Origin of the sequence: Kitasatospora sp. NBC_01246 (genome assembly GCF_036226505.1) — a bacterium.
Lineage (GTDB): Bacteria > Actinomycetota > Actinomycetes > Streptomycetales > Streptomycetaceae > Kitasatospora.
Map to the genome: position 1 here is coordinate 6,687,087 of NZ_CP108484.1, position 57,671 is coordinate 6,744,757.

42 protein-coding genes and 1 pseudogene (1 of these 43 only partly in view) are annotated in these 57,671 nt (G+C 75.6%); 24 read left to right on the top strand and 19 right to left on the bottom strand.

The genetic code is table 11. The annotated features are described in order from the left end of the window. Positions 1-341 precede the first annotated feature (341 nt). From OG618_RS28345 to OG618_RS28370, 6 genes are all read left to right on the top strand, one after another. Entirely contained in the window at positions 342-1,589 is a 1,248-nt protein-coding gene (locus OG618_RS28345) for an 8-amino-7-oxononanoate synthase family protein (protein ID WP_329490380.1), read from the top strand. Beyond that, positions 1,586-3,190 (top strand): carboxyl transferase domain-containing protein, encoded by a 1,605-nt coding sequence (locus tag OG618_RS28350; RefSeq protein WP_329490381.1) that lies wholly within the window; start codon positions 1,586-1,588, stop codon positions 3,188-3,190. The genes OG618_RS28345 and OG618_RS28350 overlap by 4 nt, the downstream gene beginning before the upstream one ends. Before the next feature lie 8 nt (positions 3,191-3,198). Beyond that, the gene (locus tag OG618_RS28355; RefSeq protein WP_329490382.1) at positions 3,199-5,319 is read left to right on the top strand and encodes an acetyl/propionyl/methylcrotonyl-CoA carboxylase subunit alpha; all 2,121 of its coding nucleotides are present in this window, start codon (positions 3,199-3,201) and stop codon (positions 5,317-5,319) included. A gap of 101 nt (positions 5,320-5,420) precedes the next feature. Further along, positions 5,421-6,683: an ATP-grasp domain-containing protein gene (locus tag OG618_RS28360; RefSeq protein ID WP_329490383.1), complete on the top strand. Its 1,263-nt coding sequence runs from the start codon at positions 5,421-5,423 to the stop codon at positions 6,681-6,683. Further along, entirely contained in the window at positions 6,680-7,981 is a 1,302-nt protein-coding gene (locus OG618_RS28365; RefSeq protein WP_329490384.1) for an MFS transporter, read from the top strand. Before OG618_RS28360 ends, OG618_RS28365 begins: the two co-directional genes overlap by 4 nt. A 299-nt stretch (positions 7,982-8,280) precedes the next feature. Beyond that, the gene (locus tag OG618_RS28370) at positions 8,281-9,096 is read left to right on the top strand and encodes a helix-turn-helix transcriptional regulator (protein ID WP_329490385.1); all 816 of its coding nucleotides are present in this window, start codon (positions 8,281-8,283) and stop codon (positions 9,094-9,096) included. A 66-nt stretch (positions 9,097-9,162) separates the two neighbouring features. On the opposite strand, the gene OG618_RS28375 is transcribed toward OG618_RS28370, so the two are convergent. Both OG618_RS28375 and OG618_RS28380 read right to left on the bottom strand, forming a co-directional pair. Next, positions 9,163-9,597, bottom strand: coding sequence for a protein-tyrosine phosphatase family protein (locus OG618_RS28375; RefSeq protein ID WP_329490386.1), 435 nt, complete (start codon positions 9,595-9,597; stop codon positions 9,163-9,165). Positions 9,598-9,702: 105 nt separating this feature from the next. Continuing rightward, positions 9,703-11,112: a helix-turn-helix transcriptional regulator gene (locus OG618_RS28380; RefSeq protein ID WP_329490387.1), complete on the bottom strand. Its 1,410-nt coding sequence runs from the start codon at positions 11,110-11,112 to the stop codon at positions 9,703-9,705. Between the two features lie 155 nt (positions 11,113-11,267). On the opposite strand from OG618_RS28380, the gene OG618_RS28385 reads away from it, so the two are divergent. After that, on the top strand, positions 11,268-12,197 hold the full coding sequence (locus OG618_RS28385; RefSeq protein WP_329490388.1) for an NADP-dependent oxidoreductase: 930 nt from the start codon (positions 11,268-11,270) through the stop codon (positions 12,195-12,197). Positions 12,198-12,323: 126 nt separating this feature from the next. Next, positions 12,324-13,109: an SDR family NAD(P)-dependent oxidoreductase gene (locus OG618_RS28390; RefSeq protein WP_329490389.1), complete on the top strand. Its 786-nt coding sequence runs from the start codon at positions 12,324-12,326 to the stop codon at positions 13,107-13,109. 46 nt (positions 13,110-13,155) lie between these two features. On the opposite strand, the gene OG618_RS28395 is transcribed toward OG618_RS28390, so the two are convergent. From OG618_RS28395 to OG618_RS28410, 4 genes are all read right to left on the bottom strand, one after another. Continuing rightward, positions 13,156-13,827 carry an ABC transporter ATP-binding protein gene (locus tag OG618_RS28395; RefSeq protein ID WP_329490390.1) on the bottom strand — a complete coding sequence of 224 codons (672 nt, stop codon included), beginning with the start codon at positions 13,825-13,827 and terminating at the stop codon, positions 13,156-13,158. A gap of 106 nt (positions 13,828-13,933) precedes the next feature. Beyond that, the gene (locus OG618_RS28400) at positions 13,934-14,701 is read right to left on the bottom strand and encodes an ABC transporter ATP-binding protein (RefSeq protein ID WP_329490391.1); all 768 of its coding nucleotides are present in this window, start codon (positions 14,699-14,701) and stop codon (positions 13,934-13,936) included. Then, positions 14,698-16,674, bottom strand: coding sequence for a branched-chain amino acid ABC transporter permease (locus OG618_RS28405; RefSeq protein WP_329490392.1), 1,977 nt, complete (start codon positions 16,672-16,674; stop codon positions 14,698-14,700). The genes OG618_RS28400 and OG618_RS28405 overlap by 4 nt, the downstream gene beginning before the upstream one ends. 13 nt (positions 16,675-16,687) lie before the next feature. Further along, positions 16,688-17,317 (bottom strand): hypothetical protein, encoded by a 630-nt coding sequence (locus OG618_RS28410; protein WP_329490393.1) that lies wholly within the window; start codon positions 17,315-17,317, stop codon positions 16,688-16,690. Between the two features lie 144 nt (positions 17,318-17,461). On the opposite strand from OG618_RS28410, the gene OG618_RS28415 reads away from it, so the two are divergent. Both OG618_RS28415 and OG618_RS28420 read left to right on the top strand, forming a co-directional pair. Then, positions 17,462-18,064 carry a hypothetical protein gene (locus tag OG618_RS28415; protein ID WP_329490394.1) on the top strand — a complete coding sequence of 201 codons (603 nt, stop codon included), beginning with the start codon at positions 17,462-17,464 and terminating at the stop codon, positions 18,062-18,064. After that, positions 18,055-19,491: an ABC transporter substrate-binding protein gene (locus tag OG618_RS28420; RefSeq protein ID WP_329490395.1), complete on the top strand. Its 1,437-nt coding sequence runs from the start codon at positions 18,055-18,057 to the stop codon at positions 19,489-19,491. Before OG618_RS28415 ends, OG618_RS28420 begins: the two co-directional genes overlap by 10 nt. 81 nt (positions 19,492-19,572) lie before the next feature. Here OG618_RS28420 and OG618_RS28425 read toward each other — a convergent pair whose 3' ends face one another. The 4 genes from OG618_RS28425 to OG618_RS28440 all read right to left on the bottom strand — a co-directional run bounded on the left by OG618_RS28425 (position 19,573) and on the right by OG618_RS28440 (position 23,595). Further along, positions 19,573-20,760 carry a PP2C family protein-serine/threonine phosphatase gene (locus tag OG618_RS28425; RefSeq protein ID WP_329490396.1) on the bottom strand — a complete coding sequence of 396 codons (1,188 nt, stop codon included), beginning with the start codon at positions 20,758-20,760 and terminating at the stop codon, positions 19,573-19,575. A 136-nt stretch (positions 20,761-20,896) separates the two neighbouring features. Further along, positions 20,897-21,319, bottom strand: a complete 423-nt coding sequence (locus OG618_RS28430; RefSeq protein WP_329490397.1) for a MarR family winged helix-turn-helix transcriptional regulator — start codon at positions 21,317-21,319, stop codon at positions 20,897-20,899. A 135-nt stretch (positions 21,320-21,454) separates the two neighbouring features. Beyond that, positions 21,455-22,681 carry a M48 family metalloprotease gene (locus OG618_RS28435; RefSeq protein WP_329490398.1) on the bottom strand — a complete coding sequence of 409 codons (1,227 nt, stop codon included), beginning with the start codon at positions 22,679-22,681 and terminating at the stop codon, positions 21,455-21,457. Between the two features lie 137 nt (positions 22,682-22,818). Continuing rightward, the gene (locus OG618_RS28440; RefSeq protein WP_329490399.1) at positions 22,819-23,595 is read right to left on the bottom strand and encodes a universal stress protein; all 777 of its coding nucleotides are present in this window, start codon (positions 23,593-23,595) and stop codon (positions 22,819-22,821) included. A gap of 393 nt (positions 23,596-23,988) precedes the next feature. Here OG618_RS28440 and OG618_RS28445 point away from each other — a divergent pair, with 393 nt between their 5' ends. Further along, on the top strand, positions 23,989-24,696 hold the full coding sequence (locus OG618_RS28445; protein WP_329490400.1) for a M24 family metallopeptidase: 708 nt from the start codon (positions 23,989-23,991) through the stop codon (positions 24,694-24,696). Positions 24,697-24,851: 155 nt separating this feature from the next. Next, positions 24,852-25,991, top strand: coding sequence for a CapA family protein (locus OG618_RS28450; protein WP_329490401.1), 1,140 nt, complete (start codon positions 24,852-24,854; stop codon positions 25,989-25,991). Between the two features lie 20 nt (positions 25,992-26,011). On the opposite strand, the gene OG618_RS28455 is transcribed toward OG618_RS28450, so the two are convergent. Further along, a complete protein-coding gene (locus tag OG618_RS28455) occupies positions 26,012-26,380 on the bottom strand; it encodes a hypothetical protein (RefSeq protein ID WP_329490402.1) in 369 nt (122 codons plus the stop codon). A gap of 145 nt (positions 26,381-26,525) precedes the next feature. Between OG618_RS28455 and OG618_RS28460 the strand changes: the two genes are divergently transcribed. Next, positions 26,526-27,086, top strand: coding sequence for an NUDIX domain-containing protein (locus OG618_RS28460; RefSeq protein WP_329490403.1), 561 nt, complete (start codon positions 26,526-26,528; stop codon positions 27,084-27,086). 28 nt (positions 27,087-27,114) lie between these two features. On the opposite strand, the gene OG618_RS28465 is transcribed toward OG618_RS28460, so the two are convergent. The 3 genes from OG618_RS28465 to OG618_RS28475 form a co-directional block, all read right to left on the bottom strand. Next, positions 27,115-27,831 (bottom strand): siderophore-interacting protein, encoded by a 717-nt coding sequence (locus OG618_RS28465; protein ID WP_329490404.1) that lies wholly within the window; start codon positions 27,829-27,831, stop codon positions 27,115-27,117. Positions 27,832-28,003: 172 nt separating this feature from the next. Beyond that, positions 28,004-28,666: a TetR/AcrR family transcriptional regulator gene (locus OG618_RS28470; protein WP_329490405.1), complete on the bottom strand. Its 663-nt coding sequence runs from the start codon at positions 28,664-28,666 to the stop codon at positions 28,004-28,006. Between the two features lie 4 nt (positions 28,667-28,670). Beyond that, positions 28,671-30,053 carry an MFS transporter gene (locus tag OG618_RS28475; protein ID WP_329490406.1) on the bottom strand — a complete coding sequence of 461 codons (1,383 nt, stop codon included), beginning with the start codon at positions 30,051-30,053 and terminating at the stop codon, positions 28,671-28,673. 256 nt (positions 30,054-30,309) lie between these two features. On the opposite strand from OG618_RS28475, the pseudogene OG618_RS28480 reads away from it, so the two are divergent. Beyond that, positions 30,310-31,500: pseudogene (locus OG618_RS28480) on the top strand (isochorismate synthase). A gap of 86 nt (positions 31,501-31,586) precedes the next feature. On the opposite strand, the gene OG618_RS28485 reads toward OG618_RS28480, so the two are convergent. Both OG618_RS28485 and OG618_RS28490 read right to left on the bottom strand, forming a co-directional pair. Further along, the gene (locus tag OG618_RS28485; protein ID WP_329490407.1) at positions 31,587-31,919 is read right to left on the bottom strand and encodes a hypothetical protein; all 333 of its coding nucleotides are present in this window, start codon (positions 31,917-31,919) and stop codon (positions 31,587-31,589) included. A 137-nt stretch (positions 31,920-32,056) separates the two neighbouring features. Beyond that, entirely contained in the window at positions 32,057-32,254 is a 198-nt protein-coding gene (locus OG618_RS28490) for a DUF397 domain-containing protein (RefSeq protein WP_329490408.1), read from the bottom strand. A gap of 316 nt (positions 32,255-32,570) precedes the next feature. Here OG618_RS28490 and OG618_RS28495 point away from each other — a divergent pair, with 316 nt between their 5' ends. The 7 genes from OG618_RS28495 (at position 32,571) to OG618_RS28525 (ending at position 47,897) form a co-directional block, all read left to right on the top strand. After that, positions 32,571-33,755, top strand: a complete 1,185-nt coding sequence (locus OG618_RS28495) for a PQQ-dependent sugar dehydrogenase (RefSeq protein ID WP_329490409.1) — start codon at positions 32,571-32,573, stop codon at positions 33,753-33,755. A gap of 292 nt (positions 33,756-34,047) precedes the next feature. Beyond that, positions 34,048-34,905: a DUF4132 domain-containing protein gene (locus OG618_RS28500; RefSeq protein WP_329490410.1), complete on the top strand. Its 858-nt coding sequence runs from the start codon at positions 34,048-34,050 to the stop codon at positions 34,903-34,905. Then, positions 34,902-40,010: a hypothetical protein gene (locus OG618_RS28505; protein WP_329490411.1), complete on the top strand. Its 5,109-nt coding sequence runs from the start codon at positions 34,902-34,904 to the stop codon at positions 40,008-40,010. Before OG618_RS28500 ends, OG618_RS28505 begins: the two co-directional genes overlap by 4 nt. After that, positions 40,007-41,161 carry an ATP-binding protein gene (locus OG618_RS28510; protein ID WP_329490412.1) on the top strand — a complete coding sequence of 385 codons (1,155 nt, stop codon included), beginning with the start codon at positions 40,007-40,009 and terminating at the stop codon, positions 41,159-41,161. The genes OG618_RS28505 and OG618_RS28510 overlap by 4 nt, the downstream gene beginning before the upstream one ends. Before the next feature lie 4 nt (positions 41,162-41,165). Further along, on the top strand, positions 41,166-45,149 hold the full coding sequence (locus OG618_RS28515) for a vWA domain-containing protein (protein WP_329490413.1): 3,984 nt from the start codon (positions 41,166-41,168) through the stop codon (positions 45,147-45,149). Next, entirely contained in the window at positions 45,146-47,209 is a 2,064-nt protein-coding gene (locus OG618_RS28520; protein WP_329490415.1) for a hypothetical protein, read from the top strand. Before OG618_RS28515 ends, OG618_RS28520 begins: the two co-directional genes overlap by 4 nt. 211 nt (positions 47,210-47,420) lie before the next feature. Beyond that, the gene (locus tag OG618_RS28525) at positions 47,421-47,897 is read left to right on the top strand and encodes a MarR family winged helix-turn-helix transcriptional regulator (protein ID WP_329490416.1); all 477 of its coding nucleotides are present in this window, start codon (positions 47,421-47,423) and stop codon (positions 47,895-47,897) included. Positions 47,898-48,016: 119 nt separating this feature from the next. On the opposite strand, the gene OG618_RS28530 is transcribed toward OG618_RS28525, so the two are convergent. Then, positions 48,017-49,804, bottom strand: a complete 1,788-nt coding sequence (locus OG618_RS28530) for a sensor histidine kinase (RefSeq protein WP_329490417.1) — start codon at positions 49,802-49,804, stop codon at positions 48,017-48,019. A gap of 428 nt (positions 49,805-50,232) precedes the next feature. Further along, entirely contained in the window at positions 50,233-51,507 is a 1,275-nt protein-coding gene (locus tag OG618_RS28535; RefSeq protein ID WP_329492320.1) for an acyl-CoA dehydrogenase family protein, read from the bottom strand. 408 nt (positions 51,508-51,915) lie between these two features. Between OG618_RS28535 and OG618_RS28540 the strand changes: the two genes are divergently transcribed. The 3 genes from OG618_RS28540 to OG618_RS28550 all read left to right on the top strand — a co-directional run bounded on the left by OG618_RS28540 (position 51,916) and on the right by OG618_RS28550 (position 57,416). Further along, entirely contained in the window at positions 51,916-52,989 is a 1,074-nt protein-coding gene (locus OG618_RS28540; protein ID WP_329490418.1) for a GAF domain-containing protein, read from the top strand. A 507-nt stretch (positions 52,990-53,496) separates the two neighbouring features. Beyond that, on the top strand, positions 53,497-55,062 hold the full coding sequence (locus OG618_RS28545) for a lipase maturation factor family protein (protein WP_329490419.1): 1,566 nt from the start codon (positions 53,497-53,499) through the stop codon (positions 55,060-55,062). Between the two features lie 206 nt (positions 55,063-55,268). Then, the gene (locus OG618_RS28550) at positions 55,269-57,416 is read left to right on the top strand and encodes a hypothetical protein (RefSeq protein WP_329490420.1); all 2,148 of its coding nucleotides are present in this window, start codon (positions 55,269-55,271) and stop codon (positions 57,414-57,416) included. Positions 57,417-57,493: 77 nt separating this feature from the next. On the opposite strand, the gene OG618_RS28555 is transcribed toward OG618_RS28550, so the two are convergent. Then, on the bottom strand, positions 57,494-57,671 hold the 3' end of the coding sequence (locus tag OG618_RS28555) for a transglycosylase SLT domain-containing protein (protein ID WP_329490421.1). The gene runs 869 nt beyond the window's last position; the window shows 178 of its 1,047 coding nt (coding positions 870-1,047); its start codon lies off the right edge, out of view; it ends in the stop codon at positions 57,494-57,496.

The window sequence follows — 57,671 nt, forward strand, 5'->3', positions numbered from 1 at the left end:
AAATAACTTCCGGTGCACCCGTCGGATGGTGGTCTGTCCAGTTTTGCGAGGCGGCAAAAATCTTCCGGTTGACAGTCGTCGCAGCGTATTGAATTCTTTCAATCGCCGGGGAGCCGCGCAGCTCTTCGGACCAAATAGCGATCGACTCCGGGGGCCGGCAGAGCGAGCGGTGCAGGAATCACTGGATCATGCGAGCGGCCGGACGGTCGGCGCCGGCCAGTCCGGACGGATGTCCGGACGCGGTTTCCACGAGTACGCCTGATCACCCGGAATTTGTGATGCCGAAAAGGCCCCGGGGAGGGCCCGGCATTTCCGTACCGAAATTCAACAAGGAATCTGGCGTGCACTCATACATGAACATCAAGAAGTCCGCGCGAATCAGCCACGACTTCTGGGAGGTCACCGCCGCGGCCGGGATGTTCGACATCGTGGTGTCCGGCCTCGGCGACGGGCGGCACCGGACGCTGGCCGACGGCCACGAGTTCGTGAACATGTCGTCGTACTCCTACCTCGGCCTCGACACCCACCCGCGGATCGTGCGGGCGGCCGCCGACGCGGTGCTCGCCGAAGGGGCGCTCAACAGCTCGACCTCGCGGATGCGGATCCGGTTCGGATCGCTGCGGGACGCCGAGACGGCGCTCTCCGAGCTGTTCGACGTCGAGGCGCTGACCGTCGCCTCCTGCGCGGCCGCCGCCTGGGCGAGCCTGCCGCTGCTGGCCTCCGGGCTGCTGACGGACGGCGTCGCGCCGCTCATGGTCTTCGACAAGAACGCGCACTTCTGTCTCAACGCGATGAAGCCCGCGGTGGCCGACGAGGCGGAGATCGCCACCATCGCCCACAACGACGTGGACGCGCTGGAGGACCTCTGCCGCAAGCACCCGCAGGTCGCCTACGTCGCCGACGGCGTCTACAGCACCGGCGGCGCCGCGCCGATCCCCGAACTGCTGCGCCTGCAGGAGAAGTACGGGCTGTTCCTGTTCTTCGACGAGGCGCACGGCGTCTCCACCGTCGGCGAGCGCGGCCGGGGAGCCGTGCTGGAGGCGATGGCGGCGAACGGCGGGATGAACGACCGCACGCTGATCATCACCTCGCTCAACAAGGGCTTCGGCGCCTCCGGCGGCGCGATCTTCCTCGGCCGCAACGGCTCGCAGCAGCGCCGCGACACCGCGCTGCGCAACGGCGGCCCGCTGATGTGGTCGCAGCGCATCAACACCGCCGGACTGGGCGCCATCATGGCCTCCGCGGAGCTGCACGGCTCCCCGGAGCTCAAGGAGCTCCAGCTCAGGCTCCAGGACAACATCGCGCTCTTCGACTCGCTGGTGGAGACCTCCTTCAACGGCGACGGCCTGCCGATCCGCTTCGTGGACATCGGCTCCGAGGACGCCACCATCCGCCTCGCCGGATCGCTGCTGGAGCGCGGCTACTACACCTCGCCGATCTTCTTCCCGGTGATCGGCCGGGGCAAAGCCGGGCTGCGGCTGATGCTGCGCGCCAACATGGCCGAGGCCGAGATCCGCGACTTCTGCGGCGCGCTGAACGACGGCCTGCGGGCCGAGGCGGCCCGCGAGCCGGGGCAGGACCAGCGATGACGGCCCTGCGCTCGCACATCGACTCCTCCGCCGAGGTCTTCCGCCGCAACACCGCGGCCTTCGACGAGAAGCGCCAGGTCATCGCCCGGGCCCGGGCCGCCGCGATCGCCGGCGGGGACGAGCGCTCGCGCCGGCGCCACACCGAGCGCGGCAAGCTGACGGCCCGCCAGCGGGTCTACCAGCTGCTGGACCCGGGAACGCCGTTCATGGAGCTGGGCCAGCTGGCCGGGCACGAGGTGTACGACGAGCACGTGCCCTCGGCCGCGCTGGTCACCGGCATCGGCATGGTGAGCGGCCGCCCGGTGGTGGTCTTCGCCAACGACGCCACGGTCAAGGGCGGCAGCTACTTCCCGCTCACCGTGGAGAAGCAGCTCCGGGCCCAGCTGGTGGCCCGGGAGAACGGCCTGCCCTGCATCTACCTGGTGGACTCCGGCGGGGTCTACCTGCCGCTCCAGGAGCAGCTGTTCCCCGGCGAGTACCACCTGGGCCGGATGTTCCGGAACATCGCCGAGATGTCGGCGCTCGGCCTGCCGCAGATCGCCGCGGTGATGGGCAACTGCACCGCCGGCGGCGCCTACATCCCGTCGATGTGCGACGAGACGGTGATCGTCCGCGGCACCGGCACGGTCTTCCTGGGCGGCCCGCAGCTGGTGCGCGCGGCCACCGGCGAGGTGGTGGACGCCGAGACGCTGGGCGGCGCCGACCTGCACACCCGGGTCAGCGGGGTGGCCGACCACCTCGCCGAGAGCGACGAGCACGCCCTGTCGATCGTCCGGGAGATCATGGCCCGGGACGGCCGGCCGGCCCTCAGCCCGCCGCCGCAGCCCCCGCGCGCGCCGCTGTACGACCCGGCGGAGCTGCCCGGCATCGTCAGCGCCAGCCTGCGCGAGCACATCCCGGCCCGGGAGATCCTGGCCCGGCTGCTGGACGGCAGCGAACTCGCCGAGTACCGGGCCCGGTACGGGCCGACCATCGTGTGCGGCACCGGACACATCGGCGGCTACCCGGTGGGCGTGGTGATCAACGACGGGGTGCTGTTCCCGGAGAGCGCCCAGAAGGCCGCGAACTTCATCGAGCTCTGCACCCAGCGGGACATCCCGCTGCTGTTCCTGCACAACATCAACGGCTTCATGGTCGGCGCCGAGTACGAGGCCGACGGCATCGCCAAGCACGGCGCCAAGCTGGTCAACGCGGTCTCCACGGCCAAGGTCCCCAAGTTCAGCCTGGTGATCGGCGGCAGCTACGGCGCCGGCAACCTGGCGATGTGCGGGCGCTCGATGGGCCCCCGGCTGATGGCCATGTGGCCGAGCGCCAAGTCCACCGTCGTCGGCGCCGAGCAGACCGCGACGGTGATGGCGTTGATCCGCAGCGACCAGCTCGCCAAGGAGGGCAAGGTCCTCTCCCCCGAGGAGGAGGAGTCGATCCGGCGCCCCATCATCGAGACGTACGAGCGCCAGTCCCACCCGCTCTACTACGCCGCCCGGATGTGGGTGGACGCCGTGGTGGACCCGACCGAGACCCGTGAGTGGCTGGCGCTCTGCCTCGCCATGTCCGCCGACGCCCCCAAGCAGGAAACGCGCTTCGGCGTGTTCAGGATGTGATGACGGAAATGATCAAGCGTCTCCTGATCGCCAACCGCGGCGAGATCGCCCGGCGGATTGCCCGCACCTGCCGCCGGCTCGGCATCGAGTACGTGGCGGTCCACTCCGACGCCGACCGCTCCTCGGCCCACCTGGCGGGCGCCGTCGAGCGGGTCCGGATCGGCCCCGCCGTGGCCGCCGAGAGCTACCTGGACGTCGACGCGCTGGTCGACGCCGCCGTCCGGACCGGCTGCGACGCCGTCCACCCCGGCTACGGCTTCCTCTCCGAGCACCCCGGCTTCGCGGCGGCGGTCGCCGGGGCCGGGCTGGTCTGGGTCGGCCCGGACGCCGCCACGATCACCGCGATGGGCGACAAGTCGACCGCCCGCGCGCTGATGGCCGCCGCCGGGGTCCCGGTGCTGCCCGGCTCCGGGACGGCCACCGAGTCGGCCGAGGAGATCCTGGCCGACGCCGAGCGGATCGGCTACCCGGTGATCCTGAAGCCCGTCGCGGGCGGCGGCGGCAAGGGCATGCAGGTGGTCCGCGCGGCCGCCGAGCTGCCCGAGGCGGTGGCCGAGGCCGTCCGGCTGGGCCGCAGCAACTTCGGCGACGGCCGGCTGCTGGTCGAGCGGTACGTGGAGCGGCCCCGCCACATCGAGGTCCAGGTCTTCGGCGACGACCACGGGAACGTGGTGCACCTCTTCGAGCGCGAGTGCTCGCTGCAGCGCCGCCACCAGAAGATCGTCGAGGAGGCCCCGGCCGCCAACCTGGCGCCCGCCGTCCGGGCGGAGCTGCTGGAGGCGGCCGTCCGCGGCGCCCGGTCGCTCGGCTACGTCAACGCCGGCACCTTCGAGTTCATCCTGGACGCCACCGACCGCTGCTACTTCCTGGAGGTCAACACCCGGCTCCAGGTGGAGCACCCGGTCACCGAGGAGATCACCGGCGTCGACCTGGTGGAATGGCAGCTGAGAGTCGCCGACGGGCAGCGGCTGCCGCTCGACCAGCACGAGATCACCGCGACCGGCCACGCCGTCGAGGTCCGCGTCTACGCCGAGGACCCGGCCGACGGCTTCCGGCCCGCGCCGGGCCGCGCGGCGGCGGTCCGCTGGCCGGCCGGCATCCGGGTGGAGGCGGCGTTCGACGACACCGGATCGGGCACCGACGGGGCCGCGTCCGGCTCCGCCGCGCCGGAACCGGCCTTCGCGGGCGGTCCCGGCGGTGACGCGGCCTTCGGCGGCGCCGTCTTCGGCGGCGGCGCCGAGGTCCCGGCCTTCTACGACCCGATGTTCGCCAAGCTGATCGCGCACGGCCCGGACCGCCCGAGCGCCCTGCGCCGGCTGCTCCCGGCCGTCCGCGACACCGCCCTGCCCGGGCTGACCACCAACCTCGGCTTCCTCGCCGAACTCCTCCAGGCCCCCGCCGTGGTCGCCGGGCGGATGGACACCCACCTGGTGGACGCCCTGGTCTCGACCGGGACCGGGCAGTCGGGGCAGGGCGAGCCGGCCGGCCTCGCCGGCCGCACCGACCGGGTCCTGGCCGCCGCGGCCTGCGCGGCCGCGATGCAGCTGTCACCCGTCGACGACGCCCCCGCCTCGCCGTGGCACGGCGCGGTCGGCCCGTTCGACCGCCACCGGCTGGACCCGGTCGCGCCGTTCGGCCGGGTCGTGCTGCGGCACGGCCGGCGGACGCTGCAGGCCGGACTCACCGGACGGCGCGGCGCCGCCGTCGACGTCCAGGTCGAGTCCACCCCGTTCACCGTCACGGTCGCCGCCGTACCGGGCCACCCCGGCCTGTACCGGGGCACCGTCGGCGACCGGCGCTGGACCGGTCTGCGCAGTCCCGCCGGCTGGGAGCTCTCTGTCGACGGGCACCGGGTGGCGCTGGCCGCCCAGAGCTTCGCCGAGGGCGGCTCCGGGGCCGCCGACAACGCCGTGAAGTCGCTGATGCCGGGCACGGTGGTCGGACTGCTCTGCGAGGTCGGCGACCGGGTCGAGGAGGGGGACGCCCTCGTCATCGTCGAGGCGATGAAGATGGAGAACCGCATCCTCGCCCCGTTCTCGGGCGTCGTCACCGCGATCCGCTGCGCCGTGCGCGACCTGGTGGCGACCGAACAGGTCCTGGTCGAACTCGACGCCGACGCCGAAGCCTGAGCGCCCGACCCGCCCGACCCGCCCGACCCGCCCGACCCGCCCGACCCGCCCCCGTCAGTTGAAGTAGCACCCCCCGCACCACGCACGCAAGGAGCCCTCTCATGCCCGCTGAACCAACCCCCCGGAAGCTGCTGCTGGTCGGCGGGGTACGGGCGGTGCCGCTCGGCCTCGACATGGCGCGGCTCGCCCTGGACCAGGCCCACGCGCGCGGGCTGCGGACCCACCTGACGAACCAGGAGGCCGTCCTCGCCGCCACCCCCGGGGTGGCCGAACAGGCCGGCGCCGTCTCGGCGGTGGACTTCGCCAACCCCGGCGAGTCCGCCGCCTGGGCGCGCGACCGGGCCGCCGCGGGCGAGCGCTTCGACGCCGTCCTCGCCCTCCAGGAGATGGCCCAGGTGGCCGCAGCCGAGACCGCCGAGGCACTGGGCCTGCCGGGCAACCCGGCCGAGGCCGTCCGACGGGTCCGCACCAAGGACGCCTGCCGGACCGCCCTGGCCGCCGCCGGCTTCCGGCAGCCCGCCGTCCGGCTCTGCGCGGACGAGGCGGAGGCGGCGGAGTTCCTGCGCGGCTCCACCGGGCCGTGGATCGTCAAGCCCCGTGACGCGATGGGCAGTACGGGCGTCAGCCGGATCACCGGACCGGACGGACTGCCCGCCGCGATCGCGCTGCTGCCCGGCCGCAACCCCTTCCTGGTCGAGGAGTTCGTCCAGGGCGCCGAGTACAGCGTCGAGGGCCTCTTCCTCGGCGGCGAGCCGGTCGTCCTCGCGGTCACCGAGAAGGAGAAGGTGGAGCCGCCGTTCTTCGTCGAGGTCGGCCACATCCTCCCGGCCGAACTCCCGGACACGCAGCGTGAGGAGATCGAGCGTCAGGTCAAGGCGGCGCTCGCCGTGCTGGGCCTGCGCGTCGGCGGCTTCCACGTCGAACTCTGGCTGAGCCCGGACGGCATCGTGCTCGGCGAGGTGCACGGGCGGTTCGGCGGCGACTGGATCCACCGGATGCTCGCCCACGTCGTCCCCGGCCTGGAGCTGTTCGGCCTCCTCTACGACGACCTGCTGGGCCTGCCGCGCGACGAGGCCGCGCCGACGCCGGTCCGGGCCGCCGCCGCCCGCTACCTCACCCCGCCGCCCGGCCTGGTGACCGCGGTCGAGGGGTGGACGGAGGCGGCGAACCACCCGGACGTGCTCTACGCTGACCTCGCGGTCGGACCCGGCGGCACCGTCCGCCCGCTGCGCACCTCCGGGGACCGGGCGGGCGTGATCGTGGTCGGGGCCGACACCCCGGACCAGGCCCGCAAGCTCGCCCGCGAGCTGGCCGACTCGGTCCGCTTCACGGTGGAGCCGGCCCGGACGGTGGAGCCGGCATGACGCACACGGACGCCCCGCCCCGGGCGGCCGGCCTGCTGAGCCGGCTGACCGCCACGCTGCTGCCCGCCTCCCGGCAGGGCCGGATCATGGCCGCCGGGACCACCGTGGACGCGGTCGCCAACGGCCTCTACCTGGCCACCGCCACGCTCTACTTCGTCCGCTACCTCGACATCACGGCGGTCGCGGTTGGCACCGCGATCGCCGCGGCCAACATCGCCGGCCTGCTCAGCCCGCTGGTCTTCGGCCCGCTCGCGGACCGGCTCGGTGCCCGGCCGGTCTACGTGGCGCTGACGCTGGTCCGGGCGCTCGGCTTCATCGGGTACGCCCTGGTCGGCAGTTACGCCGGCTACCTGGTCGTCACCTGTCTGACCATCGCCGCCGCGCGGGCCTGCTCACCGCTGCTCCAGGTGATCGTCGGCGAGTTCGAGGGGGCCGCCGAGCGGACGAAGACGATGGCCTCGCTGCGCGCCATCACCAACATCGGCCTCACTGCCGGCTTCCTGCTGGCCGCCCTGGTGCAGGCCGCGCACTCCCGGGCCGCCTTCGTGGCGCTCTTCCTGTTCAACGCGGCCGCCTTCGCCGCCGTCGCGCTCGCCGTGGTGCGGGCCGGCCGGGTGGCGGGATCGTCGGCCGCGCCGGCTGCCGCGCCCGCCGAGGCCGGGGCGGAGGGCGGCTCCGGCTCGCCGTACCGGGACCGGCGGTTCCTGCTGGTCACGGCCGCCAACGCGGTGCTGATGCTGCACGACTGCGTGCTGTTCATCCTGTTGCCGCTCTGGGTGGTGGACCGGGCCGGGCTGCCGGCCAGTGCCAGCTCGGCCCTGCTGGCGATCAACACCGTGCTGACCGTGGTGCTCCAGCTCTCGGTGGCCCGGTTCGCCCAGGGGCTGGCCAAGGCGCTGCGGATGCTCCGGTTCGCCTGCCTCTTCCTGGTGCTGGCCTGCGCGTTCTTCGCCTTCGCCGACGGCCGGGGCAAGTACCTGGCGCTGGCCGCCGCGGTGGTCGCCGTCGCGCTGCTGACCGTGGGGGAGAACCTGCACGCCGTCTCGCGCTGGGAGATCTCCTACGAGCTGTCGCCGCCGGTGGGCCGCTCCCGCTACCTGTCGCTGTTCAGCACGGGCATGAGCGCGCAGCTGATCGTCGGCCCGTTCCTGGCCACCGGTCTGCTGCTGCCGGCCGGCGCGATCGGCTGGGTGCTGCTCGCCGCGCTGTTCGCGGGCGCGACCACCGTGACGGTGCTCGCCGGCCGCACCGGCATCCAGAAGTCACCGGCCGTTTCCCAGGAGGCGCTGACCGGCTGATGTCACTCTGCGTTGCTTGAACGATCACAACCGAGCAAGTACAGTCCCCCTAGAGCGTGTCAAGGGCCACGCGGGCACACCGGGGGGTGGACTTCATGCTGCGACGCTCGGTCGCGACGTTCCCCGGTCTGCCTTTCCGATGTCGGTCCAGCCACTGAACCAGCCGTTCAGCAAGGGGACTTGTCATCACCGACCGGGCTGACGAACCATCAGCCGCGCCGGTACTTCGGGCTGTCCGAATTCGACACGTCCCCCTCGGGGCCGTCATCGTCGAATGCAGGAACAGACCGGAGTGAGCCATGGTGCTGCGCGAGGCACTGAGCATCCCCATCCCCCTCGACCACGAAGCGTCGACCACCGCCGAACTCCCCGGCCTCGCCAGTCTGCTACGCGACTGGCGAGGCCGGGCCGGCCTGCGAATGGGGCTGGCCAAGCCGCTGCCCCAGATGGTCGTCGCCACCAGACTCGGCATGAGCGAGCGCTGGTACCGCGACCTGGAGCGAGGCGGCACCGCCCGCTTCGACCCCAGACTGCTGGCGCTGCTCGCCGACGTGCTGCTGCTCGACGCCGACGAGCGCGCCACCCTCTACCTCTACGCGATGGGCGGCACCCCGGCCGCCGGCCCGGCCCGGCCGGAGGACCTCACAGCCCTCCAGGAGCTGGTCGACCGGCAGATGCCGAGACCGGCCTTCATCGCCGACCGCGCCTGGACCCTCGTCGGCCACAACCGGGCCGCCGCCGAGTGGTTCCCCTGGATGAGCAGGCCCGGGGCCAACTTCGCCCGCTGGGTGCTGACCGCCCCGGAGGCCCGCGAACAGGTCGCCGACTGGACGTGGCAGGCCCGGATGACCCTCGCCATGATCCGCTTCGCGCTGGCCCGCTACCCCGGGGACGAGTCGGTGGTCGCCCTGCTCACCGACGTGCTGCGCGACCCGCTCTGCCGCCGGCTCTGGGCCGGCCGGGCCTGCGTGGTCGCCAACCGGGACGGCGACCGCTTCGGCCTGCGGCTGCCGCACCTCTCGCCCGAACCGATCGAGACGGTCGCCCAGGTCCTCACCCCCGGTGGCCGACCGGACCTCAGCTTCGTCGTCCTGGGGCCGCCGCCCGGGGTCTGACCGCAGGGTGCCCCGGGGCCGCCGGCCCCGGGGTCCGAGCGGGGGGCGGGGCGGCCGGGCGCGGCGTCAGTGGAACCGCGTCACGAACCGGCGCTGCCAGGGGGTCTCGACGGCGCGCCGGTCGTAGTGCTCCCGCACGAAGGCGACCGCCCCGCCGGCCGGGACGCCGTCCAGCACGGCCAGGCAGGCCAGCGCGGTCCCCGTCCGGCCGAGCCCGCCGGCGCAGGCCAGCTCGACCCGCTCGGACGCCGCCCGCTCCCAGGCCTCCCGGAGGGCGGCCGTCGCCTCGGCCCGGTCGGCGGGCAGCCGGAAGTCCGGCCAGCGGAGCCAGCGGCTCGCCCAGGGGACGGCCGGCGGCCGGTGCCCCAGCAGGTAGAGGCCGAACGCGGGTTGCGGCCCGGGCGGCAGCGGCCGCCGCAGACCGCGCCCCCGGACGAGTCGGCCGGACGGCAGGCGCAGCACCCCGGCGGCGGTGGGGTCCCAGGTGGCGGAGACGGTCATCCGGCGAGCCTACGGCGCGTCCGGCCGGTCGCGGGCGGTCGCGGGCGGGGCCGGGCCGGAGCACCCGGCCGTTCCGTGCCGCGGGTCCGCGCGGGTCCGCGCGGGTCAGGAGGCCGCGTACAGGCCGGTCGGGGCGGGCAGACCGGCGCGGTGCGCCAGAGCGGCGGCCTCCCCGCGCGAGGTCACGCCCAGCTTGCCCAGGATGTTGGCGACGTGGAACTTCACCGTGGACTCGCTGATCAGCAGGGCGCCGGCGATCTCCCGGTTGCGCCGGCCCCGGGCGAGCTGGTCGAGCACCTCCAGCTCCCGGGGCTGCAAGCCCTCCAGGGGGTCCGGCCCGCCGGTCGCCGCCGGGGCGCTCAGCGGCAGGTCGACGGTGACGGTGGTGCCCCAGCCGGGAACGGCGTCCACCGCGAGCCGGCCGCCCACGGCGGTGATCCGGTCCGCCGTCCGGTGCACGGCCAGGGTGTCGGCGCCGAGCAGGCCCGGGCCGTCGTCGCGCACCACGACCCGCAGGACGTCCGCGACGAACTGCCAACTCACGTGCAGGCGCGTCAGACCGTCCTGTTCCATCATGGTGAGCACGGCCGACCGGACGGCCGCCCGGGCGGTGTGCGCGATCTCGGCGGGGAGGGAGCGCCCGCCCGCCGCCGGGGCCGGCAGGTCGAGCCGGACGGGGCTGTGCCGCAGCAGCGGGCGGATCTCGTCCGCGAGCCGGGCGAAGGCGGTGGCGGCGGGCTCCTCGCTCAGCTCCCGGTCGAGGTCGGCGCCCGCGCGCAGGTCCAGCAGCGCGCCGACGGCCAGCTCGGTGGCGCTGCGGCGGGCGGTGGCGTCGTCCAGGGCGGCGGAGCGCAGCGGCGCGAGGATCGCGGAGAGCGCCGAGGCGTGCGCGCCGCTCAGCTCGGCGATGGCCCGGGCCCGGGCACCGGCGGAGGCCCGTGACGTGGCGGCGTACGCGGGGGCGGCGTCGACGGCCCGGTGGTGGGAGTGGGTGACCAGCAGCTCCCAGAGCTGCTGCAGGACGGCGAGCGGCTGGTCGGGCAGCCGCTCGCCGCCCGTCCGGACCAGCACCAGCAGGGCGCCGTTGCTGCCGGGCGGGGCGGCGGAGACCGCGACGGCCGACCGCGGCCGGCCCGCCAGGACCGCCTCGCCCTGCCAGGGCAGACCGGGTGCCACCGCCTCGGCCAGCCGGGCCAGTTCCCGGGTGGTGATCTGCCCGGTGAGCTCGGTCGGACCGTGGGCGAGGGCGGGGGAGTAGGTGCAGACGCCGCTCAGCTGGGCGAGGGCGGTGTGCGGGACGAGATCGGCGAGGACGCCGGAGAGTCGCGGGAGGAGCTGTGGCCTCGGCGCCCCCAGCACCGCCACCACCTGGGCGAGCACGTCCTCGGGGCGCTCCCAGCCGCGCTGCCGGTGCCCGGGGTGCCCGGCTCCGTCCGGGGCCTGCGCCGCGTTCCCGGCCCTCGCGTGCCCAGTCGCCGCGCTTCCCGCCCCGTCGCCTGCCCCGTGGTTCGCCATGGGTTCCAGCCTAGTCACCCGGTCCGCGCGGGTGCCTGGCCGTTCGGCCAGGCGGAACCGGCCGAACGGCGGGCCGGAGACCGCCCCTCCCGCGACCAGGCTGGAGACCGTCAGACCGACGAACTCTCCGACCAGTGAAGGACAGTGGGACTCCCATGACCAAGGCCATCGCCTTCTCCGCATTCGGCGGCGCGGACGTGCTGCACCCGATCGAGATCGACCTGCCCGCTCCCGGCCCCGGCCGGATCCGGATCGCCGTCCGGGCGGCGGGCGTGAACCCGGTGGACCACAAGCTGCGCAGCGGCGCGATGGAGGGCCTGTTCCCGGTGACCTTCCCGCACGTCGCCGGTTTCGAGGTGGCGGGCGTGGTGGAGGCCGTCGGCGAGGGGGTGGACGAGTGGGCGCCCGGGGACGAGGTGTTCGGCTCGGTCCGCGGCGGCGGCTACGCCGAACACGCCGTGGTGGGCGCCGGCGACGTGGCCCGCAAGCCGGCCGGGCTGAGCTGGGAACAGGCCGCGGGACTCCCGGTCGCGGCCGAGACGTCCTGGCGGGCGCTCCACCTGCTGGGCGTGGAGCGCGGCCAGACGCTGCTGGTGCACGGCGCGGCGGGCGGGGTGGGCACGATCCTGCTGCAGTTCGCCCGCTCGCGCGGGATCCGGGTGATCGGCACCGCGAGCGAGGCCAACCACCCGTACCTGCGCGAGCTGGGCGCGATCCCCGTGACGTACGGCGACGGTCTGGCCGAGCGGGTCCGGGCGGTGGCGCCGGAGGGGGTGGACCGGGTGCTGGACGCGGCCGGTCAGGGTGACGTCCTGCCGCTCTCGATCGAGCTGGCCGACGGACCGGAGCAGGTGCTGACCATCGCCGACCACGAGGGCTCGGCCGAGTACGGCGTGCGGTTCAGCGCCGGCTCGGACACCGTCCACCACCACGGCCCCGCGCTGGCCGCCGTGCTCGCGCTGCACGAGGAGGGCACGCTGCACCTCCCGCTGCACCAGGTGTTCCCGCTGGCGGAGGTGGACCGGGCGCACCGGGTGAGCGAGCAGGGGCACGTCCGGGGCAAGCTCGTCCTCACCGTCGGCTGACGCCGGCGCCGGGGCGGTCCGCCGGGTGCCGCGGTCTGCGAAGGGGTGGAGCCGCCCCGATCGCGGCATGACCCAACTGCGCGGTGTGCCGGTTCATCTGACGGTCGGTCGGTAGAGTCCGGTGCCATGGCTGATGCGATCGAATCCCCGGGCGCGGGGCGGCTGGCGGGCAAGTCGTGCGTGGTGACGGGTGCGGCGAGCGGGATCGGCCGTGCGGTGGCCGAACGCTTCGCCCGGGAGGGCGCGCGGGTGGTCGCGACGGACCTCGACGCCGAGGGGCTGCGGCGGCTGGCGGACGAGCTGCCGCGGGCGGTCAGTACGGTGGTCGGCGACGTCTCCCGCGAGGACGACGCCCGCCGGATGATCACCGCCGCCGTCGAGCGGCACGGCCGGATCGACGTCCTGGTCGCCAACGCGGGGGTGCTCCCGCTGTCGGAGATCACCGAGGCCGACGCCGAGGAGTGGGACCGGGTGATGGCCGTCGACGGCCGGGGGATGTTCCTCACCTGCAAGTACGCGATCGAGGCGATGGCCGGGCCCGGCGGCGCCGGCGGTGCGATCGTCTGCCTCTCCTCGATCTCCGGCGAGGCCGGCCAGCGCGGCCAGGCCGTCTACGGGCCCGCCAAGTTCGTGGCGTCCGGCCTGACCAAGCACCTGGCCGTCGAGTGGGCCGACCGCGGCATCCGGGTCAACGCCGTCGCTCCCGGCACCATCACCACCGAGCGCGTCCGCCGCCTCCAGGACGAGCCGGGCGGCCCCGACTACCTGACGGCGATCGAGAAGCTGCACCCGATGGGCCGGCTCGGCACCCCCGCCGAGGTGGCGGCGGCGGTCCTCTTCCTGGCCTCCGACGACGCCTCCTTCATCACCGGCGCGGTCCTCCCGGTGGACGGCGGGTACCTGGCGCAGTAGGGCTCGCCGGCCCTGGGGCGTGTGTGCGGGTGGTTCCCCGGACCGGTCACCATGCCCCGGCCGGTCGGCCGACGAGCTCGGCGGGCTCCCCGGAGAAGCCGACCTCGCCCCGGTGCAGCACATGGACGACGGCCGCGCCGGTGAGGCTGCGCGGGAGCGACCGCGCGGTCAGCACGACCGCCCGGCCCTCGGCGGCGGCCGTGTCGAGCAGGTGCGCGTGCAGGCGTGCGGCCACGGCCGGGGCCAGCCCCCGGTCCGGCTCGTCCAGCAGGAGCAGGCGCGGCCGGCCGGCCAACGCACGTGCCAGGGCGACCAGTTGCTGCTGCCCGCCGGAGAGCGTCCCGGCCGGCCGGGGCAGCAGGGCGGTCAGTTCGGGGAGGAGCGCGAGCACGGCCTCGGCGGGGGCGCCGGCGAGGCCGAGGTGCTCGGCCACCGTGAGCGAGGCGAACACCGCCCGCTCCGCCGGTACCAGCGTCAGCCCCAGCCGGACCCGCTGGTGGACACCGAGCGCCGTGACGTCCCGCCCGCGCCAGACCACCCGGCCGGCGGCGGGCCGGACCAGCCCGGCCAGGGCGTGCAGCACGCTGGTCCGCCCGGACCCGTTGCGGCCGAGCAGGACGGTGACCGCACCGGCGGGGAAGGCGAGGTCCACCCCGTGCAGGGCCTCCAGCGGTCCGTAGCGGACGCGGGCGCCGTGGAGTGCGGCTTCGACGGTCATCGGGTGCTCGCCCGGGTCGCCCGGGCGGTGCGGTCGGCGGGGGAGGCGGGGGCCGGCTCGCGGAGGGCTTCCGGTGGTCCCTGGCGCACACGGGCGGCTTCGACGGTCACGGGGCGCCCACCCCGGCCCCCGGCGCGGCCCCGCCCCAGGCCCGGGCCACCCGGGCGTCGGCGAGCACGGCCGCCGCCGGTCCGCAGGCCACCACCCGGCCGCCTGCCATCGCGTACACGGTGTCGGCCAACTCGCCGACCAGGTCGGGGTCGTGCTCGACCAGCAGCAGCGCCATGCCCCGGTCGGCCAGGCCACGCAGGACGGCCGCCAGCCGGGCGGTCTGGGTGGTGTCCAGGCCGGCCGCCGGCTCGTCCAGCAGCAGCACCTGCGGGTCGCCCGCCAGCGCGCGGGCCAGCTCCACCAGGCGCAGCACCCCGGTCGGCTGCGCACCGGCCGGCTCCGCCGCGAGGTCCTGGAGGCCGAACAGGGCGAGTGCGCGTGCCGTCGCCGTGTCGACGGCACGCGCGTCCGGACGGCGGCGGTGCCGCTGCTCGGGGCCGATCCGGACGTTGTCGGCCACCGAGAGGGTCGGGAAGACGGCGATCTGCTGGAAGGTCCGGGCCAGGCCGAGCCGCACCCGGGCGTACGCGGGCAGCCGGGTGACGTCCCGGCCGCCGAGCAGTACCCGGCCGGCGTCCGGGCGGACCGTCCCGGCCAGGCAGTCGAACAGGGTGCTCTTGCCGGCGCCGTTCGGCCCGATCAGTGCGGTGATCCGCCCCGGTGGCGCGGTGAGGTCGACCCCGGCGACGGCCTCGATGCCGCCGTACCGGCGGATCACACCCCGAGCCGTCAGCCGGGCCCGGCCACTGCCCGGCGGGCTCACGGTCGGGCCTCCTCGCCCCGGGCGGCGGCCTGCCGGGCCGTGATCAGGGTGCGGATCCGGCGGCCGGTCGCGCTCAGGCGGCCCGGCGGCAGCGTGGCGGGCGGGCGCGCCGGGTGGCGGCGGGAGAGGCGGGCGGCGGCGCCGGCGAGGCCGCCCGGCAGGCGGCCGATCGCCGCCGCCAGCAGGCCGACCGCGACGGCCGACACCCCGGCCACCGTGCCCGCGTCCAGGCCGATCAGCAGCGCGGCGGCCAGCACCGCGCCGAGCGCGCTGTCCGCACCGGCCACCACCACCGCGGCGAACCAGAGCAGCCCGCGCACCGGATCGAACGAGGCCGGGTCGAAGGCGCGCCCGGCCAGGCCCATCAGGCCGCCGCCGAGCGCGGCCAGCGCCGCCCCGGCCACGAAGGCGAACAGCTTCAGCCCGGGCACGTTGACGCCTGCCGCGACCGCGCCCGGTTCGTGGTCGCGCATCGCGGTCAGGGCCCGGCCCGGCCGGCCCCGGTGCAGACCCCGTACCACCAGCAGGCCCAGCCCGAGCAGCACCAGCTCGGCCAGGTAGAAGGCGCGGTCGCCGGCCAGGAAGGCGGGCCGGTCCAGGGTGAGCCCGGTGGTCGCGTACGGCTGCTGGAAGACGAAGCGGCTCATCGCCGTCCCGACCGCGAAGGTGACCAGGGCCAGCGCCGGACCGCGCCGCCGGATCGCCGGCCAGCCGGTGAGCAGTCCGAGCGGGGCGGTGGCCAGCACCGCGAACAGCAGCGCGGGGACGGCGGGCAGCGGCGGGACGGCCGGGATCCGCCCGGACATCAGCAGCGCGGTGCCCAGCGCGCCGAGCCCGGCGTACCCGGCCTGGCCGAGCGAGATCTGCCCGCCGTACCCGGTCACCACCACGATCGAGAGCAGGACCAGGGCGAGCGCGGGCACCAGCAGCGCGCTGCGCAGGTCGTTGTCACGGAAGCCCAGCGGCAGCAGGAGCAGCACCAGGCAGACCGCCCGGGCCGCCCGGCCCCCGCCGGCCGGTCCCGGCACCGCGAGCGGGGCGCGGTCGCCCGCGCCGCCGGTGATCCGCGGCCCGGCCAGCAGCGCGGCGGCCAGTAGTGCGACCACGAACAGGTTGGCCTGCACCGCCTGCACCAGCGGCAGCAGTTGGCCGGACGGCCGGAGCCTGGTCAGCTCGGCCTGCGCGATCCCGAGGCCGAGGCCGGTCACCACCGCCACCGGGATGCTGCGCAGCCGCGCCGCCACCGCGACCGCCATCGTCTCCATCACCAGCAGCGGCAGCCCGTACGGGTCGAGCAGCAGGTACGGCGCGAGGGCGACGCCGACCAGCCCGGCGGTGAAGGAGCCGAACGCCCAGCCCGCCGCCGAGACCCGGTCCGCGTCCACCCCGGCCAGCCGGGCCAGCCGGCGGTCGTCGACGACGGCCCGCACCTGGAGGCCGAACGGGGTGAAACGGGTGGTGGCGGCCACCGTCAGGGCGAGCACCAGGACGGCGGCGAGCTGCGCCACGGTGTCGGGGCGCAGGGTGTGCCCGCCGGGGAGGGCGATCGGCTCGGCGCCGAACGGGGACGGCGCGCCGCTCAGCGGGGCGGTGCCCCAGACCAGCACCGCCACCCCGATGAGCAGCACGAACACGCCGAGACCGGCCACCATCGTCTCGGCCGTCCCGGCGCCGCGCCGTTGCAGCGGCCGGTAGACCAGGATGTCCAGCAGGACGCCGAGCGCGGGGGCGACGAGCAGCAGGCAGAAGGCGAGGGCCGGCCAGACCGGCCAGTGCCGGACGACCACCAGGTCGCGCAGCAGATAGGCGATGAGCATCGCCTGGGCACCCTGGGCGAGGTTGAGCACCCCGGTCGCGCGGTGGCAGACGACCAGGCCGATGCCGCTGAGGGCGGCCGCGCTGCCGACGGTGAGACCGGCCAGGGCGAGGTCGACGGTCAGGCCGAGGGAGTCGAGGGGAGGGGTGTCGGGCACGGGCGGCACCCCCTCAGCCGGCCGGGTGGGCCGGGTCGGCGGGGTCGGCGGCCGCGTCCGGGGCGGCCGGTGCGCAGATCCGGCAGGGATGGAGCCCGCGTGCCCGTACGGCGGCGGCGTCGACCGGCCGCGCGCCGTGCTTGCCGGTCACCAGCGGACAGTCGGGCCGGTGGTAGAGCGTGCCCTCGGCGACGGCGAGCAGACCGGTACGGGAGGCGGCGGGCTCCTCCGGCGCCGTGGCTTCCTCCGGCTGCTCCGGTTCGACCAGGAGGGTGTAGAGCCGTTCGACCCGTCGGTCGGTCAGGTCGTCCGCGGTGGGCGGGGTCGGCGGGGCCGGCGGCCGACCGAGTGAACGCAGGGCGACCAGCACGATGCCCGCCACGATCAGCGCCGCACCCGGGACGGTGGAGGAGGCCAGATAGGGGATCTGCTGTTCGACGAAGGCCTCGCCGGAGACGCCGTACCAGCCCAGGACGCACAGGGCCGCCCCGGCGGCCGCGAGGATCCAGCCCGGCCACTCGCGGGCGCCCGGGGCCGTGCGGGCCGCGCGGGCGGCCGAGCGCAGCAGCCCCCGGCCGGGCCGCCCGGCCGCCCCGGTCGGGGTGGTCTGCGGCTTCTCGCGCTCGGATTGCGATTCGTCCATGGATCCGCCTTCATGGTGTCACGTGCGACATTTCCAGGATCGGCCTGGGACAGCATCCGGAGAGCGGCGGACCGGACCGCGCGGCGCCCCCGAGCGGTCGGCGCCGACCCGGGCGGCGCAGCCGAGTTCGTCGAGAGGAACACCATGCGAGTAAGGCAGAGCGGCACCCGTCGGGGCGGCGGCCCGGTCCCGCGACCGGCGGTGGCGCTGTGCGCGCTGCTGCTGGTGGGCGCGGTGGCCGGGTGCAGCAGCAGCTCGTCCGGCTCCTCGCCCTCGGCCTCGGTGTCGATCTCCGCCCCGGCCTCGGGGTCCGTCACGGTGACCGCCACCACCAGCGCGAGCGCCAGTGCCACCGTGAGTGCCGGTGCCACCGCCCCCGCCGATCCGGCGACCGCGACCAACCAGGTCACCGCCAACTGGGAGAAGTTCTTCGACCCCACCACCCCCATCCCCGAGAAGGCCGCGCTGCTCCAGAACGGTGACGTGCTGCTCCCGGCGCTCCAGGGCTTCTCGCAGGATCCGCGGGTCGGTCAGGTCAAGGCCAAGGTCACGAACGTGACGTTCACTTCGCCGACCGAGGCCACCGTCACCTACGAACTCTCGCTCCAGGGCACGGTGGTCGCGCCGGACGCCACCGGCCAGGCCGTCCTCGACAACGGCACCTGGAAGGTCTCCCGCTCGTCGCTCTGCGGCCTGCTCGCCCAGGCCGGCGGTGGCAGCGGCGCCGCCGTCCCCGGATGCGGCTGACGGCCCCGCCGTCCCGCCGGGCCGCCGACGCGCACTGCCGTCGGCGGCCCGGCCCTCGCGTCCCCCGGCGCCGCGTTCGCCGCCGCTGCGGGGGCGCCGCCCTCCTCGCGCTGCTGCTCACCGCCGTCACCGCCTGCGGCACCCGGCTGCCGGGGAGCGCCTTCACCCACCGCCCCACGGCGGCCGGCGCGAGCACCGCCGCCGGGGCCAACCCCGCCTCCGACACCGGCGTCACGGCGACCGAGATCCGGATCGGTGTGGTCACCTCGCTCACCAGTCCGGTCGGCAGCGAGGTGTTCAGCGGCCCGCGCTACGGCGCGCAGGCCTTCGTCCAGGCCCTCAACGACCGGGGCGGCCTGCACGGGCGCACCGTCAAGCTGGTGACCTGCGACGACGGCGGCAGCGGCATCGGCAACCAGGACTGCGTGCACCGCCTGATCGACCAGCAGCACGTCTTCGCCTTCGTCTCCGGCAGCGTGCTCGACTACGCCGGCGCGCCGTACGTGAGCGGGAAGGGCGTGCCGGACGTCGGCGGCCAGCCGATCGGCACGGCCTACGACCGCTGGCCGCACCTCTACGGCATCTACGGCAGCGGCGCGCCGCGCGACGGGCAGGCCGTCGGCTGGAACGGGACGCTCTACCAGACCCCCGAGGTGTTCCGTTTCTTCACCGAACGGCTGGGCACCACCAGCGCCGCCGTGGTCGCCTACAACCAGGCCGACTCGGCCCGCTACGCCACCCAGCTGAAGGCCGGACTGGAGGCGGAGGGCTACCGCGTCCTGATGCAGACGGTCGACTTCGCGCTGCCGAACTTCCAGGCGGTGGCCGCCGCCGTGCGCGCCGACGGCTCGCAGCTGCTCCTCGACGCCATGGACACCCGGGGCAACGCGGCGCTCTGCCGGGCGCTGGACGAGGCCGGGGTGCGGGTCGCGGCGAAGGCGACCAACGTGCAGAACTGGTCGCAGACCGTCGGCACCGACTACGGCGCCTCACCCGGCTGCCGCAACGCGCTCTGGGCGACCTCGGCCAGCCTCAACTACGAGGACGTGCAGGACCAGGCGGTGCGGGACTTCCGCGCCGCGATGTCCCGCTACTACCCCGACCGCGAACCGCTGCTCTCCGCCTGGGAGCTGGAGGGCTGGGCGGGCGCCCAGTGGCTCACCGACGCGATGGACTCCTGCGGCGCCGACCTCACCCGGGCCTGCGTCGAGCGGTTCATGAACCGCACCGAGCCCTACGACGCGCACGGACTGATCCTGCCCGCCTCGTTCGTCCCGCAGCCCCCGCCGACCGGGCCGACCCGGGCCTGTCTGAACGCCGCCCGCTGGCAGGACACCGCCTACGGGGGCCGGGGCGGCTGGGTCACCCAGGTGGCCTCGATGACCACCACCTGCTTCGAGGTGCCGCAACTGCCCTACCGGCCGTGACGGGATCCGACGGCCCCGGAGCGGTACGGCGGGACCACCGCCTCCGGCGACCCGCGCGCCGCTGCGCCCCCCGGAGCGCCCTCAGCCGAGGCGCTCCACCGCGACGATCGCCGCGTCGTCGTCCAGCCGTCCGCCCGCGTGGGCCAGCAGGTCGTGGCGCACCTGCTGCACCAGGGCCTCCGGGGGGTCGGCGGACCAGGCCCTGACGCGCTCGGTGAGCGGGTAGAACCGCCGCCGGGCGTCGCGGGCCTCGATCACGCCGTCGGTGTAGATCAGCAGGCGGTCGCCGGGCAGGAAGGCGAACTCGTCCACCTCGTAGCCGCCCGGGGCCAGTTCGCCCAGGCCGAGCGGCGGCGCCGGCCGGCGGGCGTCCAGCGCGGTGACGCCGTCGGCCCGCAGCCGCAGCGGCGGCGGGTGGCCGCAGTCGATCAGCCGGACCACCGAGCCGTCGTCCGGGATGTCCAGGATGACGGCGGTGATGAACGACTCCTCGCAGTCGTCCGCCGCCGCCCCGGCGGAGGCACTGTCCGGGCCCGACCGGTGGCCGCGACCGGTCCCGTCACCCGGCCGCTCCTCGCAGGGCTGCTCGCCGAGCCGGGCCAGGCCCCAGCGGACGCTGCCGTCCAGATAGCCGGCGAGGTCGGTGAGGTCGGCGTGCAGGTGGGCGGCCGCCCGGAAGGCGCCCAGCAGGAGGGCGGCGTCGCCGAGCGAGGAGAGGCCCTTGCCGCGGACGTCGCCGACCAGCAGCCGGGTGCCGCCGGGAGTGCGGGCCGCCGCGTAGAGGTCGCCGCCGACCTGCGCCTCGGCCTCGGCGGCGAGGTAGACGGAGGCGAGGCGCAGGTGCCCGATCCGGTCCGGCAGCGGGCGCAGCAGGACGCGCTGGGCGGCCTCGGAGACGGAGCGGACCTGGGCCAGTTCCCGTTCGTGCCGGTCGCGCAGCACCCGCAGCGCGACGATCAGCACCGAGACGGCGATCTGCGCGCCGAGCTGGGTCTCGTGGTTGGGGGTGGTGAGCCCGTCGCGCGTGATGCCGATGACGGTGAGGCCGGCGAGCGCGAGCAGGGCGACGGCCGCGGTGGTCCGCGCCCCCGCGAAGGACGCGGTGATCGCGGGGGCCACGATCAGCAGCGGTCCGAGGTGGATCGTCGGCGGTGACAGGACGTCGACCACGGTGATCACGACGATCAGCGCGAGCGGGAGCGCCGTCAGCGCGTGGCGGCCGAGCCGCCACGACCGGCGGCGGTCGCGAGGACCCTGCCGAAGGGGCACCTCTCCTCTGTACACCGTCGGAGCGGTACCCCGCACCCCGGCGTCGGCCCGTTGCCGCCGGGGTGTCGCCCGGGGCCCGTTGCCGGCGGGCCGGGACCGGCGCCCCTCGGTCCCCGGCGCCCCCCCGGTCCCCGGCTCAGTCCTCGGCGCCGTAGCGGGCCAGGTAGCCGGCGAAGCGGGCGACGTCCTCGTCGGACCACTCGGTGAAGCGGGCGGTGAAGGCGACCCGGCGCTGCTCGCTGGCCTCGCGCAGCAGGGTCAGGCCGGCCTCGGTGGCGCGCAGGATCTGGCCGCGCTGGTCGTCCGGATCGGTCTCGCGGCGCAGCAGGTCGAGCTTCTCCAGCGCGGTGACCTGGCGGCTCACGGTGGACTTGTCGAGCATGAAGTACGAGGCGACGTCGGCGGCCCGGCAGCCGCCGCGCTCGTTGATCAGGTCGAGGATGCTGTAGGTGACCAGGGAGAGGTCCGGGTGCAGCTGGGAGGCCTTGTGCCGGGCACGCCGGGCGAAGGCGGTCAGCTCGCGCTGGATGGTGTCGATCGATGTCTCGCGGCCGGGCACGGCGGTCCTACCTCCTCGGTAATTTGTTGCACTGTACAACGTTTTGGGCTCCGCCGTGCTCCGCCGTGTGCTGTCGGGCCACGCCGTCCTCCGCCCCGTTCCGCCGGCCGGCGGCACCCGGCCAGGGGCGCGGGCTCAGCCGGTTGTGGCGCCGTCCGGGGTGCCGGTGGCTCCCGCGGCCTGCCAGGCGCGGGCGGCCGCGATCCGGCGGGTGGCACTCGGATGAGTGGCGAACAGTAGCTCAAGCACCCGGGGCGGGTCGACATCGGACACATTGGCCACTGCCAGTCTGCGCTGCATGGCGATGAACTGCTCGGCGTCCGAGGTCAGTTCCAGGGCGTGCCGGTCCGCCCGGGCCTCGACCCGGCGGCTCACCGCGCACTGCACCGGCCCCGACAGGGCGCCCAGCAGGGCCGCGCAGGCCGCCATCAGCGGCAGGACTCGCGGATCCGCCGCGTCCGTCGCCCCCGCCGCCGACAGCAGCGGGCCCCAGCCGGTCAGCAGGCCGATCAGGCAGACCACCACGGCCGCCCCCACCGCGCCCAGCACCGTGCCGGTCAGCACGTCCCGGTGCTTCACGTGCCCGAGTTCGTGCGCCACCACCAGCTCCACCTCGCGCGGCTCGGCGGTGGACAGCAGCGTGTCGTAGGCGACGATCCGGCGGGTCGCGCCCAGGCCGGACACGTACGCGTTGAGGGCCGTGGTCCGCCGGGAGGCGTCCGCCACCAGGACGTCCCGCACCCGGACGTCGTCCTGGTCGGCGAGCGCGAGCAGGGCGGTCCGCAGCGGGCCGGGCGCCATCGGGGTGAAGCGGTTGAAGACCGGCTCCACCAGCAGCGGGTAGAGGAAGGAGAGCGCCGCCGTGAGCAGCGCCGCCGCGCCGGCGGCCGGGAGCCACCAGCGGTCCGGCCAGCGGTCGGTGAGCGCGAACAGTCCGAACGCCAGGGGCAGCACCAGGGCCAGGCCCAGCGCCAGTCCGCGCACGGCGTCCACCGCCCAGCCGCCCCAGCCCTGGGTGACCAGGCCGAACCGGGCCCGCACCGTCCGGGCGCCGGCGGCGAACGGCAGCTGGGCCGCCCGGCCCAGGAGGACCAGGGCGGCCGCCCCCGCCAGCACCTCGGCCGTCCGCGAGCCGCCGAACAGGTCGCCGGCGGCCGTCACCAGAGCGGCTCCGGCCGGGGTCAGCCCGAGCAGCAGGGTCAGGAGGAGGCCGGCCAGCCGCCCGCCCAGTGCCCACGGCAGCTGGGCACGCCGCAGCGCGCGGCCCCGGGCGCGCTGGGCGGGGGTGAAGTCGGGCGCGCCGGTACCGGCGCCGGGGGCGGGGGTCGCTGAGCCCGGAGGCGGGCTGACCGGATCTCTCATCTGTCGGCTGTCATCCGTAGTCCGTGAGCTGTCGGCCACCCGCTGCCGGGCGCCGTCCGTCGGGCGCTGTCCGTCCGGCCGCGCCCACCGGTTGCCCGTCGGGCGCGGGCCGGCCGGCGGCTGCCGGGATCAGCATGTCACTCCCGCGCCGGCCCGGTGGCGGACTCGGTGCCGCTGCGGAGCAGCCGGTGCCCCAGCTCGACCAGGGCCCTCCCCACGGCGAACGCGTCGCCGACCGCCTCGGCGGGCTCGTCCTGCGGGCTGCGGCGGGCGCGGGTGTCGGCGTGCAGCACGCTGCCGTCGGCGTCGAGCACGGCGTGCACCCGGGTGGTGTCCCGGCCCTCGACGAGGTGCAGGCTCACCTGCCACTCCTTGGTGCGGACGGCCGATCCCGCGTCCTCGGTGAGGGGAGCTGCGGTCGCTGCGGTCGCCGCGGTGTCGGGGCGCGCCGGTGCGGCGGCGCCGTCCGCGCGGACGATCACCACCGGGCAGCTGCCGTGCACCGCGCAGTGGGAGCTCACCGAACCCAGCAGTGCGCGGGCGAAGGTGCCGCGCCCCCGGCTGCCGAGCACCAGGAAGTCGGCGTCCGCGGACAGTTCCAGCAGCACCTCGGCCGCGTGGCCGAGGACGAGGCTCTCCTCGATCTCCACCGGCCGGTCCCGGCCGACCACCTCGTCCACCTCGGCGGTCAGCGTGCGCCGGGCCGCCCGCTCGAAGCCGTCGTCCAGCAGCGGCGTGAGCCACCCGTAGAGCGACGGGTACTCCCAGGCCGCCACCGCGTGGACCGCGGCCCCGGTCAGGCCCGCCTGACCGACCGCCCAGCGCAGCGCCGCCTTCGAGGGCGCGGAGCCGTCGATCCCGACCACGATCCGCCGCCGGCCGCCGTTCGCCGCGCCGATTCCCACACCGTCCATGCGCCGTCCACCTCGCCACCTCGGCCCGGGAGCGTGCAGCCCCGGGAGCGTGCACCCCCTCCACGCTGCGCGTCCGGAAGGCCGGTGCGCCAGGGACACGACGGCCCGGTGCGGCGGTTGTGGGGGCCGGGGTGTCCTGGTGGGGGTGGTGCCGGCGGTGGCGGGTCGTGGTGGTGGAGCCGGGTGCGGAGGTGCTGTGGGGGCCGGGGCGTCCCGGTGCGGCGGTTGGTCAGGCCGGTCCGTCCCCTGCGGTGGAGCCGGGGGGACATCGAGGCGGGCCCGCCGGGCCCGCCGATACGATCGGTCGGGGCTGTCCGGCCCGGTGGGTGCGGGCAGTGGCCGTGAGCTGTGGCGCCGGTCCCGCCGGCGCCACCTGGGGAGAGGGGATCCGGTATGGCAGTCGAACCGTCCGGCGCGCAGGAGGTCCGTCGCGTCGAGGGCCTGGTGTCGGCGCAGGAGAAGGCGATCGCCCTGTTCGCCGAGGCCGAGGCGCGCGAACTGGTGGCGCCCGGGGTGGGCGAGCGCGAGGCGAGCGACCGGATCCGGGATCTCGCCAACGAGATGTTCGGCGCCACCCGGCACTGGCACAAGCGGATCATCCGCTCCGGCCCGAACACCCTGGCCCCGTACCGGGACAACCCGCCGGACCGGGTCATCGGCGCCGACGACGTGGCCTTCGCCGACTTCGGCCCCGTCTTCGAGGAGTACGAGGCGGACTTCGGCCGCACCTACGTCTTCGGCGGCGATCCGCACAAGCGGCGGCTGCTCGCCGACCTGCCGCGGATCTTCGACGCCGGCCGCGCGTTCTTCGCGGCCGACCCGGAGATCACCGGGCGGCAGCTGCACGCCGAGGTCGAGCGGCTGGCCGCCGAAGCGGGCTGGGAGGTCGGCATCTGGCACGCCGGCCACCTCGTGGGCGAGTTCCCGCACGAGGTGAACGACGGGGCCAAGGCCGACTCCTACATCACCCCCGAGAACGAGACCCCGCTGCGCCGCACCGACCGGTCGGGGCGGGTCTGCCACTGGATCCTGGAGCTGCACCTCGTCGATTGGGAGCGCGGCTTCGGCGGCTTCTACGAGCAGTTGCTCGACCTGGCCTGACCGCGGTCCCCGGCCCGCGCTCCGGCCGCCGGGCCCGTCCTGCGCCCCGGGCGCGGGGCGGGCCCGGGGCGGGCGGGCCGTGGAGGCAGTCCGAAGGCGATGTGGGGGAATGGCGTAGTCTGACCGCTCTCGAATCGACCCCCGGGGGACTTCTCATGCGCCGAGTCGCGGCCGCCGTCGCACTGCTGCTCGGGCTGATACCCGTGGCCGCCTGCGGGCCGGACGACCCGGCGCCGGCCAAGGCCGCGCCGGCGGGCGACGCGGCGAAGCCCACGGCGGCCGGGACGGCGGGCGCCGCGGCGTCCGCCTCGCCGTCCGCGAGCGCCTCGGCGCCCCGTCCGGACGGTTCGATCACGGTGGCGTTCGCCGGGGACGTCCACTTCGAGGGCCGCACCGAGGCCCGGCTCGCGGTGAAGGCGCCCGAGCAGGCGCTCGGCCCGATCGCCACGACCCTCTCCGACGCGGACCTCGCCGTCCTCAACCTGGAGACCGCGATCACCGACCGGGGTGCCCCCGAGCCGAAGACGTACACTTTCCGCACCTCGCCCAGGGCGCTCACCGCCCTCAAGGACTCCGGCGTCGACGTCGTCTCGATGGCCAACAACCACGCCGTGGACTTCGGCGCGGACGGGCTCACCGACACGCTCGCCGCCAAGGACTCCGCGCCGATCCCGGTCGTCGGCGTCGGCCGCAACGCCAAGGAGGCGTACGCCCCGTACGTCACCACCGTGCGCGGGGTGAAGGTCGCGGTGCTCGCGGCCAGCCAGGTCGAGGACCTGACGAACCAGAAGTGGCGCGCCGGCGCCACCAAGCCGGGCATCGCCTCGGCGCTGGACGCCGCCGCGCTGGTCAAGGCGGTGGAGGAGGCGAAGAAGCAGGCGCCCGTCGTGCTCGTGTACCTGCACTGGGGCGACGAGGGCAAGGCCTGTCCGACCGGCGCCCAGAGCGCCATCGCCAAGAAGCTCGCCACCGCCGGGGCCACCGCGGTGGTCGGCACCCACGCCCACACCATGCTGGGCTCGGGCATGCTCGGCTCCACCTACATCGGCTACGGCTTCGGCAACTTCCTCTGGTACGGCACCTCCGACTACGCCAACTCCAACGAGACCGGCGTGACGACGCTGACCCTGACCGCGGCCGGCAAGGTCACCGGCGAGGTGTTCACGCCCGCCACCGTCGACGGCCAGGGCGTGCCCGTCCCGCAGACCGGCGCCGCCGCGACGGCCGCGCTCAAGCGCCGCGACGGCCTGCGGGGCTGCACCGGGCTGGCCCCGGTGGCGGGCGCGACGCGCTGAGGCCGTGGACGTGGCCGCGCTCAGGCGCGGCGACGGTCCGCCGGGCCGAGGTCGTGCGGGTCGCGGGTGGTGAGCGCCTCGGTCACCGGCCGCCCACCGCCCGCCGACCGGGCGAGCCGCTCGCGGACCTCCCCCGGGGTGCGCGGCCGCCACCCCGGGCCGTAGCAGCAGCGCGAGTGGAAGGTCACCCCCGCGGCGAGCAGGGCCGTCAGGGCCCGCCACCCCGCGGTGTCCCGGCGTCGCGGGACCGCCAGGTCCTGGCCCGCGTCGACCAGTTCGCCGCCGCAGCGCGCGCAGAGGTCCCGCCCCGGTGCGCCGTGCCGCTTCACGGACAGCCGGCACGGCGGGCAGACGAAGTGTCGTCGCGAGGTCCGGCTCCGGGTGCACATGCCGCTCACGGTAGGCGCGCGCCGTGCCGTCGGCACCCGGATTTCCGGGCGGGCGGCCGCCGGGGGCGGCCCGGGGGCCCGGCGGCGGCGTGAGAGGGTCGAAGCGGAAGACGTGGTGGTCACGGGTGCGGAGGAGAGCCGGCCGATGACGGAGTGGAAGACGTACGGTCGGCGGCCGGTCTACGAGTCGCCCTGGGTGGAGTTGTGGCTGGACGACGTGGAGATCCCCGGGGTCGGGCGGGTCGACCACCATGTGGTGCGGATGCCGAAGGCCTGCACCACGGCGGTCGTGACCGATGACGCGGGCCGGTTCCTGCTGCTGTACCGGCACCGGTTCATCACCGGGCAGTGGGGGTGGGAGGTGCCGGCCGGATGGGCGGAGCCGGGCGAGGAGCCGGCGGCGGCCGCCGCCCGGGAGGTCGAGGAGGAGACCGGGTGGCGACCGGGCCGGGTGGAGCCGCTGGTCGGGTTCAACGCGATGTCCGGCATCTCGACGATGCGCTTCCACGCGTTCCACATGACCGGCTGCACCCGGATCGGCGAGCCGACCGACCGGAGCGAGGCGACCCGGGTCGAGTGGGTGGCGGAGGAGGACGTGGTCGAGCTGCTGGCCGCCGGGGAGGTGCCCGAGGGGGCGTCGCTCGCGGCGCTCTCCTACTTCCTCGGGCCGTACCGCCTGGCGCGGCGGCGGCGGTCGGCCGACTGACCGCCGCCGGTCGCGACGGCCGGTGCGCTCACTCCCGGTGGTTGGCCTCGCCGTGCTTCCAGTAGCCCTTCGCGTGGACCCGGTCGCGGGGGAGGCCCAGGTCGCCGAGGAGGTGGCGGCGGAGGGTTCCGACGGCGACGGCCTCACCGGCGATCCAGGCGGCGGAGCCGGTTGTCCCGGCAGGGCGGGTCAGGACGTCGGCGGCGAGGACGGCGTCGGTGAGGAGCCGGCCCTTGGGGTGGGCGCCGTCACGGGGGAGCCAGGTGGTGGTGAGCTCGGCGGCGGTGCCGAGCGGCAGCGCGTCGGCGCCGGTGGCGATCTCGAAGTAGGCGAAGGCCCTTACTTTGCTGGGCAGTTGATCGAGAATGGTGAGCGCGGCGGGCAGCGCGCTCTCGTCGGCGGCGAGGAGCAGCCGGGTGACGCCGTCCAGGTCGGGCCGGCGGCCGCGCGGGCCGGCGAGGACGGCCCGGTCGCCGGGTCGGGCGGTGGACGCCCAGCGGGCCAGGGGTCCGTTGCCGTGCAGGACGATGTCGATGTCCACCTCGCACTCGGCGGGTCGGTGCCGGCGGATGGTGTAGGCCCGGGACGGCCCCTCGGGGATGGCCAACTTGACCCACTGGGTGGGGTGTTCGATCCCGAGGTCGGGCAGCGTCGGGCCGCTGAAGGTGATCCGGGTGAGGGTGGAGGTCAGCGGGGTGGTGGCGATGACCTCGACGTCGTGGGCCGGGCGGGGGCGTCGGAACATGATGACTCCTGAGCGGGCCCGGAGGTGGACTCGGGCCGGGTGAAGGGGAGTTCGGTGACGGAGGGGCCGGGGCGCGCCACGGCGAACGGCCGCACGGCGGTGCGGTGCGGGAGCCGCGCGGGGGCGGGTGGTGGCAGGTGGTGGCGGGTGGTGCCCGGAGTGGGCGCCCGGATCAGTGCGTGAAGCGGGCGAGCTGCCGGTCGAGCAGGGTGTCGACGAAGGCCCGGTCGAGCGGGCGGCGCAGCACCAGGGCGCGGTGGTAGAGCGGGGCGAGCAGGGCGTCCAGGAGTGCGGCGGCCTCGTCCTCGGAGGTGCCGAGGCAGGCCCGGGTGTGCGCGACGTCCCGCTCGCGGAGCGGGTCGAGGAAGCCGGTGTGCAGCAACTCCGCCGTCCGGGAGTCGAGTTGGGCGTGCCCGAGGAGGGCCTGCAGGACTCGGCCGGCCGGTTCCTCGCCGAGGAAGGCGGCGAAGCGGTGCAGGTAGACGCGCAGGTCGGCCGGGGTGGCCGGGGAGTCGGGCCAGACCAGGGCGGGACCGGAGTCCAGCGCCAGGTTGTCGAAGAGGATGTCGACCTTGGACTTCCACCAGCGGTAGATGGTCTGCTTGGCGACGCCCGCCGCCGCGGCGATGCCCTCGATGGTGAGGCCCTCGAAGCCGTGCTCGACCAGGAGGTCGTCGGCGGCGTTCAGCACGGCCAGGCGCGCGGCCTCGCTGCGGCGACCGCCGGTACTCGCGCTGCTGCTGCCGGTGGCGGGGCGGGGCTGGGCGGCGATGGCGCTGCGGTCCTCACGGGCGGGCCGCTGCGGGAGCCGGCCGGGGTGCTGGGTCGGGCCCATCCTCTCACGCCTCCTCCGCCGCGAGGGGCGTCGGCCGTGCGCGACGGCCGGTCAGGCCGGCCGCGACGCCGACGGCCAGTACCGCGACCAGCGCGCTGAAGACGACCCCTGCCGTGCGTAGGTCGGTGGCCCGGATCAGGAGGCCGGCGCCCACCACCGGTACCGAGAGCATCGTGTACAGGACGGCGAAGTAGGCCGAGATCACCTCGCCACGCCGTCGCGGTTCGACGCCCCCGTTGATGGTGGCGAGCCCGGTGGCGAGCCCGGTGGCGACGGCGGTACCGGTGGCGAGGCCGTTGAGCACCGCGCCGAGGAGCAGCGGCGGCAGCGTCCCGGTGAGCAGCGCGGTGGCGACCAGGGCCGCCGCCACGACGAGCCCGGCGCAGGCGGCGGGCAGGGCGCGGGGGCCGGGCAGCACGCGGGCGAGCAACTGGCCGGCCCCGGTGGCGACGAAGGCGAGGCAGGCGACCAGACCGGTGAGCGCGTGGTGGTGGATGCCGAGGACGGTGGCGAGGAAGAGCCCGCTGACGGAGGTGAGGACGCCGAGGGCGGCGAAGCCGGACCCGGCGGTCAGGGCGGCGCGCAGCAGGGCGGGCCGGATGGCGGTCGGGACGAGCGGCGGCTCGAAGGACGGGGGGAGCGCGGCGCCGGTGCTCCCCGGGGCGTTCCCGGCGGTCTCGCGGTGGGCCTTGCGGGAGGCCGTGCGAGGGGGTGTGTGAACGGCCGCGTGGTGGGCCTCGCGGAGGGCCTCGCGTGGGCCGCCGCCGGGCACGCTCTCCGGGACGGCGAAGAGGCCGAGCAGGGCGACCGCGGTGAGGGCGAGCATCACCGTCCAGGGCAGCCGCAGCGGGGAGCCGGCCCATTCGGCGAGGATCCCGGAGAGCAGCGTGCCGCCGGCCAGTCCGCCCATGTTGGCCGCGAGCGCGAGGATCTGCGCCCGCAGCCGGCGCTCCGGCGGAGCGAGGTCGAGCAGGGCTGCGGTGGCGGCGCCGGTGACCAGGGCGGCGGCGAGGCCGGACGCCACCCGGGCGACGAGCAGCCAGGGCAGGGCGGAGGCGGCCTCGAAGAGTCCGGCGGCGGCCGCGGCGAGGAGCAGGGCGCCGGCCATGACGGGGCGGCGGCCGATCCGGTCGGAGAGGCGGCCGAGCGTGAGCAGGCCCACGACGACTCCGGCGGCGTAGACGGCGAAGGTCACCGTGACCATCAACGGCGAGAAGCCGAAGACCTGTTGGTAGATCGGATAGAGCGGGGTCGGGACGGTGGTGCCCGCCATGGTGACCCAGAAGGCGAGGGCGATGGCGGCCCGGGCGAGCGGAGTCGCCGGGGTGGGCGGGGCGGACGGGGCTGTGGCCGCCGCCGGGGGGCTGTCGGGGGGCGCGGAAGGCACGGGTGTGCTCCTCGGGTGAGGTGAGGGGGGTGAGGCCTGGCGGGGCGGGAACTCCGCGCGGGGCGGAGTCGGCGCAGCGCGGGGCGGGCCCCGGAGGCGAAAGTAGACGCAACGTTGCGTTGCGATTCGAACGTAGCACTGGACGCAACGTTGCGTCCAGGCACGATGGTGCACCCCGGTCGACCCCGGCCCCGAACCGCCCCACCCGCCGACCACCCTGACCGGGGCACCCGGCGGCCACTCGCAGACTGGGAGAATCCAGGTGACCACCGTGCACCACGCCCCCGCCGGGACGGACCACACCGTCATCGGCGCGGCCAGCGGGCCGCTGGGCCAGTACCGGGCCGCGCCCGACGAGGCGTTCTTCGCCTCGCCGACCCGCACGCTGCTCGCCGAGGGCGTGCACGCCAGGGCGGTGCAGGACGAGCGCCCGCTGCCGGTGCGGGTCGCCGAGACGCTGGCCCGGGCGCGCCGTGACGGGGTCCGGCAGCCGCTGGTGATGGGCGCGGTGGCGTTCGACCACGACAGCGGGGCCGAACTGGCCGTGCCCGCCGGGCTGCGCGTCTGCGGCGCGCTGCGGGACGACCCGCTGATCGCCCTGCCCGCCCCGGCCGCCGAGCCGGTGGAGTGGCGGGTCCGTCCGGTGCCCGAGCCCGAGGTGTACGGGGCCGGCGTCGCCGAGGCCGTCCGGCGTGTGAGTTGAACACGGTCGTGCTCGCCCGGACACTCGAACTGAGTGCCGGTCGCCCGCTCGATCTGCCCGCGATCCTCCAGCGGCTGGCCCGCCGCGACCCGAGCGGCTACACCTTCGCGGTGCCCGGCGGCGCGGGCCGCACCCTGATCGGCGCCAATCCCGAACTGCTGCTCGCGCGCCGCGGCACCAAGGTGGTGGCGAACCCGCTGGCCGGTTCGGTGCCGCGCACCGCCGACCTGGGCGAGGACGTCCGCCGGGCCGCCGCGCTGCTGGAGTCCCCGAAGGACCTGCGCGAGCACGCCTTCGTGGTGGACGCCATCCGAAAGGCGCTGGCCCCGTACTGCCGGACGCTGCTGGTGCCGGCCGCCCCGACCCTGGTCCGGACCGCCGCCATGTGGCACCTGGCGACCACGATCACCGCCGAACTGGCCGACCCGGCCGTGTCGGCGCTGGGGCTGGCCACCGCCCTGCACCCGACCCCGGCGGCCTGCGGGTCGCCGACGCCGCCGGCGCGGCGGGCGATCGGCGAGATCGAGCCGTTCGACCGCGGGCTACGCCGGGATGGTCGGCTGGGGCGACGCGGACGGTGACGGCGAGTGGGTGGTGACCCTGCGCTGCGCGGAGGCCGACGAGGGCACGCTGCGGGTGTTCGCCGGGGCGGGCGTCGTCGCCGAGTCCCGGCCGGAGGCCGAACTGGCCGAGGCCGGCGCCAAGTTCCGCACCTTCTTGGACGCCGCGGGGGTGCCGCGGTGAGGGTTCGGGCGGCGGCCGAAGCTCAGTGTGCGGCACTCGGATGCGGGGCCGGCCGTCGCGGTCGGCCCCGGCTGACGACCCGGGCCCTACGGAAGGTCGATCCGCTCGGTCCGGTAGGCCCCGATCACCTCGATCCCCTTGCTCCCCGTGATGCCGTCCAGCGGCAGCGACTCCGTGTACGGGGCGGTGGCGGGGAGCCCGATGCCGGACAGCGAGCCGACCACCTCGATGCCCCAGTACTCCGGCTGCGCGATGTAGACCCGGGGCGACAGCCGGACGGTCATGTTCAGGTAGGGCTTGGTCCCGTTCACCACGAGGATGAACGTGCCCGGGACGATCCCCGGGACGGCCTTCGCCTCCTCGAAGTCGATCAGGCGCACGGACTCCGGCGCCGGCCGCTCTGCAAAGTTCTCCGCCATGGTGAACCCTTTCGTCACCGCGATGCCCTCAGGCCTTCCGACGACGCAGGCTAGCTGACGGTCGCTCACGAACGATGCCTGCCGCGCGCGCACGAAGGCGCCCGCATGCCCGACACCCGCCCGGCGGATCCGACCGCTCAGGAGAGCGGTGTCTCCGTGGCTGTCGCAAAGGCGACGAAGTCGGCCCAGGCGGCGGGGGAGAAGGCGAGCTGCGGCCCGCTCCGGTTCTTGGAGTCCCGGACGCGCACGGCGGTCGTCATGGCGGCGACCTCGATACAGGCGCCGCCCTCGGTGCCGCTGTAGCCGGACTTGAACCATGCGAGCTCAGTACTCATTGCCCCTCCGCCAACGCGCCGATGAACCGCGCTGAGGCCTTTGAGCCGAAGCCCCCTGGTCCTCGACCGGCTCGGGCTCCGAGGGTAGGGCGGGTGTGTGCCGGGGTGGGGGCGAACCATGAGAAACCGCACGTCCGGGTGAAACCGGCCGGGGTGGTGGTGTGCGCCGGGGCTTCGGCCCGGTCGGGGCGGGTGGCGTGAGTGTCGGGCGGCGGAGCGCGGGGTCGCTGTGATGAGCTGAGGGCTGCCGTGCCCTCCGCTCCCGCGCGGCAGCCGTTCCGGTCCTGCTGGACCGTCCTCCTGAGGGGAGACGCTCGTGCGCAGTCGTGTCGGAGCCGGGGTGCTGGCTCTGCTCCTGGGGTCCGGTGCCGTCGCGGGCTGTTCGTCGGCGCCGGCGCCCGCGGCCACGTCGGCCGCCCCGACCTCGGCCGCCGCCTCGGCAGTCGCCTCCCCCACCGCCTCCCCCACCGCCTCCGCCACCGAGTCCGCCCCGGCCACGCCCGGTGCCGCGCCGTCGGTGGCCGTCCGGGCGACGGTCACCGAGGAGTTGGCGGCGCCGTGGGGCCTGGTGGTGCTGCCCGACGGGGATCTGCTGGTGTCCGAGCGGGACGACGGCCGGATCGTCCGGGTCGCGGCGAAGGACGGCGCCCGCACCGAGACCGGGACCGTCCCCGGGGTGGTCTCCGGCGGCGAGGGCGGGTTGCTGGGCCTCGCGCTGTCGCCCGGCTACGCCACCGACCACCTGGTGTACGCCTACTTCAGCACCGCCGCGGACAACCGCGTCGTGCGCCTGGCGTACGACCCGACGCGGCCGGCGAAGCAGCAACTCGGCACGCCCGAGGTCCTCCTGACGGGCATCCCGCACGGGCCCCGGCACAACGGCGGGCGGATCGCCTTCGGCCCCGACGGCCTGCTCTACGTGGGCACCGGGGACAGCAGCGACACCGGGCTCGCCCAGGACAAGGGCTCGCTCGGCGGCAAGATCCTGCGGCTCGCCCCGGACGGCACCCCCGCTCCCGGCAACCCCTTCCCCGGCTCGCCCGTGTACTCCTACGGCCACCGCAATGTGCAGGGGCTCACCTGGGATCCCCAAGGGCGGCTCTGGGCCTCGGAGTTCGGCCAGGACACCTGGGACGAGCTGAACCTGATCAAGGCCGGCGGCAACTACGGCTGGCCGGTGGTCGAGGGCACCGGGAACCGCCCCGACTTCATCGACCCGGTGGCCCAGTGGCATACCGCCGACGCGTCCCCGAGCGGTGTCGCCTACGCCGACGGCGCCGTCTGGATCGCCGCGCTGCGGGGCGCCCGGCTCTGGCGCGTCCCGCTCGACGGTGACCGCGCGGCGGGGGCTCCGGAGGCGTTCCTCGACGACGCCTACGGGCGGCTGCGCACGGTGGTCGCGGACCGGGACGGCACGCTGTTGCTGGTCACCAACAACACCGACGGGCGCGGGGACTCGCGCTCCGGCGACGACCGGATCCTGCGCCTGACCGTCTCCTAGCGGCGCGGCCGGTCCCCGCGGTCCCGGCCGCTTCTGACATGCCCGGATCGAATGCGCGGTCCGCCGACCGGTCGGCGTGTTGAGCTCGCAGATCGCCTGTGCTGTAAGGGAGTTGGGACCCCTTCGGGCCGTCGGCCGGGGTGGTGGCCGCGTCGTCGTCCCCGCTGATCGTTCACTCGTTCGATGGGTTTGAAGCGGCTGGCCCGCAGGAGCGGCCCCCCGGCGGCCGCGTTGTCAGTGTGTCCCGTTACGTTCCTCCCATCGCAGACCAGCAGCTGGGAGGAGAGCGGCCGTGACGTGGGTGGAAGCGGGGACGGGCGGCTATCAAGTCGCGCTCGACGCGGAGGGCAGGGTGGTGTGCCGCAACGCGGCCGGCCGCCCGTTGAAGTCCCTTCCGTCGAAGCTGAACGACGATCCAGTGGTCACCGGGCTCAAGCAGCTCACCGAGTGGCTCGCCGCGCACCGGCGCGGCTGCCTGGAGGACGTCGAGCGGTGGATGGTCCGCTCGCTGCCCGTCCCCGCCGCGGTCCTGGTCGCGGTCTGGCCGGACGAGGCCTGGCAGGAGGTCCTGCGCGACCTGGTGGTGACGGGCGCGGACGGCGAGGTCGCCGGGTTCCTGCGCGGCGCCGACGCCGAACGCGGCCTCGGGCTCGTCGACCTCGACGGGGACACCGTGCGCCTCACCGACGGCGAGATCCTGATACCCCACCCCGTCCTCCTGGAGGACTTGGACGAGCTGCGCGAGTTCGCCGTCGAGCTCGGGGTCTCCCAGCAGGTGCAGCAGCTGTACCGGGAGGTCTGGCACCGCCCGGCGGAGGCCGCGTCCGGTACCGAGGTCACCAGCTACGCCGGCGGCCGCTACAACGCCCTGCGCGACCTGCTCGGCCGCTGCGCCCGGCTCGGCTACCGGGTGCGCGGCGGCTACGCCGTGCTGCCCGTGGTCGAGGGCGGCCGCGCGCTGGAGGCCCGCGTCTGGGTCGGGGACTACTACGAGTACGACGAGTGCGAGACCGGCGCGCTCAGCTGGGCCGGCCCGGACGGCACGATCCTGCCGGCGGCCGAGGTCGGGCCGGTCGCCTGGTCCGAGGGCATGCGGATGGCCGCCGCGCTGTACGCCGGCCGCACGATCGAAGGGGAGGAGCCCGCATGAGCACCACCGAACTGCACGAGCGCCTGCTGGATGCCGGAGCGGTCCTCCCGGCGGGCACGCTGCCCGGCGCCGGGCAGCCCGACAGTGCCGCCGACGTCCTCACCGCCCGCAGCTACGCCCACCCGGCGCTCGACGGGCGCCGGATCGTCCGGCTCGTCCCGGGCGCGCTCGGGCCCGCCGAGGACCTGGCGGTCGACTTCCTCGGCCTGAAGCCGGCGGCGGAGCCGGCCGAGGTCGGCCAGGTCCGCCAGGAGGCGCTGGGCTTCCCCGCCTGGGCGCTGGTCCACGACCCGGCGAACGGCCACCACGCGCTCGCCCTGGTCAAGGAGATGGAGCGGCTCGCCCGGCAGGCGAAGTCCAAGCCCGGCCACGCCAAGGACGGCTTCGACGAGCTAGCCGTGCGCCTCGGCCGCGCGGTGCCGCACTTCCTGCCGACCTACTGCGAGGAGGTCGGCAGGATCTTCGTCGAACAGGGCAACCAGACCTACGCCGGCACCTTCTTCGGCAAGGCCCGCGAGGCCGAGCGCACCCACAGCCTCGCCGTGGACGAGGAGCGGCTGCGCGCCGTCTTCCTGGAGTTCGCGCTGGCCGGCGCGCTCACCGTCAAGGCGCTGCGCCAGTACGTGAAGGAGCTGAGCGGCCGGCTCGACCCGCTGACCGCCTGGCAGCGCTTCCGCCAGCTCTGCACCGAGCGCTCGGCCGCCGGCATGGCCCCCTACGCGGGGATCGCCGAGGACGCCCGCGCCCTGATCCGGGCCGCCGGGCTCGACCGCACCGAGCACGAGCAGGCCCTGCTCGCCGAGCTGCTCGCCTCCCCCGCCGTCAACCGCGCGCCCGGCGCCTTCTGGAAGTCCTGGCACGGCGCCGTCATCGAGCTGGCCCGGCGTGACGAGGGCGTCCGCGCCCGGCTGCTGGAGATCATGCCCGACCCGGCCGGGGTCTCCGACCAGAGCGCCCAGGACGCCTCCTGGCTCGCCGTGCTCGCCGAGAGCGGCGCCGAGCAGCTGCTGACCGGCCTGCCCGCCGGCGGCGCGGAGGGCCGGGCCGGGACCACCCCGGCCGCCGCCGTCTGGCTGCAGCGCTGGGTGGGCCACATCGGCCGGGGCTGGCGCACCAACGGGCTCAACGCCGAGACCGTCGCGCTGGCCGCCCGGATGACCGGGCGGCTGCGAGCCGACGGCATCCCGGTCGACCTCTTCACCGGGACGCGGCGCGGCCCCCACCAGATCGAGCTGCTCGACCTGCTGCTCGCCGAGGGCGTCCCGGTCGCCGACCCGGCCGACGGGCAGAGCCTCAGCCTCGGCGACTGGGTGCGCGAGTCCGGGCCCGGCGGCCGCACCCTCGCCGCGGTGGCCGCCGACCCGCGGTTCCGCGCCCTGCTGCGCTCCGGCGTGCCCAACAGCTGGACGGCCGCCGCGCACAAGCAGCTGGCCGCCCTCCCGGTGCTGCGCGAGCTGTTCGTCGAGTGGTCCGACGCCCGGGCCGACGAACTCCTCGCCGCGCGCGGCCTGGCGAGCGCGGCCGAACTGCTGAAGGACCTGCGGAGCAGCCGCGGCGCGATCCGCACCGAGAACCCGGCCGCCGCCGAGCGGATCGCCGGCCTCGACGTCACCGGACTGCTCGCCCGCACGCTGCGCACCGGCATCCTCGACGAGCTCGGCTGGCCCGCGCTGGAGGAGGCACTCGTCCGGCTCGGCATCGAGGCGGGCGAGGCACCGGGCGGCCCCGAGGGCAGGGAACTGCCCGACGGCCTCTGCGTCGAGGAGGCCTGGCCGCAGCTGGTCCTGGAGCTCGGGAACCGCGTCGTGGTGGTCGGTCCGCAGGGCATCCTGCTGGAGCACACCCTGCGCATCCCCGACAAGCTGGAGCGCTGGCAGCGGCCCCGGCTGCGCTTCGTCGACGGCGAGCTGCTGGTCGCCTGGTACCGGGAGAACAAGCAGTACGCCTACTGGTCCGGCCGCCCCACCGAGACCTTCGAACTGGGCGGGGAGACCATCGTCCGCTACTACGGCGGCCAGGACGACCCGGAGATCCCGTCGATCCCGCTGTCCGGCGGGGGCCGGACCACCGGCGAGCGCCCGCTGCACGTCGGTGACACCCGGATGCCCGCCGAGGCGCGGGTGATCGGCGACGGCACCGGTCACTGGACGGTCCGCCCGAGCCGGTCCGGTGACGTCCTCACCGAACTGGACGCGGCCACCGGCGCCCTGGGCCGCGCCGCCGAACCGCCCAGGATCGCCGCCACCGCGGCGGCCGGCCGCCTCGACCTCGACCGCACGTCGCTGCTGCCGATGCAGCCCGGTCTGGAGGCCACCCCGCTCGGCACCGACGGCGTCGTGCTCGGCAGCTGGGTCCGGGTCGACGGGGCCAAGGTCACCACCGGCACCGCCGACGGCACCACCCTCACCCTGGCCGGAAAGGGCCGGCGAGCCGATCGGTTCCCGCTCGGGCGGCTCGGCCTGCCCGGTGACGCCCACCCGCTGGTCGTCGAGGAGCGCGGCGGCGATCTCGGCCTCGCCCTGCCGGACGCCGACGGCAGCGGCGCCGACACCAGCACCGACCTGCAGACCTGCCGGCCCGGCGGTCTGGCGGCCGCCGGTACCGCGTTCGTCCCCCCGCTCGCCCACTGGCACGCCCTGCGGCCGCGCGACAAGGCGGGCTCGCTGGTCCTGCGCGGTCTGACCGACGAGCAGGCCGCCCGGCTGATCGACGCCGCCTGGCCGACGGACGCCGAACCGCCCGCGGAGGCCGAGCAGCGCTGGCTCACCGTCCAGGGCGTGCGGCGCCCGCTGGCGGTGGGCAAGGCCGCCCGGCAGTCCGTGCCGGTCGAGGCCGTCGGCGCCGTGCTGCCCGGCGTCGGCCACCCGCTGCTGCGGGCCGGCGTCGCCGGCCTCGCCCGGTCCGCCGCCGAACTGCTCGACCTCGCCGCCCGGTTCGTCCCGCAGCCCGAGGCCGAGGCCCGTCCCAAGCCCGGCACCGCCCGGGCGGGCGCCGCCTACCGGCCCGAGCACGGGCGTGACCAGGACCTGCGCGAGGCGGTGGAGATCCTGCTGCCCGACACCTCGGGCTTCGGCCGCTCCTGGGAGCACGGGGACCACTGGCGGGTGCTCGGCAACCTGCGCACCGTCCTCGGCGTCCTCACCGGGCCACCGGCCGTGGCGCCCGGTACCGAGGGCTGGTCCGCCCCGCTCCGGGTCGAGCTGGAGGGGGACGACAACCACCACGGCTGGCTGAGCCTCCTCGGCCACCTCGGCACCCTCGCCTACGCCGCGGCCGCCCCGCTCACCGGCGCGGCCGAGCGGTCGGCGCTCGCCCTGCTGCTGACCGAGCTCACCCGCGGCCTGCTCGCCGACCGCGGCGCCACCCTGCGCGAGGTCGTGCTGACCGAGCCGCTCGCCGACTTCGTCGACCCGGACGGCACCACCCGCAAGCACCCGTCCCGGGCCGGCCAGGTGTTCCGGCACGGGGAGCGGACGGTCGTCGTCCTCGGCTGCCGCCACCACCGCGAGGACCGGGTGAACTGGCTCGCCGTCGACCACGACCCGAGCGGCGCCTTCGGGCCGGTCGCCCACTTCGGCACCGCCGGGGAGCGCAACACCGAGGAGGTCGTCACCGCCGACTGGACGGCGCGGTTCACCGCCCTGCTCGCCCTGCACGGCGGGTTCGTCCGGGAGGCCGGGCAGGCCGCCGCCTTCGGTGCGGCGACCGGCATCGGCGCCACCCGGGCCGCCCTGCTGCTCAGCCCCACCAACACCCTGTTCGGGTGGTACGGCACCGTGCTCCCCGCCGACCGGCTCAAGGAGTACGGCCTCAAGTCGGCCGAGGCCAAGGCCGCCCGGGACTGGCTGCGCGGTCGCGACCGGGCCGGCCTCCGCGCCGTCTGGACGGCGCTCCTGCCCGCCGACCCGAAGGCGCTCTGGACGGACGGCCCCGACACCGCGGCCGGAGCCGAGCGGTGGACGGAGCGGTTCGGACGGCTCGTCACCCTGCCCGAGGAGGCCCAGGCCACCGTCAACGGTGCCGGGATCGACCACATCGAAGAGGTCCTCAACCCCGCCCGGACGCCCTGGCTCAACCGCACCACCGGCTACCGGGTGCGGGCCACCCAGGACGGCGGGCCGGTCCAGCTGGTCGCCGACGACCCGCACGCCCTGCCCGGCGACACCGGTCTGGGCGGGGCCGTCGACGCCCTGCGCTGGCTCGCCTACCACCTGCCCGCCGACAGCCCGCTGCGCCCGCTGCTGCCGCAGGCCGCCGCCGCGCTGCGGGCCCGGCTGGCCGACCCGGAGCTGCTGCTGAACTACGACCTGCACCGCACCGCCAAGGGCGAGAAGCTGTCGCCGCTGCTGCGCACCCGCTTCGGGCTGCCGGCCGAGGGCGGAGCCGACGCCGACGGTCTGGTCCGCTGCGGGGAGGCCCTCGTGCTCGCCCCCGGCCGCACCGAGGACGAGCAGGTCTGGCTGCGCCCGGCCGGGCTCACCGGCGGGGACGATCCGGTGCTGGAGCTGCTGGCCGGGCTCGTCGACGGCTACTGGTTCACCAGTCAGCGCCCCGCCCTGGCGGCCATCCTGGACGGCGAGCTGGAGCGTCTGGTGGCCCCGCCGGAGCTCGCGCCCGACCCGGCGCCGACCGGTGCCGGGGAGGAGGCCCGCTGGGCACAGGACCCGCAGCTCAGCGTCGGCCCGCTGGTCGCCGAGGTGGCCGCCGCCCACGGCCTCGGCGCCGACGCCGCCGCGCTCTACCTCCAACTGCTCGCGCTGCCCGACCCGACCGACCGCAACGTCGCCCGCTGGACGGGCTGGAAGCCCGCCCGGCTGAAGCGGGCCCGGGCCGAACTCGCCGCCACCGACCTGGTGCTGGAGGCCAAGCGGGCCCGGGCCGGCCGCGGCCTCTTCCTGCCCGGCGGCTGGCAGGAGGCCAAGGCCCCCGGCCTCCCGGCGGAGACCTGGAAGGCCGGCCTGTACGAACTGCCCACCCACCACGCCGTCCTGCCGCGGCTGTCCGTCCCGGAGCTGTTCGCCCGGGCCTGGCAGCGGATCGGCGACGGGGACGTCCCCGGATACGAAGAGCTCCGTACCGGCAAGCGCAGGAAGGCCCGCCGATGACCACCGCCCCGAAGGACCAGTCCGCCGATCCGACGGCTCGGCAGATCGTCCCGCCCGAGGAGAGGTACGCCGCCGAACTGGAGTTCCTGGCGGCCCACGACACCGGCCCGCGCCCGCCCGGCTGGCGGCTCACCCCGCGCGCCGTGGTCACCTTCGTGATGGGCAGCGGCGGCGAGAAGCTCAAGGCCGGGCGGAGGAGCCTGGCCGTCGAGCAGAAGTTCGTCGGCGAGCGGGCGCTGGTCGAGCGCTGCGTGGTCACCCTCGCCGGGGAGCGCGGTCTGCTGCTCGTCGGCGAACCGGGCACCGCGAAGTCGATGCTCTCCGAACTGCTCGCCGCCGCGGTCTGCGGCACCAGCGCGCTCACCGTCCAGGGCACCGCCGGTACCACCGAGGACCAGCTGAAGTACGGGTGGAACTACGCCCTGCTGCTGGCCAAGGGCCCCAGCCGGGACGCCCTGGTGCCCTCGCCGGTGCTCACCGCGATGACCACCGGAGCCGTCGCCCGGGTCGAGGAGGTCACCCGCTGCCTGCCCGAGGTGCAGGACGCCCTGGTCTCGCTGCTCTCCGAACGGCGCATCGCGGTACCCGAGTTGGCGGGCAGCCCGGACGGCCAGCTGCACGCCGCGGCCGGCTTCACCCTGATCGCCACCGCGAACCTGCGGGACAAGGGCGTCAGCGAGATGTCGGCCGCCCTCAAGCGGCGGTTCAACTTCGAGACGGTCGGCCCGATCGGCAGCCTCGCGGCGGAGGTCGAGCTGGTCCGCCGGCAGTCCACCGCCGCGGTCGCCCGGGCCGGTGCCGCGTACGCGGTGGACGACGCCGTGCTGGAGGCACTCGTCACCGCCTTCCGGGACTTGCGCACCGGCCGCTCCACCGAGGGCTGGGACGTCGAGCGCCCGTCCACCGTGATGAGCACCGCCGAGGCCGTCTCGGTGGCCACCGCGCTGGGCGTCAGCGCCGCCTACCTGCCCGACGGCGGCGACCTCCTCGGCCGGCTGCCGGGGCAGCTGATCGGCGTCGTCCGCAAGGACGACCCGGCCGACGCCGCCCGGCTGCTCGGCTACTGGGACGGCCCGGTCCGGCGCCGTGCCGAACAGGGCGCGGCCACCTGGCGGATGCTCTGGGACCTGCGTTCGGCCCTGGAGGCGTGAGGCGATGACGACGAGCAGCGCGGTGACCGGACTCTCCGGAGCCGGAGGAGCGGGCCTTCGCGGCCCCGGCACGCCCGGGGACCACGACGACCCGCGCGGGGTGGTCGAGGCGGAGGCGGCGCGATTGGCCGCCTCGGGAGCGGGCCGCCCGGGGCCGTTCCTGATCGGGGTGCGGCACCACGCCCCCTCGCTCAGCGCGGTGGTGCCCGCGCTGCTCGACGCGGCCCGGCCCGAGGTGGTCCTGGTCGAGCTGCCCGCCGAGTTCCAGCCCTGGCTGGACTGGCTGGCCGACGAGTCCACCCGGGCGCCGGTCGCCCTCGCGGCCGCCCCGGACGGCTCCGGGGACGGTCCGGGCGAGGGGCCCGCCGGGCTCGCCTTCTACCCGTTCGCGGACTTCTCCCCGGAGCTCGCCGCGCTGCGGTGGGCCCGTCGCAACGGCGTCCCGGCCCTCACCTGCGACCTGCCGCTCGCCCGGCGGGCCGAGGCCCGCCGGGCGAGCGGGGACACCGTGCACGACGGCCGCCCCGGCGTCGCCGCCGCGCTGCGGCACCGGCTCACCGGGCGGGACGACGACGATGACCTCTGGGACCGCCTGGTCGAGACCGCCGCCCCCGGGTCCACCCCGGAGGCCGTCCGCCGCGCCGCGCTGCTGGTCGGCTGGGCGATGCGCCGCGACGCGGCGGACGGCGCCGGGGTCGACCCGTACGACCTGCGACGCGAGGCCTGGATGCGCGCGCGGATCCGGGCCGCCGGGGCCGACGGGCGCCGGGTCGCCGCCGTCATCGGGGCGTTCCACGCGCCCGCGCTGCTCGACGACGCGGCGGCCGCCGGGCCCGACCCCGACGGCGGCCCCGCGGAGAACGGCGACCACGTCGTCTCGCTGATCCCCTACACCTACCCCCTGCTCGATGCCCGGTCCGGGTATCCGGCAGGCATCCGAGACCCCGAGTGGCAGCACACGGTGCTCGACGCGGGCGGCGATCCGGAGCGGCTCGCCGACGCCCTGACCGGCACCGCGGTGCGCATCTGCCAGGCCCTGCGCACCCAGGACCACCCGTCGGGTCCGGCCGACGCCCGCGAGATCGTCCGGCTCGCCGGGGACCTCGCCCGGCTGCGCGGGCTGGCCGCCCCCGGCCGGGGCGAACTGGTCGAAGCCGTGCAGACCGTCCTCGCCCAGGGGGAGCCGCTCGGCCGCGGCCGGGCCGTCGCCCGCGCGCTGGAGCGCGTCCTGGTCGGCACCCGGACCGGCCGGGCCGCGCCCGGCGCCCCGCGCAGCGGCCTGGCACCCGCCGTCGAAGCGGCCCTCACCGAACTCGGCCTCCCCGGGCCGGGCGACTCCGCCGAGACCGCCCCCCGGGAACTCCGGCTGGACCCGCTGCGCTCGGCCCTCGACCGCCGCCGCGACCTGCTCCTGCACCGCCTCACCGCCTGCGGCGTCCCCTACGGCGAACCGGTGGCCGGGCTGGGCGCGGGCGGCACCGAGACCCTCGGCGCCCGTTGGCGCGTGCAGTGGAGCCCGACCGTCGCCGCGATGCTGACGGTCGCCGGCACCCGTGGCGTCACCCCGGCCCAAGCGGCCGAGGGCGCGCTGCGGGAGCGGCTGCGCCGCGAGCAGCAGGCCGACGGCCCGACCGCCCGCGAGGTGGTCCAGGGCCTCGCCGACGCCGCCGCCTGCGGACTGCCGGCGCTCGCCGACACCCGCCTCGCCCAGCTCACCGCCGTCCTCCCGCAGAGCGGGACGCTCCCCGAACTCCTGGACGCACTGGCCCTGCTGGACCGCCTCGCCGCCGGTCACATCCCGGGCCTCGCCCCCGAGGCACGGCGGGACCCCTCCGCACCGGCGACCGCGGACCGGACGGAGCCGGCCGCGCCGCCCGGGGAGCGGGCCGGGCCGATCGAGCCCGGCGGCCGGGCCGTCGCGCTCGCTTCGGCCGCGGAGCTGCTGACCGACGCGGCGGTGCGCCAGCTGGAGGGGCTGGGCGGGTCCGACGACCCCGCCGATGCCCGGGCCCTGGTGGAGCTGGCCCGCCGGGCCGACCTGTCCGGCGGCGTGCGGCTCGCCCACACGCTGACCGAACTCGCCGACGGCGGGAGCCCGCTGGTCCGGGGAGCGGCCGGGGCCGTGCGGGTCCTGCTCGGGCAGGACGGCCCGAGCGCGTTCGGCGGCCGCGCGGCCTCCTGGGTCGACGGAGCCACCGACACCGGGACTCGTCATGCCCTCGGCCGATCGCTGGTCGGTCTGCTGACGGCGGCGGAGGGGCTCTTCTCCACCGCGCCCGAGGCGCTCGAACCGGTGCTGGAGCGGGTCACCGCCCTGTCCGACACGGCGTTCCTGGACCGGCTGCCCGCACTGCGCGGCGGCTTCGACACCCTCGCCCCGGCCGCGCGGGACCGGTTGCTGACACTGGTCGAGGAGCGGCTGGGCAGCCGTCTGCAGGCCCTGCCGGACGCCGTTCCGCCGACGCTGCTCGCCGCCTGGGCCCGCGCGGACCTCGCCGCCCGGGCCGCCCTGGAACGACGCGGGCTGCTCCCGGAGCGACCCACCGCCCCGATGGCCGAGCCGACTGCCGGACCGCTGGCCGCACCCGGGCGCTCCGACCGGCCGGCGGACGAGCTCGTCGGCGGGTCCGCCGGCGATGTTCCCGCGACGGCCGGTGGCCCGGCGGTCGAGCCGGCGCCCGGGCGGCTCGCGGCGGCCGACCATCCCGGCCGGACGGCTCACCTCGCCGTGCCCACCGACGGCGGACACCCCGCCCCCGGGCAGGCCGTCCAGCCCTTCCACGGCCCGGGAACGGATGTCGGGCCGGCTCCGAAGCCCGCTGCGCACGTCCCCGCTCCCGCGTCCGCCGGGCAGGGGCTCGCGCCGGCCGAGCGGTGGCGGTTGTTGCTCGGGCGGCCGGGGGGCGGAGGCCTCGGGGGGCGTGCGGCCAGGCTCGCGACCGCGCTCGACGAGCTGTACGGCACCGGGCACGGGGAGGGGTCCGGGCCCGGGCTGGACGGTCGGGGCGGGGCGGGCGGCAACCGGGGCGGCCGTGAGGCCCCGTACCCGGGCGTGCGCGAGTGGTCCGAGGAGCTGACCGCGCTGTTCGGGCCGGGCATCCGCGAAGAGGTGCTCGCCGCCGCCGTGGGGCAGGGCCGGGCCGACGCGCTGGACGCGATCGACCCGGGTGCCGTCCGCCCCTCCGTCGACCTGCTCCGGACCGTGCTGGAGCACGCCGGTGGCCTGCCGGAGGCGCGGATCGCCGGGCTGCGTCCACTGGTGCGGCGCCTGGTGTCCGAGCTCACCCGGGAGCTGGCGACCAGGCTCCGACCGGCGCTCACCGGGATCAGCGTGCCGCGGCCGAGCCGGCGGCCCGGCGGCGGGCTCGACCTCCACCGGACGATCCGGGCGAACCTCGCCACCGCGCGCCCGGCCCGGCCGGGGGATCCGGAGGCGGGCACGGTGATCGTCCCGGAACGGCCGGTCTTCCGGACCAGGGCCCGACTGGCGGCCGACTGGCGGCTGATCCTGGTGGTGGACGTGTCCGGGTCGATGGAGGCGTCCACGGTCTGGGCGGCGCTGACCGCCTCGATCCTGGCCGGGGTGCCCTCGCTGAGCACCCACTTCGTCGCCTTCTCCACCGAGGTCGTCGACCTGACCGAGCGGGTGGAGGACCCGCTCGGCCTGCTCCTGGAGGTCCGGATCGGCGGCGGCACCCACATCGCCAGCGGGCTGAAGTACGCACGCGAGCTGGTGACCGTGCCGTCCCGGACGCTGGTCGCGGTGATCAGCGACTTCGAGGAGGGCGGACCGATCGGCGGGCTGCTGACGCAGACCCGCGCGCTGGTCGACTCCGGCTGTCACCTGCTCGGCTGCGCCGCGCTCGACGACACCGGGACGGCGCGTTACTCGAAGGCGGTCGCGAGCCAGCTGGTCGCGGCCGGAATGCCGGTGGCGGCGCTGAGCCCGCTCGAACTGGCCCGCTGGGTGGGGGAGAAGGTCCGATGACAGAGCAGCAGAGCGTGCCGTCCGGCGGGGCCTGGCCGGCCGTCCGGCCGGAGGTGGTCGCCGAAGTGGTGGCGGGGCTGTCGGCCCGCCTGCAGAAGCGGCTGGACGGCGCGGCCGCCAAGCTGGCGGAGCGCCCGGTGCGCCGGGACGGCGACGAGTGGCGGATCGAGGTGGACGAGGAGACCTCCCTCGTCCTGCACGCGCCGGGCGGGGTGGTCCGGGGGCAGGCCGATGTCCGCTGCGGCTGCCTGCTGGCGCCGGCCTGCGTGCACCGGGCGGCGGCGGTCACGGTCTGCCGGATCGCCGACGCGGACACCGAACCGGGCCCGGACACCGAACCGGAACCGGCCTCGGAGTCGGGCCCGGAGCCGGCCTCGGAGCCGGGCTCGGAGTCGGGCACCGAACCGGACCCGGTCGGCGGCACGCCCGGCGGCCCCCGCACCGCTCCCGATGCCGCTCCCGACGACGCCTCCGGCGGTTCGCTCACGGCGGCCGAGCAGGCCGCCGTCCACCACCTGCACCGCGCCGCCGCGGTCGTGCTGGCGGCCGGGGTGGGCGGAGCCGGCGCCGTGCTCCAGGCGGAGCTGCTGCGGGCGGCCCACCGGGCGCGGCTGAACGGGTTCCACCGGCCGGCCGCGGCAGCGGTAGCGGTGGTGAGCCGGCTCCGGGCCGCCCGCTCGGGCGAGCCGGACCACCGGCTCGCGCTCCTGGTCGCGGGCCTGCGCGAGCTGCTCGACCTGACCACGACCCTGACCACGACCCTGACCACGGCCTTGTCCCCGACCCTGCCCCCGACCGTGGCCACGGCCCTGACCCGTGCGCGAACCGCGGCCCCGGGTACGGGGCACGGCGATCTCGCCGCCCTGCGCGGCACCGCCCGTCAGGTCTACCGGGAGGCGGGCGGGCTGCGGTTGTACGGGCTGTTCGCCGAACCGGTCCTGACCGCCACCCACGCGGGCGTACTCACCTGGGCGGTGGATGCCACCGGCGTGCTGAGCACCGTCGCCGAGGTGATGCCGCACGCCGACCCGACGACGGCCGCCCCGCAGGCGGTCGGTGCGGGGAACCGGGCGGTCCGGTTGGGTGACGCCCTGCTCAGTCACCGCGAGTTCAGCCGGGCGGGGCTGGCCGTCCAGGGGGCGACGCGGTCCGCCAACGGTCGGCTCGGCGCGGGCAGTTCGGTTCGAGCGGTGCGGGCCGGGGGAGTGGCGTGGACGGCGGACCCGGTCGCCGGGCTCTGGACGGAGCCCCCGGCCGTCCAGGTGGAGCGGGCCCTGGCAGCGGCGGCGCTGCCGTACGAGGGCCGGCCGGCCGGGAGCGACCTGCTGTTCCTGGACGTCACGCTGCTCGGCGCCTCACCGTACGGGTCGGGCGGCGTGCCCGAGCTGCTGGCCGACTGCGGCGGGCTGGTGGTCGCGCTGCGCGCGGCGCACGACCACCCCGGGCTGGCGTTCCGGGGCAACCTGGCGCTGCTCGCCACCGCGCCGGGCCTGCGGCTGCGGGTGATCGGCCGGCTGGAGCGGGCCGAGCACCCGGAGCTGCGGCTGCTCGCGGTGGGTACGCCACCGGCCGGCCCCGAGCCGGGGGAGCCGGCCCTCGCGCTGCCCGCCGATCGGGCGGCGCGGGTCAATCTGGGCCTGGAGCGGTTGCAGACCGCTGATCTCACCCTCGGCGCCGCGTCCAGCACCTCCGCCCCCGTCGAGGTCCCGAGCAGTGCGGCCGGACCGGTCGGGCCCGCGGCTCCGGGCCATCTGCTGGCGCGCCGGGTGGAGCAGGCGGTGACCGGCGGGCGGCAGGGGCTCGCGCTCGGCGCCGGGGCGGCGGACACCGGCCGGTCGGCGCTGCGCACGGCCGGTCTGGCCACGGGGGCGGCCCTGCTCGACGCGCTCCGCGCGGCGGCGGCGGACCAGCCCCGCGACGTGTTCGGCAGGGTGGTGGCGGACGACCATGCCGCGTTCACCTCCGCCTGGCTGGCGGCGGCCTGCTACGGCGAGGAGTTGGCCTCGGCGCTCTGCGCGAGTGGCTGGCAAGGGCAGGATCCGGTCAAGGCCGGGTCATAAGAAAGTATTTGCACAGGCAGGTAAAGCGCGTCGAATGGCATACTGGGGGGCGGGAAGACGTTCGACCGGTCGTACTACCGTCGACCGGGTCCGGGCAAGTGACCGGCCGGTGGGTCGACCGGGCCACGGGTCCGGTCCGGGTTCGAGCCCGGGTTCGTGCACGAGCTCGGGCCGGGGTCCGGACCGGAACAGGGAAAGCGAAGGGCGAGCCATGGGTATCCACGACGATGCTGCCGAGATCCGCGCCTGCGGCTGGCGTACGCTCGCCGCTCTGCACGGCCTCATCGACGCCGCGCTGGAGAAGGCGCTCCAGAGCGAGCACCAGCTCTCGGTGGTCGAGTACACGGTGCTGGACGCGCTCTCGCGGCAGGACGGCTGGCACATGCGGATGCAGCAGCTGGCCCGGGCCGCGGCCCTGAGCAGCAGCGCGACCACGCGCCTGGTGACCCGCCTGGAGGACCGCGGCCTGCTCAGCCGTTTCCTCTGCGTGGACGATCGGCGCGGCATCTACACCGAGCTGACCCCACAGGGCCGCCAACTGCTCGAAGCCGCCCGGCCGGTGCACGACGCCACCCTGGAGGCGACGCTCGCCAAGGCCACCGACGCGCCGGAGCTGGCCCCGTTGGTGCGGGCCCTGGAGGAACTCAAGCTCACCCCGGCGGCGGCCACCGTCCCGGCCGCCGTCTGACCTCGACCGGTACGGCCGACGTCGGCGCCGAAGCCGGTACTGACACCGGCACCGGCACCGGCACCGGCGCGCGGCCGAGAACCCGACCCGGCCGCCGCTGGAGCGGTGGCCGGGTCGGGTCACACCTCGTCCGGCCTCTGTTGCGCGGGGCCGGTCTTGCGGACCCGCCGGGGGAGGACGGGCGGGACGCGGGGGTGCCCTTCGAGTCCGTGGTCCGACGGGACCTCCTGGACGCCCTCGTGCGTACGCGTGGCGGGGTCGGCCGGGTGGCTCTCCACCACGCCGTCCCACAGGGCGTCCCGAGGGTTCGCGTCCCGCGGTCCGGCGGACGCCTCCCCGGCTACCGCGCCGCCGTCCGAAGGGGCGCGGTCGGAAGGGGCGCCGTCCGAAGGCGCGTCGTTCGGGCGGGCCCCCTCCGGAGGAGCGCCCTCCGGAACACCGGCGTCCGCACCCCCGCCCGAGGCCGCGCCGAACGGGTTGTCGTCCTGCCAGGGCGACGAAGCCCGCGTCGGTGAGGCATGCGGCGCCGACGGCTGCCACGACGAGGCCCGGGGGACGACCACCGCGTCGGGCAGCCCGGGGATCGGCGAGCCGGCCGCCGGGGGAGCCGGGGGCGCGCCCGCGGTCAGCTCCTCCGGGGCCGCCGGCTCCTCGCCCGACCCGCCGTCCCCGTTCCCGCCGTCCCCGTTCCCGTCGTCCCCGCTCCGGTCGGCCTGCGCCACCACCGGCGGCCGGGTCACCCGGGCGCCGGGCGGCAGGCCGGCCACGGACGGGGTCTGTTCCATCCGCTCCAGCAGCGCCGACGGCAGCAGCACCACGGCCCGCGTCCCCCCGAAGGGGGAGGACCGCAGGGTGACCTGGATGTGGTGCCGGGAGGCCAGCCTGGCCACCACGAAGAGGCCGAGCCGCAGGTCGTCCCCGAGCGCGGAGACGTCCAGCTCGGGCGGGTCGGCCAGGTAGGCGTTGAGCTGCTCGTACTCGTCCCGGCACATCCCGAGACCGCGGTCCTCGACCTCGACGGCCAGCCCCCGGGGGACTTCCTGCGCGGAGACCTGCACCTTGGTGTAGGGCGGGGAGAAGGTGGTGCCGTTCTCGATCAGCTCGGCGATCAGATGGATGACGTCGGCGACGGCCTGGCCGCCGAGCGCGACGCGCGGGATGCCCTTCACGACCACCCGGGAGTAGTTCTCCGTCTCCGAGACGGCGCTGCGCAGCACGTTGACGACCGGGACGGCGTTGCGCCAGCGCCGGGCGGGCAGCGCGCCGCCGAGGATGACCAGGTTCTCGGCGTTGCGCCGCATCCGGGTGGCGAGGTGGTCGACCGCGAACAGCTCGCGCAGCAGCCCGGGGTCCTCGTGCTCGCGCTCCAGCGCGTCCAGCATGCTGATCTGGCGGTGGAGCAGGATCTGGGTGCGGCGGGCGATGTTGAGGAAGACCTTCTTGGTGCCCTCCCGCCCCTGGGCCTGGTGCACGATGGCGGTGAGCGCGGCGGTGCGGACGGCGGAGAGCCCCTCGGCGGTCTGGTGGAGTTCGTCGCCGAGGCGCCGGGCGGGGATCCAGGCGGGCGGTGGCGGCACGGATTCGCCGGCCCGGAGCCGGCCGACCACCTGGGGGATCTCGTGCCGGGCGATCGAGAGGGTGTCGGCCCGCAGGTCGCGCAGCCGGGCGGACACCGACCGGGCCAGCCGGATGCCGCGGGTCAGGCTCCAGAGCAGCACGACGGCGACGGCCGCGCTGACGACCGCCAGGGCGGTCCGGTGGCCGGTGCCGCGCAGCAGGGAGAGGGCGTAGCCCCAGGTGGCGGCGAGGCCGAGGCAGGGGACCAGCACGAGGGCGAGGAGAGAGCGGCGGAGCGAGCCGGACCGGCCGGCGCGGTGGCCCGGGCGCGGGGCCGATATGCCTGGCATCTGATTCCTTGGTGCAGGGCCAACGGCGGGTCTGCCCGTGTGCGGTCCGGCCGGGGTCTCGGAGCCGCCACGGCCGGCGGGCCCGGAGGGGGCCGGACGAGGTGGCGTGGTACCACCGTCCGAGCGGGTGCAGCACGGCCGCCGACTTCGGGCACGCTATCAGCCCCGGGAGGCCCTGTCGCAACATCAACTGACGATATGTAAGCGGATGGTGACGCGTCTTTACATCGGTCGATCGGCCGCTTTTCGGCGGATCTCCGCAGGTCAGCATGGTGGCCCTGGTCGTCGACGACTTCCCGGGAGCCTGAGGGGAGGTCTCCGGAAAGCCGTCAGGAACAGGTCAAGTACGGGAAGTCCGAGGTGGGCCGGAAGCCGGGCGTGGGCCGGTTCCGGGTGGCGCGGATGCCTCCGTGTGGGGGGTGGGGGCTTCAGCCGGCGAGCGGCATGTGCAGCAGGGCGGCGCCGGCCGGGCGGGCGGCCTCGGCCTCCAGTCGGGCCTCCCGCTGGGCCAGTTCGGTCCAGGCCCAGCTCGTGAGGTCGGACAGCTCCGCCGACCACTGCTTGCCGTACGTGCCCGAGGCCACCTGGCCGAGCCGCAGCCGCTGGACGTCGGAGGTGCCGGCGGGCGGGTAGATGTGGGTGGCGTCCCGCAGGTAGCGCTCGATGTGGAACTCGGCCTGCAGGCCCCGGGCGGCGTGGATCTCCATCGCGTTCCGCGCCGAGTCCAGCACGTACTCGGTGTTGATCAGCTTGGCGTTCATCAACTCGGCGTCGCAGGGCCGGCCGTGGTCCAGCTGGTGCGAGGCGTGGTAGGCGGCCAGCTTGGCGGTCATCAGGCGGGACTGCATCTCGCCCAGCTTGAGCGCTATGTTCGGCAGCTGGGAGAGCGGCTTCCCGTAGAGCACCCGCCCCTCGGCGAACCGCACGGTGTCCTCCACGATCGCCCGGTGGATTCCGAGTGCGACGGCGGCCAGGTTCAGCCGTCCGTACAGGGTCGAGGAGGAGTAGGCGATGTCCAGGCCCTGGCTCTCCTCGCCCAGCCGGTTGGCGGCGGGGACGCGGCAGTCCTCGAAGACGATCTCGCCGAAGCTGAAGCCGTGCAGGCCGCTCTGCGAGCCGGGGCTGCCGGTGCGAAAGCCCGGGCGGTCGCTCTCCACCAGGAAGGCGGAGAGGCCCCGGCTGCCCTCGCCGGTGCGGAGCACCACGCCGTGTACGTCGCCGATGTGGGAGTTGCCGACGAACCACTTGCGGCCGTTGAGGACGTACTCGTCCCCCTCGCGCCGCGCGGTGCCGGTCATGCCGAGCACGTGGCCGCCCGATTCGGGTTCGGTGACGGCGATCGTCGGCAGCACCTCGCCGGAGGCGAACCGCGGCAGCCAGTAGCGGCGCTGGGTGTCGGAGCCGAAGTGGATCACCTTGGCGACGCCGAGCTGCGAGGCCTGCGCCATCGCGCCCATCGCGCCGCTGACCCGGGCCAGCTCCTCGACGATGACCGTCTTGGCGAGGTGGCCGAGACCGAGCCCGCCGAAGGTCCGCGGAATGGTCGCGCCGATCCAGCCGCGCTGGGCGATCTCGCGGGAGAGTTCGACCTCGACCGTCCGGTCGGCCTCCATTCTGGCCACCTGCGGGCGCACCTCCTTCTCCGCGAACTCACGTACCTCCGCGCGGAGGCTCTCGTGCCGTTCGTCGGTGAAGTAGTCCATCGCCATGCTGGGTCCTCTCGATTCCGGGGTGGTGGTGCCTCCGTCCGTGCAGCCGAACCGCTCCGGCCGCCCAAGGGTGGGGGTGATGAGGTGGCGGCCGGTTGCCCTGGTGCAGCCGGTACGCGCGGATGTGCGGGGCGGGATCCTGGCGGAAACCCGTCCCTGTTTTCGGCAGGGCTCATTGTCGTATGGCGATCCGGCCCTCTCCATAGTCGATCTTGGAATGGCGCGAAACGGATCGCCCGAAGTCGGAGGAGGATTGAAAGCCGCCGCGGCGGGGGAATGATCATTCCCGCTTTTCGGCCCTGCTGGAGGGTCGTCCACGTGCGGGTTTGACCGCCCGTCAGTCGTGGGAGTCGGGTGGGCCGAGAGCGTCCATCGCGCCGATGGTCTGATTACATGTGCGCCATGACTGATGTGATGAGCACTCAAGGCCAGTTCCCGGGTGCCGCCGGCGAGTCCGAGCGGACCCGCCGGCTGCGCATCCTGGGTCTCAACGAACCCACCGTGGACGAGGCCTTCGACCGCTTCGCCCACCTGGCCGCCAGCCTCACCCGCGCCCCCATCGCCATGGTCAACTTCATCAACGACGAGCGGCAGATGTTCCGGGGGCTCTTCATTCCGCCAAACTCCGCCGCCCCGGGCGACACCGGCTGCTCCTGGGCCGACCGGGGGATCGTCTTCGACCTCCCGAGCCGGGAGATGCCGCTGAGCCACGGTTTCTGCCCGCACGTGGTCGCCCAGCGCTCCCCGCTGGCGCTCGACGACGTCCTCGCCTACCCCCGGTTCGCCGGGAACCCGGTCGTCGACGAGCTGGGGGTGCGCGCCTACCTCGGCGCCCCGCTGGTCGACGACACCGACACCGTCATCGGCACCGTCTGCGTCCTCGACCGTGAACCCCGCCAGTGGGGGCGCGAGCGGCTGCGCGACATCCAGCACCTCGCCGAGGCGCTGCTCTCCGAGATCCGGCTGCGCGACAACCTGATCGCCCAGCAGCAGGAGATGTTCGCCGCCTTCGACGGTTCGCCTTTCCCCATCATGCTGACCCGCGGGCCCGAGCAGGAGCTCCGCTACGTCAACCCCGGGCACGCCGAGGCCTTCGGTGCGCCGGTGGCCCACGGCTCGATCGGGCAGGCCTACCCGCAGCTGGCTGCCGCGGGGCTGGAGCAGACGGTGGCCGAGGCGTACCACACCGGTCGGACCGCCGTCCTGAACGACGTCCGTTTCCAGTCCACGCGGCCGGACGCCCAGCGGATCCACCAGATCTTCAGCTTCACCTGCACCCCGCAGCGGGCCGCGCGGACCGGCCAGGTGAACGGCGTGCTCGTGGTCGGCATGGACGTCACCGCACAGTCCCGCACCGAGGAGGAGTTGGGCACGCTGGCCGCGCTGCTGGTCGACCGGCTCCAGCAGAGCGGTGGTGGCGCCACCGGTCGGCCGGGCATCGGCGGCGGGGAGACCGGGCTGGTCCTCCCGGGCTGACCCCGGACGCCACCCCACCCGTCCCCCACCGCGATGAACACAGCCCCTGCCACGACCCCCGCCACGACCACGACCACGACTTACGCCGCCGGCACCACCACCACCGGTGCCGCCGACACGACCGCCGCCGTCGCAGCCGCCGGACCGGTTACCGCCGCCGGCCCGACCACGACCGGCGCCACGTCCCGGACCGGCGCCACGTCCAGGACGGACCCCGTACCCACCGGCCCCGCCACCGTGCCGGGGCGCCTCTCACCCCCGAGGAGAGGCGCCCCACCACGGTGACCGCCGGGAGCCCGCCGCCGTAGTCGCGGCCACAGCCCCGCCGAAGCGCGTCGCGGGGAGCCCGCCGCCGTAGTCGGCCCCCGCCGTCCGCCGCCGCACCGCCGCACCGCCGTCCGCCGCCGCGCTGCCGCCGCTCGTTGCGAGCCGCCCGGCCGCCGCGCGGGTGAACCGGACGCCCCGTCCCCCGGACGGGCGCCCGCGGCACGGCCACCGATGGTAGGCATGGGCCGCATGGAGTGGTTCGCCGACTGGTTCGCCGCACCCGAGTACGGGCCGAGCCGGGTCCTCGTGCAACGGCTGCTGGCCGCCGTCTACCTGACCGGATTCGTGGCCGCCGCCGCGCAGTTCCGAGCCCTGATCGGCGCCGAGGGCATGCTTCCGGTGCCCGCCTTCACCGCCCGGGTACCGTTCCGCCGCGCGCCGAGCCTCTTCCACCTCCACTACAGCGACCGCTTCTTCGCCGCCGTCGCCGGTACGGGCGCCGTGCTCTCGGCGGGCCTGGTCGCCGGACTGGGCGACGCCGTCCCGCTCTGGGGGTCGATGCTGCTGTGGGCGGTGCTCTGGCTGCTCTACCTGTCGATCGTCAACGTCGGCCAGACTTGGTACTCCTTCGGCTGGGAGTCCCTGCTGCTGGAGGCCGGCTTCCTCGCCGTCTTCCTGGGCAACCAGGACGTCGCCCCGCCGCTCCCGGTGCTCTGGCTGCTGCGCTGGCTGGCGTTCCGGGTCGAGTTCGGTGCCGGGCTGATCAAACTGCGCGGCGACAGCTGCTGGCGCGACCTGACCTGTCTGCGCTACCACCACGAGACCCAGCCGATGCCGGGACCGCTCAGCTGGTTCTTCCACCACCTGCCCGGGCCGCTGCACCGGGCCGAGGTCGCCGCCAACCACGTCACCCAGCTCCTGGTACCGGTCGGCCTGCTCCTCCCGCAGCCGGTCGCCGGCTACGCGGCCGTGATCGTCGTGGTGACCCAGCTCTGGCTGGTGGCCTCGGGCAACTTCGCCTGGCTGAACTGGCTCACCATCACCCTCGCCCTCGCCGCCGTGGACCCCGCCCGCTTCGGGCTGTCCTTCCGGACTCGCTCCTACGGCGGTACCCCCGGCTGGTTCGAGGGCCTCGTGATCGCGCTGACCGTCGCCGTCGCGGTGCTCAGCTACTGGCCGGTCCGGAACATGGTCTCCCGTGAACAGGTGATGAACCGATCCTTCAACCGGCTTCATCTGGTCAACACCTACGGCGCCTTCGGCAGCGTCAACCGGATCCGCCTGGAGGTGGTGGTCGAGGGCACCGACGAGGCCACCGTCACCGGGCGGACGGTCTGGCGCGAGTACGGCTTCAAGGGCAAGCCCGGCGACGTGCGCCGCCTGCCGCGCCAGTACGCCCCCTACCATCTGCGGCTGGACTGGCTGATGTGGTTCGCCGCCATCTCGCCCGCGTACGCCCGGCCCTGGTTCCTGCCGTTCGTCGCCCGATTGCTGACGAACGACCCGGCCACGCTGCGGCTCCTGCGTCACAATCCGTTCCCGGACGCCCCGCCGACCCACGTCCGGGCGACGCTCCACCGCTACCGCTTCACCGACTGGCACGAACTGCGGTCCACCGGCGCGTGGTGGCACCGCACCGCGCTGCACGAGTACCTCGCGCCGGTCAGCCTTGACACCCTCACTCGTTCCGGTCACCGGCCGCCGCTCGGCCGCCGGAGCCGTTCGGTACCCCTGGACGGTCTGCGACGGCGGTCCGGCCACCCGCCCGGCCCCGCACCGCACCACCCGCCCGGCCCTCCCGAGTAGCGGCCGGGCGGGCGGTGTGGCACGCCACACCGGCCCGTCGGACGGTGGGTGCGTGCAAGGCTCGAACGGGCACCCGTATTCTTGGCCTCCACAACCGGCGGCCCGAACGCGCGCCCCCAGCCCCTCCCGCCGGGGCCTCCGTGCGCACCCGGTCCGTCGCCCCCTCGCCGCCCGCCCCGCCGCAGTCGCCCAGAACCGGACCTCACATGACAGTGCTTCACTCGCGCAACGCCGACGCCGCAGACGCCAAGGCCGCCGCAGACGCCAAGGACGCCACGGACCCGGATCAGAACCGCGGCCAGGCGGCCACGGTGGAGACCGGCCTCCGGGACGAGCTCGGCCGCTACGCCGAGCTCGGTGCCTTCACCCTCACCGCCGGGACCCACGCGTGGTACGCCGCCGTCGACACCGTCGCGACCCCCGAGGACGCCCGCGCCGCCTCCACCGCCCTCGCCGAACTCCGTGGCAGCGAACTCCAGCAGACCTGGGAGGCCGTCACCGCCCTGGCCGCCGACGCCAGGATCGAGGTGCCCGGCAGCGTCGCCGTCGCGGCGCTGTTCGCCGAGACGCTCCAGCGTGTCCACCAGACCTCCGCGACCCTGATCGGCGCCGCGTACGACGCCGACCTGGACGCGCTCGTCGCCGCCACGGCCGACCGCGCCTGGCGTCGCGAGAACGGCGTCAAGCTGTCGTTCCTGCGCGTGCGCGGGCTGCGCAAGCAGGCCGCCGCGCTGGTCGCCGGCGGCCGCAAGGTCCGCCCCGAGGAGCTGCACGAGGCGCTCGCCTCGGCCAAGATCGAACGTCGGGCCTGGGCCGTCCTCGCCCCCTCGGGCGCACTGCCCGTCCCGCCGGCCGACGGCCCGCTGGCGGAGCGGACCGCGGCGGCCTTCGAAGCGATCGGCACCGCGCTGCGCGACCTGGGCCGGCTGCTGCCCGAGCACGACCTGGAAGCACAGCCGTTCCCCGAGCTCATCGACCTGGTGGAGCGTCTGGCGGCGGACGAGGGCACGCTCTACCGCCTCCCCACCATCCGCTCCCTGCGGACCTCGCTCGAAGAGGCCGGTCTCGCCGACCTGCTGGCCGAGCTCGCCGCCGCCGGCGCCGACCGCCGCGCTGCCGAGGCCGCCTACGGCGCCCGCCAGGCCCTGGCCGGGGGTCAGCGCGACGGCCTGACGGCGACGGAGGCGACACCCGTCGAGGAGATCGCCGCCGAGGAGCCGGTCGCGGAGGAGCCGGTCGAGGAGGCGGGCGCCGCCGAGGCGCTCGTTGAGGAGACGGTCGTCGAAGAGGCGGTTGTCGAAGAGGCGGCTGTCGAGACCGAGACCGAGACCGAGGCCGAGCCGGTGGCGGCCGACAGCTCGACAGAGGCGGAGGCCGAGCAGGTCGTGGCCGAGCCGGTGACCGGAGCGGACGAGCCCACGGCCGAGGAGCCCGTCGAGGCCCGGCCGCTCGTCGTCTCGCTCCCGGCGCCCTCGCCCGCGGCGGACGACCTGGTGGACGTGGCTCCGGCTGTCCCGGCGCAGGCCGAGGCCGAGCCGGAGGTCGTGGAGCCCGAGGCCGAGGTTGTGCCCGCGGTTGAGGCCGAGGCCGAGGCCGTTGCGCCGGAGGTCGTCGAGCCCGAGGCGGCTCCGGCCGAGTCCGTAGCCGAGGCTGCGCAGGTCGTCGAGGTCGTCGAGGTCGTCGAGGTTGCCGAGGTCGTCGAGCCGACTGCCGACGTCGAGCCGGAGGTCACCGAGTCGACTGCCGAGGTTGCCGAGGTCGTCGAGGTCGTCGAGCCGACTGCCGAGGTCGAGCCGGAGGTCACCGAGCCGGTCGCCGAGGTCGTCGAGGTCGTCGAGGTTGCCGAGGTCGTCGAGCCGACTGCCGAGGTCGAGCCGGAGGTCACCGAGCCGGTCGCCGAGGTCGTCGAGGTCGTCGAGGTCGTCGAGGTTGCCGAGGTCGTCGAGCCGACTGCCGAGGTCGAGCCGGAGGTCACCGAGCCGGTCGCCGAGGTCGCCGAGGTCGAGGAGCCCGAGACCGAAGCGGTGCCGGTTGCCGAGGTCACCGAGGTCGGGTTCGCCGAGGCGGAGCCGGCCGTCAAGCCCGAGCCCGCCCCCAGGACCCCCAAGGCCCCCAAGGCCCCCAAGGCCGCCCCCGCCGCCGGGCCCGGGAAGCCGGACTTCACGCCGGGGCGTCCGGTGACCGCCTACTCGGCCGACGAGCTGCTCGCCGTCGTGCGCTGGGTGGACGGTGACGGTGTCGCCCGCAGCGACGAGGAGCTGCTGCGGGCGGCGATGAAGGAGCTGGGCTTCGGCCGCCTCGGCCCGCGCATCAAGGAGGCGCTGGGCGCCGCCGTGACGGCCGCGCGCGGCTGACCCGAAGCGACGCCGAAGGGCCCGGTGCGGGAGGTACGCCTCCCGCACCGGGCCCTTCGCCGTGGTCAGCTCCGTGGTCAGCCGGCCTTGTTCCAGGGGGCGCCGGCCATCAGCGCCTTGACGTTGGCGACGTAGCCCGGGTTCGGGATGGCCACGCTCCCGCCGGTCGCGCCCGTGACGGGGTCGGTGACGGTGTTGTAGTGCACGTTGCCCGCGCCCGCGTTGTAGGCGGCGATCACCAGGTCGAGCAGCGGT

Excerpts from the sequence above, each read along its gene's own strand:
- OG618_RS28350 (WP_329490381.1), top strand. The coding sequence starts at position 1,586 with ATGACGGCCCTGCGCTCGCACATCGACTCCTCCGCCGAGGTCTTCCGC.
- OG618_RS28355 (WP_329490382.1), top strand. The coding sequence starts at position 3,199 with ATGATCAAGCGTCTCCTGATCGCCAACCGCGGCGAGATCGCCCGGCGG.
- OG618_RS28360 (WP_329490383.1), top strand. The coding sequence starts at position 5,421 with ATGCCCGCTGAACCAACCCCCCGGAAGCTGCTGCTGGTCGGCGGGGTA.
- OG618_RS28365 (WP_329490384.1), top strand. The coding sequence starts at position 6,680 with ATGACGCACACGGACGCCCCGCCCCGGGCGGCCGGCCTGCTGAGCCGG.
- OG618_RS28370 (WP_329490385.1), top strand. The coding sequence starts at position 8,281 with ATGGTGCTGCGCGAGGCACTGAGCATCCCCATCCCCCTCGACCACGAA.
- OG618_RS28375 (WP_329490386.1), bottom strand. The coding sequence starts at position 9,597 with ATGACCGTCTCCGCCACCTGGGACCCCACCGCCGCCGGGGTGCTGCGC.
- OG618_RS28380 (WP_329490387.1), bottom strand. The coding sequence starts at position 11,112 with ATGGCGAACCACGGGGCAGGCGACGGGGCGGGAAGCGCGGCGACTGGG.
- OG618_RS28385 (WP_329490388.1), top strand. The coding sequence starts at position 11,268 with ATGACCAAGGCCATCGCCTTCTCCGCATTCGGCGGCGCGGACGTGCTG.
- OG618_RS28390 (WP_329490389.1), top strand. The coding sequence starts at position 12,324 with ATGGCTGATGCGATCGAATCCCCGGGCGCGGGGCGGCTGGCGGGCAAG.
- OG618_RS28395 (WP_329490390.1), bottom strand. The coding sequence starts at position 13,827 with ATGACCGTCGAAGCCGCACTCCACGGCGCCCGCGTCCGCTACGGACCG.
- OG618_RS28410 (WP_329490393.1), bottom strand. The coding sequence starts at position 17,317 with ATGGACGAATCGCAATCCGAGCGCGAGAAGCCGCAGACCACCCCGACC.
- OG618_RS28415 (WP_329490394.1), top strand. The coding sequence starts at position 17,462 with ATGCGAGTAAGGCAGAGCGGCACCCGTCGGGGCGGCGGCCCGGTCCCG.
- OG618_RS28420 (WP_329490395.1), top strand. The coding sequence starts at position 18,055 with ATGCGGCTGACGGCCCCGCCGTCCCGCCGGGCCGCCGACGCGCACTGC.
- OG618_RS28435 (WP_329490398.1), bottom strand. The coding sequence starts at position 22,681 with ATGAGAGATCCGGTCAGCCCGCCTCCGGGCTCAGCGACCCCCGCCCCC.
- OG618_RS28440 (WP_329490399.1), bottom strand. The coding sequence starts at position 23,595 with ATGGACGGTGTGGGAATCGGCGCGGCGAACGGCGGCCGGCGGCGGATC.
- OG618_RS28445 (WP_329490400.1), top strand. The coding sequence starts at position 23,989 with ATGGCAGTCGAACCGTCCGGCGCGCAGGAGGTCCGTCGCGTCGAGGGC.
- OG618_RS28450 (WP_329490401.1), top strand. The coding sequence starts at position 24,852 with ATGCGCCGAGTCGCGGCCGCCGTCGCACTGCTGCTCGGGCTGATACCC.
- OG618_RS28455 (WP_329490402.1), bottom strand. The coding sequence starts at position 26,380 with ATGTGCACCCGGAGCCGGACCTCGCGACGACACTTCGTCTGCCCGCCG.
- OG618_RS28460 (WP_329490403.1), top strand. The coding sequence starts at position 26,526 with ATGACGGAGTGGAAGACGTACGGTCGGCGGCCGGTCTACGAGTCGCCC.
- OG618_RS28465 (WP_329490404.1), bottom strand. The coding sequence starts at position 27,831 with ATGTTCCGACGCCCCCGCCCGGCCCACGACGTCGAGGTCATCGCCACC.
- OG618_RS28470 (WP_329490405.1), bottom strand. The coding sequence starts at position 28,666 with ATGGGCCCGACCCAGCACCCCGGCCGGCTCCCGCAGCGGCCCGCCCGT.
- OG618_RS28485 (WP_329490407.1), bottom strand. The coding sequence starts at position 31,919 with ATGGCGGAGAACTTTGCAGAGCGGCCGGCGCCGGAGTCCGTGCGCCTG.
- OG618_RS28490 (WP_329490408.1), bottom strand. The coding sequence starts at position 32,254 with ATGAGTACTGAGCTCGCATGGTTCAAGTCCGGCTACAGCGGCACCGAG.
- OG618_RS28505 (WP_329490411.1), top strand. The coding sequence starts at position 34,902 with ATGAGCACCACCGAACTGCACGAGCGCCTGCTGGATGCCGGAGCGGTC.
- OG618_RS28510 (WP_329490412.1), top strand. The coding sequence starts at position 40,007 with ATGACCACCGCCCCGAAGGACCAGTCCGCCGATCCGACGGCTCGGCAG.
- OG618_RS28515 (WP_329490413.1), top strand. The coding sequence starts at position 41,166 with ATGACGACGAGCAGCGCGGTGACCGGACTCTCCGGAGCCGGAGGAGCG.
- OG618_RS28520 (WP_329490415.1), top strand. The coding sequence starts at position 45,146 with ATGACAGAGCAGCAGAGCGTGCCGTCCGGCGGGGCCTGGCCGGCCGTC.
- OG618_RS28525 (WP_329490416.1), top strand. The coding sequence starts at position 47,421 with ATGGGTATCCACGACGATGCTGCCGAGATCCGCGCCTGCGGCTGGCGT.
- OG618_RS28530 (WP_329490417.1), bottom strand. The coding sequence starts at position 49,804 with ATGCCAGGCATATCGGCCCCGCGCCCGGGCCACCGCGCCGGCCGGTCC.
- OG618_RS28535 (WP_329492320.1), bottom strand. The coding sequence starts at position 51,507 with ATGGACTACTTCACCGACGAACGGCACGAGAGCCTCCGCGCGGAGGTA.
- OG618_RS28540 (WP_329490418.1), top strand. The coding sequence starts at position 51,916 with ATGACTGATGTGATGAGCACTCAAGGCCAGTTCCCGGGTGCCGCCGGC.
- OG618_RS28545 (WP_329490419.1), top strand. The coding sequence starts at position 53,497 with ATGGGCCGCATGGAGTGGTTCGCCGACTGGTTCGCCGCACCCGAGTAC.
- OG618_RS28550 (WP_329490420.1), top strand. The coding sequence starts at position 55,269 with ATGACAGTGCTTCACTCGCGCAACGCCGACGCCGCAGACGCCAAGGCC.